At 49.5% G+C, this 57,671-nt stretch carries 43 protein-coding genes, 4 tRNA genes and 1 pseudogene (1 of these 48 cut by a window edge); 30 read left to right on the forward strand and 18 right to left on the reverse strand.

Features of this window, described 5'->3' with window-relative positions; translation table 11 throughout:
- Both F557_RS19050 and F557_RS0106070 read left to right on the forward strand, forming a co-directional pair.
- Positions 1 to 281: pseudogene (locus F557_RS19050) on the forward strand (hypothetical protein); the annotation flags it as partial.
- Between the two features lie 73 nt (positions 282 to 354).
- Positions 355 to 1,128 carry a hypothetical protein gene (locus tag F557_RS0106070; RefSeq protein ID WP_157617759.1) on the forward strand — a complete coding sequence of 258 codons (774 nt, stop codon included), beginning with the start codon at positions 355 to 357 and terminating at the stop codon, positions 1,126 to 1,128.
- Positions 1,129 to 1,215: 87 nt separating this feature from the next.
- Here the strand turns inward: F557_RS0106070 and rsxA are convergent, their stop codons facing one another.
- From rsxA to cobT, 4 genes are all read right to left on the reverse strand, one after another.
- Entirely contained in the window at positions 1,216 to 1,794 is a 579-nt protein-coding gene (gene rsxA / locus F557_RS0106075) for an electron transport complex subunit RsxA (RefSeq protein ID WP_019001355.1), read from the reverse strand.
- A 141-nt stretch (positions 1,795 to 1,935) separates the two neighbouring features.
- Positions 1,936 to 2,574 carry a histidine phosphatase family protein gene (locus tag F557_RS0106080; protein ID WP_019001356.1) on the reverse strand — a complete coding sequence of 213 codons (639 nt, stop codon included), beginning with the start codon at positions 2,572 to 2,574 and terminating at the stop codon, positions 1,936 to 1,938.
- Positions 2,575 to 2,586: 12 nt separating this feature from the next.
- Positions 2,587 to 3,420 (reverse strand): adenosylcobinamide-GDP ribazoletransferase, encoded by an 834-nt coding sequence (locus tag F557_RS0106085; protein ID WP_019001357.1) that lies wholly within the window; start codon positions 3,418 to 3,420, stop codon positions 2,587 to 2,589.
- Complete coding sequence (gene cobT, locus F557_RS0106090) at positions 3,395 to 4,462, reverse strand: nicotinate-nucleotide--dimethylbenzimidazole phosphoribosyltransferase (RefSeq protein ID WP_019001358.1); 1,068 nt, start codon at positions 4,460 to 4,462, stop codon at positions 3,395 to 3,397. Before cobT ends, F557_RS0106085 begins: the two co-directional genes overlap by 26 nt.
- A 309-nt stretch (positions 4,463 to 4,771) precedes the next feature.
- On the opposite strand from cobT, the gene F557_RS0106100 reads away from it, so the two are divergent.
- Positions 4,772 to 5,026: a TIGR03905 family TSCPD domain-containing protein gene (locus F557_RS0106100; RefSeq protein ID WP_019001360.1), complete on the forward strand. Its 255-nt coding sequence runs from the start codon at positions 4,772 to 4,774 to the stop codon at positions 5,024 to 5,026.
- A 344-nt stretch (positions 5,027 to 5,370) separates the two neighbouring features.
- Here F557_RS0106100 and F557_RS0106110 read toward each other — a convergent pair whose 3' ends face one another.
- Positions 5,371 to 6,561 carry a pyridoxal phosphate-dependent aminotransferase gene (locus tag F557_RS0106110; protein WP_026297779.1) on the reverse strand — a complete coding sequence of 397 codons (1,191 nt, stop codon included), beginning with the start codon at positions 6,559 to 6,561 and terminating at the stop codon, positions 5,371 to 5,373.
- 217 nt (positions 6,562 to 6,778) lie between these two features.
- Between F557_RS0106110 and rimO the strand changes: the two genes are divergently transcribed.
- From rimO to F557_RS0106125, 3 genes are all read left to right on the forward strand, one after another.
- A complete protein-coding gene (gene rimO, locus F557_RS0106115; protein ID WP_019001363.1) occupies positions 6,779 to 8,092 on the forward strand; it encodes a 30S ribosomal protein S12 methylthiotransferase RimO in 1,314 nt (437 codons plus the stop codon).
- Between the two features lie 249 nt (positions 8,093 to 8,341).
- Positions 8,342 to 11,698, forward strand: a complete 3,357-nt coding sequence (locus F557_RS0106120; RefSeq protein ID WP_157617760.1) for a diguanylate cyclase domain-containing protein — start codon at positions 8,342 to 8,344, stop codon at positions 11,696 to 11,698.
- Positions 11,699 to 11,801: 103 nt separating this feature from the next.
- Positions 11,802 to 12,752: a tetratricopeptide repeat protein gene (locus F557_RS0106125; protein WP_019001365.1), complete on the forward strand. Its 951-nt coding sequence runs from the start codon at positions 11,802 to 11,804 to the stop codon at positions 12,750 to 12,752.
- A 54-nt stretch (positions 12,753 to 12,806) separates the two neighbouring features.
- On the opposite strand, the gene F557_RS0106130 is transcribed toward F557_RS0106125, so the two are convergent.
- Positions 12,807 to 14,390, reverse strand: a complete 1,584-nt coding sequence (locus tag F557_RS0106130; protein WP_169335168.1) for a zinc ribbon domain-containing protein — start codon at positions 14,388 to 14,390, stop codon at positions 12,807 to 12,809.
- 216 nt (positions 14,391 to 14,606) lie between these two features.
- Here F557_RS0106130 and F557_RS0106135 point away from each other — a divergent pair, with 216 nt between their 5' ends.
- The 3 genes from F557_RS0106135 to F557_RS0106145 all read left to right on the forward strand — a co-directional run bounded on the left by F557_RS0106135 (position 14,607) and on the right by F557_RS0106145 (position 18,164).
- Entirely contained in the window at positions 14,607 to 15,371 is a 765-nt protein-coding gene (locus F557_RS0106135; RefSeq protein WP_019001368.1) for a zinc ribbon domain-containing protein, read from the forward strand.
- Positions 15,372 to 15,579: 208 nt separating this feature from the next.
- Complete coding sequence (aspS, locus tag F557_RS0106140) at positions 15,580 to 17,349, forward strand: aspartate--tRNA ligase (RefSeq protein ID WP_019001369.1); 1,770 nt, start codon at positions 15,580 to 15,582, stop codon at positions 17,347 to 17,349.
- Positions 17,350 to 17,423: 74 nt separating this feature from the next.
- A complete protein-coding gene (locus tag F557_RS0106145; protein WP_019001370.1) occupies positions 17,424 to 18,164 on the forward strand; it encodes a YebC/PmpR family DNA-binding transcriptional regulator in 741 nt (246 codons plus the stop codon).
- 124 nt (positions 18,165 to 18,288) lie between these two features.
- Here F557_RS0106145 and F557_RS0106150 read toward each other — a convergent pair whose 3' ends face one another.
- The 3 genes from F557_RS0106150 to mfd form a co-directional block, all read right to left on the reverse strand.
- Positions 18,289 to 19,050 carry a PHP domain-containing protein gene (locus F557_RS0106150; protein WP_019001371.1) on the reverse strand — a complete coding sequence of 254 codons (762 nt, stop codon included), beginning with the start codon at positions 19,048 to 19,050 and terminating at the stop codon, positions 18,289 to 18,291.
- A 219-nt stretch (positions 19,051 to 19,269) separates the two neighbouring features.
- Positions 19,270 to 19,896 (reverse strand): hypothetical protein, encoded by a 627-nt coding sequence (locus F557_RS0106160; protein ID WP_019001372.1) that lies wholly within the window; start codon positions 19,894 to 19,896, stop codon positions 19,270 to 19,272.
- Between the two features lie 91 nt (positions 19,897 to 19,987).
- On the reverse strand, positions 19,988 to 23,443 hold the full coding sequence (mfd, locus tag F557_RS0106170) for a transcription-repair coupling factor (RefSeq protein WP_052310520.1): 3,456 nt from the start codon (positions 23,441 to 23,443) through the stop codon (positions 19,988 to 19,990).
- A gap of 316 nt (positions 23,444 to 23,759) precedes the next feature.
- Here mfd and F557_RS0106175 point away from each other — a divergent pair, with 316 nt between their 5' ends.
- The 13 genes from F557_RS0106175 (at position 23,760) to F557_RS0106240 (ending at position 37,889) form a co-directional block, all read left to right on the forward strand.
- Positions 23,760 to 24,713 carry a hypothetical protein gene (locus F557_RS0106175; RefSeq protein ID WP_019001374.1) on the forward strand — a complete coding sequence of 318 codons (954 nt, stop codon included), beginning with the start codon at positions 23,760 to 23,762 and terminating at the stop codon, positions 24,711 to 24,713.
- A gap of 237 nt (positions 24,714 to 24,950) precedes the next feature.
- The gene (gene ruvA, locus F557_RS0106180) at positions 24,951 to 25,562 is read left to right on the forward strand and encodes a Holliday junction branch migration protein RuvA (protein ID WP_019001375.1); all 612 of its coding nucleotides are present in this window, start codon (positions 24,951 to 24,953) and stop codon (positions 25,560 to 25,562) included.
- A 226-nt stretch (positions 25,563 to 25,788) separates the two neighbouring features.
- Positions 25,789 to 26,781, forward strand: coding sequence for a Holliday junction branch migration DNA helicase RuvB (ruvB, locus tag F557_RS0106185; protein WP_026297784.1), 993 nt, complete (start codon positions 25,789 to 25,791; stop codon positions 26,779 to 26,781).
- Positions 26,781 to 27,221 (forward strand): tol-pal system-associated acyl-CoA thioesterase, encoded by a 441-nt coding sequence (gene ybgC / locus F557_RS0106190; RefSeq protein WP_019001377.1) that lies wholly within the window; start codon positions 26,781 to 26,783, stop codon positions 27,219 to 27,221. The genes ruvB and ybgC overlap by 1 nt, the downstream gene beginning before the upstream one ends.
- A gap of 187 nt (positions 27,222 to 27,408) precedes the next feature.
- The gene (gene tolQ, locus F557_RS0106195; RefSeq protein WP_425425334.1) at positions 27,409 to 28,122 is read left to right on the forward strand and encodes a protein TolQ; all 714 of its coding nucleotides are present in this window, start codon (positions 27,409 to 27,411) and stop codon (positions 28,120 to 28,122) included.
- Positions 28,119 to 28,550, forward strand: coding sequence for a protein TolR (tolR, locus tag F557_RS0106200; RefSeq protein ID WP_019001379.1), 432 nt, complete (start codon positions 28,119 to 28,121; stop codon positions 28,548 to 28,550). The genes tolQ and tolR overlap by 4 nt, the downstream gene beginning before the upstream one ends.
- Before the next feature lie 67 nt (positions 28,551 to 28,617).
- Positions 28,618 to 29,748, forward strand: a complete 1,131-nt coding sequence (gene tolA / locus F557_RS19060) for a cell envelope integrity protein TolA (RefSeq protein ID WP_019001380.1) — start codon at positions 28,618 to 28,620, stop codon at positions 29,746 to 29,748.
- Between the two features lie 58 nt (positions 29,749 to 29,806).
- A complete protein-coding gene (gene tolB, locus F557_RS0106210) occupies positions 29,807 to 31,093 on the forward strand; it encodes a Tol-Pal system beta propeller repeat protein TolB (RefSeq protein ID WP_019001381.1) in 1,287 nt (428 codons plus the stop codon).
- A gap of 68 nt (positions 31,094 to 31,161) precedes the next feature.
- On the forward strand, positions 31,162 to 31,728 hold the full coding sequence (gene pal / locus F557_RS0106215) for a peptidoglycan-associated lipoprotein Pal (RefSeq protein WP_019001382.1): 567 nt from the start codon (positions 31,162 to 31,164) through the stop codon (positions 31,726 to 31,728).
- Positions 31,729 to 31,740: 12 nt separating this feature from the next.
- On the forward strand, positions 31,741 to 32,469 hold the full coding sequence (gene ybgF / locus F557_RS21065; RefSeq protein ID WP_019001383.1) for a tol-pal system protein YbgF: 729 nt from the start codon (positions 31,741 to 31,743) through the stop codon (positions 32,467 to 32,469).
- A 729-nt stretch (positions 32,470 to 33,198) separates the two neighbouring features.
- The gene (locus F557_RS0106230) at positions 33,199 to 34,866 is read left to right on the forward strand and encodes a hypothetical protein (RefSeq protein ID WP_019001385.1); all 1,668 of its coding nucleotides are present in this window, start codon (positions 33,199 to 33,201) and stop codon (positions 34,864 to 34,866) included.
- A 372-nt stretch (positions 34,867 to 35,238) separates the two neighbouring features.
- Positions 35,239 to 37,242, forward strand: coding sequence for a 2-isopropylmalate synthase (locus tag F557_RS0106235; RefSeq protein ID WP_019001386.1), 2,004 nt, complete (start codon positions 35,239 to 35,241; stop codon positions 37,240 to 37,242).
- A 341-nt stretch (positions 37,243 to 37,583) separates the two neighbouring features.
- A complete protein-coding gene (locus F557_RS0106240) occupies positions 37,584 to 37,889 on the forward strand; it encodes a hypothetical protein (protein ID WP_157617762.1) in 306 nt (101 codons plus the stop codon).
- A 148-nt stretch (positions 37,890 to 38,037) separates the two neighbouring features.
- Here the strand turns inward: F557_RS0106240 and F557_RS0106245 are convergent, their stop codons facing one another.
- Entirely contained in the window at positions 38,038 to 38,712 is a 675-nt protein-coding gene (locus F557_RS0106245) for a DedA family protein (RefSeq protein WP_019001388.1), read from the reverse strand.
- A gap of 107 nt (positions 38,713 to 38,819) precedes the next feature.
- The gene (trmL, locus tag F557_RS0106250) at positions 38,820 to 39,290 is read right to left on the reverse strand and encodes a tRNA (uridine(34)/cytosine(34)/5-carboxymethylaminomethyluridine(34)-2'-O)-methyltransferase TrmL (protein ID WP_019001389.1); all 471 of its coding nucleotides are present in this window, start codon (positions 39,288 to 39,290) and stop codon (positions 38,820 to 38,822) included.
- Positions 39,291 to 39,440: 150 nt separating this feature from the next.
- On the opposite strand from trmL, the gene F557_RS0106255 reads away from it, so the two are divergent.
- Positions 39,441 to 40,367, forward strand: coding sequence for a PfkB family carbohydrate kinase (locus F557_RS0106255; protein ID WP_019001390.1), 927 nt, complete (start codon positions 39,441 to 39,443; stop codon positions 40,365 to 40,367).
- A 17-nt stretch (positions 40,368 to 40,384) separates the two neighbouring features.
- On the opposite strand, the gene trxB is transcribed toward F557_RS0106255, so the two are convergent.
- Both trxB and F557_RS21735 read right to left on the reverse strand, forming a co-directional pair.
- Entirely contained in the window at positions 40,385 to 41,326 is a 942-nt protein-coding gene (gene trxB, locus F557_RS0106260) for a thioredoxin-disulfide reductase (protein ID WP_019001391.1), read from the reverse strand.
- Between the two features lie 339 nt (positions 41,327 to 41,665).
- On the reverse strand, positions 41,666 to 42,448 hold the full coding sequence (locus F557_RS21735; RefSeq protein WP_084761507.1) for an EF-hand domain-containing protein: 783 nt from the start codon (positions 42,446 to 42,448) through the stop codon (positions 41,666 to 41,668).
- 801 nt (positions 42,449 to 43,249) lie between these two features.
- Here F557_RS21735 and lrp point away from each other — a divergent pair.
- Complete coding sequence (gene lrp, locus F557_RS0106285; RefSeq protein WP_019001396.1) at positions 43,250 to 43,771, forward strand: leucine-responsive transcriptional regulator Lrp; 522 nt, start codon at positions 43,250 to 43,252, stop codon at positions 43,769 to 43,771.
- Between the two features lie 240 nt (positions 43,772 to 44,011).
- Entirely contained in the window at positions 44,012 to 47,983 is a 3,972-nt protein-coding gene (locus F557_RS21070) for a DNA translocase FtsK 4TM domain-containing protein (RefSeq protein WP_157617763.1), read from the forward strand.
- A 448-nt stretch (positions 47,984 to 48,431) separates the two neighbouring features.
- Here F557_RS21070 and F557_RS0106295 read toward each other — a convergent pair.
- The 3 genes from F557_RS0106295 to F557_RS0106305 form a co-directional block, all read right to left on the reverse strand.
- Positions 48,432 to 48,507: transfer RNA gene (locus F557_RS0106295), tRNA-Asn, on the reverse strand.
- Positions 48,508 to 48,532: 25 nt separating this feature from the next.
- A tRNA-Asn gene (locus F557_RS0106300) sits at positions 48,533 to 48,608 on the reverse strand.
- Between the two features lie 25 nt (positions 48,609 to 48,633).
- A tRNA-Asn gene (locus F557_RS0106305) sits at positions 48,634 to 48,709 on the reverse strand.
- Between the two features lie 332 nt (positions 48,710 to 49,041).
- On the opposite strand from F557_RS0106305, the gene uvrB reads away from it, so the two are divergent.
- Both uvrB and nrdG read left to right on the forward strand, forming a co-directional pair.
- The gene (gene uvrB, locus F557_RS0106310; RefSeq protein WP_019001397.1) at positions 49,042 to 51,075 is read left to right on the forward strand and encodes an excinuclease ABC subunit UvrB; all 2,034 of its coding nucleotides are present in this window, start codon (positions 49,042 to 49,044) and stop codon (positions 51,073 to 51,075) included.
- Between the two features lie 288 nt (positions 51,076 to 51,363).
- Complete coding sequence (nrdG, locus tag F557_RS0106315) at positions 51,364 to 51,870, forward strand: anaerobic ribonucleoside-triphosphate reductase-activating protein (protein ID WP_019001398.1); 507 nt, start codon at positions 51,364 to 51,366, stop codon at positions 51,868 to 51,870.
- Between the two features lie 631 nt (positions 51,871 to 52,501).
- On the opposite strand, the gene F557_RS0106325 is transcribed toward nrdG, so the two are convergent.
- Positions 52,502 to 52,578: transfer RNA gene (locus F557_RS0106325), tRNA-Met, on the reverse strand.
- 122 nt (positions 52,579 to 52,700) lie between these two features.
- Entirely contained in the window at positions 52,701 to 53,276 is a 576-nt protein-coding gene (gene yfcE, locus F557_RS0106330) for a phosphodiesterase (RefSeq protein ID WP_019001400.1), read from the reverse strand.
- A 399-nt stretch (positions 53,277 to 53,675) separates the two neighbouring features.
- Between yfcE and F557_RS0106335 the strand changes: the two genes are divergently transcribed.
- From F557_RS0106335 to F557_RS0106350, 3 genes are all read left to right on the forward strand, one after another.
- Entirely contained in the window at positions 53,676 to 55,490 is a 1,815-nt protein-coding gene (locus F557_RS0106335) for a VWA domain-containing protein (RefSeq protein ID WP_019001401.1), read from the forward strand.
- A gap of 397 nt (positions 55,491 to 55,887) precedes the next feature.
- On the forward strand, positions 55,888 to 56,283 hold the full coding sequence (locus tag F557_RS22615; RefSeq protein ID WP_019001403.1) for a hypothetical protein: 396 nt from the start codon (positions 55,888 to 55,890) through the stop codon (positions 56,281 to 56,283).
- 23 nt (positions 56,284 to 56,306) lie between these two features.
- Positions 56,307 to 57,671, forward strand: partial view of an ABC transporter ATP-binding protein gene (locus F557_RS0106350; protein WP_019001404.1) — the 5' portion only. The gene runs 474 nt beyond the window's last position; only the first 1,365 of its 1,839 coding nucleotides appear in the window; the start codon lies at positions 56,307 to 56,309; its stop codon lies off the right edge, out of view.

Genomic DNA, 57,671 nt, shown 5'->3' on the forward strand with positions numbered 1-57,671 from the left:
ATATTCAGGCCCTTCTTATGATTATGACACTGGGGCTTGCGGTATTCAGCGGACTGGAATGGAAATTACGGAATGCTATGAAAACTGCAAACGTTATGCTCAAAAGTCAGACAGGAAAACTCACTGACAAAATAACAATGCGCTACGTGTTCCAGATATTCAGCACCGTTCTCACTGTCATTCTGGAGAATAGGGAAAGGCTGTTCTTTCACATTAGCGATCAGGCCAGCCAAATACTGGAATTACTGGGGAGCAGATACCAGAAAACCTATGGTGGATAATTTTTAAAAAATTATCATTTTTGAGGCAATAGGAAATTAACCAGCTTCAACTGCGAAATGTAAGATGATCTTTATGGCGGCGAGTTTTCTGGCAGCTCTGATAATGGTCCGGAAAAGAGAGCGGGAAGTGAGATTGTCTGAAAAGCGCCTTCGCAATATCGATTATCTCCGGGCAATGGAGAGAACCGGAATAAGGCTCCCGGAAAAATTCCGGCGCTATATCCGCGAGAGTGAGAAGGGCTCGCCACCTGGTGATACCGGAATGGAGAAGTCTGGGAAGATAACGGCTAAGGACGAGGTTTTTCTGGCAGAAAACGGCTCCTGCGGCTATTGCGGGTATCTTCTCAGAAGGCATCCGGTTCAAAGCATCGGAAGATCCGTTATCAGATGTCCGCAGTGCCGGAGTGCTGTTTATGATCCTTATATTCACGAACTGGCTGCACTTCCTGAAAAAGAAGCCCGGGAGATTTTCAGCAAAATCAGCAGGGAGCTTATAATCGGGGTAACCCGCTACGGAGCGTTAGCGCTTCTGGTGCTTGTGCTGCTGTATCCTTCAGTGATATATACCCGGGATTTTCTGGTATTACTGTTTTCGGGGAAGATTACCGTTTTCGAAATCATGGGTTCTGATTTGTCCTGGAAAATAGCATTTCTGGCGATTGCAATTCTGTTTTCCAGAATCAGGATGCTGTATTTTTTGATTATGGCTGTAGTATTGCGTATCAGGCTGTATTGCGGAGATTTCACTACGGCTTTCCGGGAATCCCGGAACCGGATGAACTGTCCGGAGTATGCCGCAAAGTTCTGGAAAGCCCGAAATTTAAAAAACAATGACGCTGCCTGCTGACAGGAATTGCGGGCCAGTACTGTCGGGAACAGAGGTCCCGCAAGGGACCTGCCGGGGCTGCATGGATGATTTTCGCTATGAACAGTCCTACTGCTGGATAATACCGGTAAATCCCATAAAGGCCATGGAGAGAAGGCCGGCGGTAATCAGGGCGATAGCGCTGCCTCGAAAAGGGGCCGGGGTGTTGGCATTGTTTATCCTTTCCCGCATGGCTGCAAAGACCGTCAGAACCAGGGTGAAGCCGGCCCCGGCTCCCAGACTGTATACGAGAACCTCCAGAAGTCCGTGGCCCAGGTTTACGTTAAGGAGAGCCAGACCCAGCACAATGCAGTTAGTAGTTATCAGGGGCAGGTAGATTCCCAGAAGCCGGAACAGCTCCGGGCTGATATGCTTGACCATGAGCTCGGTAAACTGCACTACGGCAGCGATCATGACGATATCGGTAATGATGCGGAGTTCTGTTACCTCCAGTGGCACCAGCACCAGTTTTTCCATAACAAAACAGGCCAGAGATGTCATAACCAGTACAAAGGTGGTGGCGATGCCCATTCCGGTGGCTGACGACAGCTGCTTGGATACCCCGATAAACGGGCAAATTCCCAAAAAGCGCACCAGGACAAAGTTGTTGACAATGGCTGCGCTCAGGAACAGAAGAACGTAGGACATGGAACTTTCCTCAATTATTGAGCAGAGGCATTATAGCCTAAATGCCGGGAAATCCCAATGACCTGAGCCGGCGGTTCTGTTTGCAAAGCAGAGTTTATGGGCATCTCTGCTTGCTGATTCGGAAGGCATCTGCAAAGTTTATCAGTTTCCAGGGGTGGCGGAATTAAGGAACAGTATTCGCGGAAACGCGCTAGCAACAGAAAAATCCCGATCTGTATCCTGGAAATACCGGATTCCGGTGAAGCGGCCCAGGCCCGGCGAGGCTTTCTGCAGGATATTGAGGATGGGACATTCCAGAATTCTCTGAAGCACGGTGCTGATGATGCCGCTGTGAGATACTGCAAGAATCCTGCGGCTTTCCCTGATGGTGTGTTCGGCTTTGAGAACCGTTTCGATAAAATTTCCGGTTCTTTGTTTAAGATCCTCGGCATTTTCGCCTCCGGGGAAGGCAACGTTTTCTCCCCGGTTAAGAGCGGCCAGAATTTCCTTTTCCTTTTCGGAGAATTCGGCAAAGGGTTTTCCGTCAATAGAACCGAAGCCGAGCTCTCTCAGATCCGGAGCCACCGTGATGCTGCCGGAAATCCCGGTGGCCTCCAGGGTTTCCCGGCAGCGCTTCATGGGAGATACAAACACCTTTGCGAAATAGCCGGCCGGGATTTTCGGAACGTTTGCCAGCGATTCCCGGATACAGCCGATATCTGTTCCCGAACCGTAGAAGGCCCGTGGGCCGTCAATCGCGCAGTGGCGCAGGAAAATAATGTCCGTTTCGATATAGTTCATAGGGACTCCGCATTATGTCAGCACCTTCATTATAGCAGACAGGAGCGGCAGTCCGGCTTTCAGGAAGGCGGCGGAGATCGTAAATCCGAAAAGAAGCGCCAGTATCTGCATGGCCCCGAGACAGTCTCCGGTGAAGCCTCTGATATGTCTAAGCAGAAAGTTTCGGAACCAGACAATCATCAGAATTCCGGCAGCAGTTATAGTGCCCATAAGCAGGGGATCCAGAAGCAGCCATCCTGGCAGCAGTGCGGTTACCGTCAGTACGGCAAGATCGCTTTTTCTCATGCCGGTGGCCAAAGGTTTTGATTTTGACATCTGATCAATCTGGGACTGGTAGGGCATAATGAAGATCAGCACTCCTGATACTCCGCGGGACAGGGCGTGGAGTGCTATCAGAATGGCAGCGGGAGCGATCCAGGAATCCTTCATGATATAGGACAGAAGAGCCCATTCAAGAGTAAGCTCGATAAAGAGTCCGGCCCCTCCAAAGGTACCCAGACGGGAATCCTTCATGATGGCGATTTTGCTTTCAGGGGTAAAACCGCCTCCGAAGCCATCGCACATGTCGGCAAAGCCGTCTTCGTGAAAGGAGCCGGTGAGAAGCAGAGATTCTGCCACCAGAATAATGGCGGCAATGTCTTCAGGAAGAAAAAACCACAGCGGATACAGAAACACCGCCAGAATGAATCCGATGAGCATGCCGGCCGCAGCGTAGTAGCGGGAGGCATGGTTCATAAGCTCGGATGAGTAGTCAAGTGTGATGGGAACCGGAATCCTGGTGAAAAAGGCCAGAGCCAGCCAGAAGAGGTTCGTATTTTCTTTAATTACGGAAGATAATCCGGCCATTTGTGCTGTCCCATTCTGCCATTCTGCTGAAAAATGCCGCTGCCGCTTTGATAAGTGAATATGAAAGGACGGCACCGGTACCTTCGCCAAGTCTTAATCCCAGCCGGAGGAGCGGAGTCGCGTCCAGACGTTCCAGCATAAGACGGTGTCCGGGTTCGCCGCTTTCAGTGGCGAATATCATCTGACCTCTGACCTTAGGAGCGATTTTCACAGCCAGAAGGGCGGCGGCGGTGACTATAAAGCCGTCGATAACCAGCATAATCCTTCTGCCGCAGGCATGTATCATGGTGTAAGCCATTTCCGCGATTTCGTAGCCGCCGGCGGTCCGGAGAATTTCTTCGGGCGAGGGGTTCTCCGGAAGTCTGGAGAGTCCCTTCTTTATCAGTGAAATTTTGAGGGCGAGCGCTGCGTCCCCGATGCCGGTGCCGCGGCCGGTGCATTCTTCCGGGGAAAGTCCGGTAAGAGCTGCCATTACAGCACTGGCAGCGGTGGTGTTTCCGATACCCATTTCTCCGAATAAAAGGACGTTGCAGTGCCGGGATAGTGCCGCTTCCGCAATTTCCTTTCCGTATAGCGCGGCTTTTTTCAGTTCAGCGTCCGACATGGCATTTTCGGTGCCAAGATCCCGGGTTCCGAAACCCAGGGAGCAGTTTCTTACGGTGATGTTCCCGGGGATGAGCTTTTCCGGATGCCTGATTCCCGAGTTGATGATTTCAAAGGGGATGCCTGATTCTTCAAGAAAGGCATTGATTGCCGCGCCGCCCTCTATGAAATTGTTGATCATTTTTACGGTGAAGTCCCCGGATACGATGCTTACGGGGTGCGCGGCGGCCACTCCGTGGTCTCCGGCGAATATCAGATGCTGCGGTGTCAGGCTGATAGTATCTCCGGGGGCATTTTCCAGAATCAGGGCGATCTCTAGAGCCAGATCCTCCAGAAGCCCCAGGGATCCCAAAGGCTTTACCTTCCGATCTATGGCATCTTTAATGTTCCGAATTCGTTCCTCCGGAAAATATTTCTGCAATTTCCGATATGAGAGCATGGTGACATTTCTCCTGATTTCATTTTCCGGTGCGACGCTGCCGGATCTGCACTCAGCTATGTTATTGTAGCGGATTTTTTTTCAGTATCCTGAAATCGTCTGAGACTCAGGGCATCCCGTTTCGGACCGGAAGACTGCGGAGAGACAGACTGGTCCTGCGCATCTTCTGCCAGCTGATCAACGTCGCCACATCCTGACAATAATGGTAAAATCATGAAATCCGGAATGCGGCGTATGCGAAGTGTTCTCTGTGTCATTTATTTCCGGGAGAGATGGTAGTTTCAGACAATGATACCAAAGGATTGAAGCATGACTCATTTTGACTATGAAACCCAGGGAACCTGCGCCCGGGTTATTTCATTTGATATGGATTCTGATCATATTGTTACCAACGTCAGATTTGCCGGAGGCTGTGACGGCAATCTGAAGATGATTTCCAAATTTGTGGAAGGAATGAAGGCGGAGGATATTGTTGCCAAATGTTCCGGAAATCTCTGCCGGAACAAGGGAACCTCCTGCGCTGATCAGCTGGCCAAAGGCATTAGTCAGGCGCTTCAGGGCTGAGAAATCCTCAGGATTCAGGCGACAGAAATTCCGTCCGGTTCGTTCCCCCTGTCAAAATAGGGATTCTCAGAAGACTGGGGATAAGCGCTCTCGCAAGGACTTTAGATCAGTAATCCTTATTTAGGGAAGATGTCAGCCGGGTATGGCATAAACGGTTCCGAATGATCTGTTATGGACGGGCATAACACATTCAGGAACCGGAATCTTTTTCAGGATTTCCGGTTCTGCAGAAAAAAGGAGCCAGGAGACTCCTTTCATGGAAAACTGCCTGATCCGGAACCGGGAATGGTTATCAGTCAGGCTCGGACGTACCGCCGCGAGCCTTCTGACAGGGCCTTCTGGTGTCATTTGTAGCTTTCAAAAAGCTTTTTAAAAGCCGGCATGGAACGGGTGATCATGTCCCCGGACACGCAGTAGGCGATCCGGACGTACCCCGGACAGCCAAAATCGTCACTGGGCACCAGCAGCAGATCGTACTTTTTGGCTCTTTCGCAGAAGCTTGAAGCATCCTCCTCAAGGGCTTTAGCGAACAAATAAAAAGCTCCGTCGGGATGCACGCAGGTGTAGCCGATTTCCGTTAGCCCCCCGAAGAGCAGCTCCCGGTTTCTTGCATAGATACTGAGATCCGAGGTCAGGGGAGCGCAGCTGGTAATGACGTGCTGCCAGAGCGTCGGCGCGCAGATAAAGCCCAGGGACCTTCCTGCGCCGCATACAGCCGCGTACATTCTCTGCCATTCCGGCATAGTATCCGGTACCAGCACGTAGCCTATGCGTTCGCCTGGCAGGGAGAGTCCCTTGCTGTAGGAATAGCAGACCAGAGTGTCCGGATAGAAGCAGGCGGTGAAAGGGGTTTTCTTTCCGTCATAGGCAATTTCGCGATAAGGTTCGTCAGAAATCAGGTACACGGGATGCCCGAATTCCCGGCTTTTTCTTTCAAGAACCGCGGCCAGTTTTCTGAGCTCCTCCTCCGGATAGATGACTCCGGAGGGGTTGTTTGGAGAGTTCAGAATAATGGCTGCAGTACTGGCATCAAGACATTTTTCCAGCTCCTCGAAATTAATCCCGAATGACGGCAGTGCCGGAGGAACCACCCGGCATTCGGCCCCGCGGGATTCAATGAACACCCGGTATTCGGTGAAATAAGGGGCCAGTACCAGAACGTTCTGGCTGTGGCTGTCAATAACAGCCTGCAGACAGATGGTAAGAGAAGCGGCTGCCCCGCAGGTAAGATACAGATTGTTACCGGTGTAGGATGTGCCATAGCGGCTGTTGAGATCGTCGGCAATGGCTTTGCGGGCTTCCGGATCGCCCTGAGCTGAGGTATAGCCGTGGAGTCTGGTGGAGGGCTTGACGTTTTCCAAAAGAGAAACGGCTGCCTCTTTCACCGCCTCCGGAGCCTCCACACTGGGATTCCCAATGCTGAAATCGTAGACGTTGTCGGCTCCCACCTCGGCAATTCTCTTTTTGCCGTATTCGAAAAGCTCCCGGATGACGCTTCTTCTGGATCCGAGCTCGTACATTTTCTGGTTTATCATGCTGTTTCTATTTCTCCGATTAATGAAAGACTTCTCTAGTATACACCTCTGAAAAATATCGGACGGGAAAAACACCGCAACTTTTTTGAAACTCCGGTTCGAAACTCCGGAATAGTTGCGGGGTTTTCGCGGGGATGGTGTTTCCCAGAACCAGTGATTCATTTAAAATAGCCGGGAAGACTGTTTTTCTGCCAAAAAGGCATTTTTTGAGGTTTTTATGGGCGCATTACGTGTCGGTTTTATCTCCCTGGGCTGCTGCAAGAACCTGGTAGACTCCCAGAATATTATTACGCTTCTGATGCAGGAGGGGTACCGGGTAAGCTCCACCTATGAGGGAGCGGATGTGGTGATTGTCAACACCTGCGGTTTTATCGAGGATTCTGTCAGGGAATCGCTGGAGGTTATCGGAGAAGCCCTGGATCATTGTCCGAACGTGATTGTTACAGGCTGTCTCGGTCCGAGCAGGGATCTGATTCTTGGCTCCTGGCCTCAGGTAAAGGCCATTACCGGTCCGCACAGCGCTCCCGCGGTACTGGAGGAGATGCGCCGTCTTTTTGCTCTTCCGGAGGGATACCCCCGGGGCCGGGTGCCGCCCGGAGGAATTCTTCTGACGCCGCCTCACTATGCCTATCTTAAGATTTCTGAGGGGTGTTCAAATAAATGCACTTTTTGTATTATCCCGAAGCTCCGCGGTCCTCTGGAATCCTTTCCGGGTGAGGATTTGGTAGCACGGGCCAGAAATTATGTGTCCCGCGGTGTAAAGGAGCTTATGGTGGTGGCTCAGGATACATCGGCCTACGGCATTGACCGGGGGTATCCGGGATTTCTGGGACATGAAAGAGGGGATCTTTATGCGCTCATGGAGGAGCTTGCGAAGCTGGGGGTCTGGCTTAGGGTGCATTATGCCTATCCGTATCCTCATGTAACACGGCTTATTGAGATGATGGCAGCCGGAAAGGTTCTTCCGTATATGGACGTTCCTTTTCAGCATGCCTCAAGGCACATGATGCAGCTTATGAAGCGTCCCGGGGATGCTGAAAGAATTCTGGATACCGTTTCCGGCTGGCGGAAAATCTGCCCGGATATCACCATCAGATCCTCGTTTATTGTGGGATTTCCGGGAGAGACCGAGGATGATTTCCGGGAGCTTTTGGACTTTGTCAGGGAGATTCGGCTGGATCGGGTGGGCTGCTTTACCTTCAGTCCCATGGCCGGAGCTCCGGCCAGTACCATGCCGGATCAGGTTCCTGAAGAGGTGAAGCAGGAACGCTATAGCCGTTTTATGGAAGTGCAGCAGCAGATTTCGAAGGAAAAGATGCAGGCAAAACGGGGAACTGTGCAGGAGGTGCTGGTGGATACGGTTGATGAAAACGGCATCATTTCCCGCACCAGAGCGGATGCTCCTGAAATTGACGGGGTTATGTATCTGCATGCCCCTGACGGTTTCAGAGTCCGGCCGGGGGATCTGCTCCGCGCCAGAGTTACCGACAGCGACGAGTACGATCTGGAGGGGGATATTATTATACCGTGATTTCTGTTATCTCCTTCACGGGATGACGCGAGCTTGTTTTTTCCGAAGTGATATAATCATGAGCAGGTGTGCTGTTCCCTCTCTTAGTTTTTCGGAGCGGCGCGGTATCTGCCGTTCGCAGGGGCTGTTTTTCTGGCGACGGTTTTCTGCTTCAGAAAAGTTGTCAATATGTGAATAGATTTCACATACAGAAAGTGCAGATCCGTGTAATATGATTACGATCAGTGTAGAAGAGCCTCAGGAGCATAAGTGTCGTTACATGTTAGAAGGATAATGGAGCAGTGCTACGCTGCCAATATCCAGAATCACAAGTCTCAGGTAGTAATGGTTTCTTTTGCCGACCAGGCAGAAGTGCGCCGGGACTTTGATATTTTCTGTCAGCAGAAGGGTATTGATCATCCGGTAAGGCTGCAGCTGACTCCTGACGACATTTATTCTCCGCTTTCCCCGGTTCTTTACGTTATTAACGAGCTTCTGAGACGTCTTTCCATTCCGCTGGATCAGGTGGCTGACATGCTGAAGCTGGAGCAGTATGAGAGGGGCCTGTTGCTCTGCATGCTTAAAAATGCCAGCACCATCCAGGATTTCATGATGCCATCCGATGTGGAATATGTGAAGTTCCGGATGAGCGGGCATATCCGCACTATTATCAGACATCTGCTTAGCATAACTGACGGCCGCGATCCTCTGATGATTTCGGTAACCAATCTCCAGTATGCAGGTTCCTCATCGCTGCGCTTCCTTCTGGCTCTTATCAATCCCGAGAAGGAAGAGTACAAGTTTTCCATGAGGAGCTCGGCAGCTCTGAAGCGTCTGACAGCTCCTGAAGATGAAAGCTCCAATTCCGAGCTTCTGGATTCTCCGAACTGCATTGTGGTGCTGGGAGTCAATCCGAACTTCCATGATGGCAGAAGATCCCAGGAATGGCTGGACTGGGAGGACCGCTTTGAAAGAGTGATCCAGATGGTGCGTCCGGAGGACTCCGAGACCGGACTGGAAATTGATGAAAACCGTCTTGTCTGGCCGGTTCAGAGCTACCAGGCCCGGCGGATAACTTCCATTCAGGAGGCTATAAACCGCTGCGGCATTCTCCTTAATTACTTCTGCAGCGATGAAGTGGTGGATCTGGCTCAGAAAACCCTGCAGTACATTCGGCTTCTCAACAGGGAGGACGAGTTTAACGACTATGAGGAGAAGCTTTATCATTATCTCGGCCGGGCTCATCTTTATAATCATAACTATGAGGATGCGCTGCTGTCTTTTGACATGATGTACGAAAAGGCACAGTACGCCAATAATAATGATAATGCCTGCCGCGCTTATATTGAACTGGCCTACACCCATATTTTCAGATCGGATTTTGAGTCTGTTCTGCACTTTGCCGAGATGGCGGCACATCTGGGCGAGGTGAGCATGAATCTCCGCCTGGTGACCATTGCCAATTTCTGCCTTTTTGTAGCTTATGACCGTGCCAGTATCAAATACGGCTACCACAATATAGTTTCCCTGCTTTCCAATCTGGAGAGACACAGTCTGCACAAGGAACAGACCTATGTGCTCCGGAATATCTTTGCCCAGGTATCTCTGGATTCCAATGTAACTCTCAAAATGTCTCTTGATTACTGCAATCAGGCAGTAAACATTGCCCAGAGGCTGGGAATCCGTCATGAATCAGCCGCTGCCAATCACTGCCGGGGCATTGTTCTTTTCCAGATGGACAGAATTCAGGAGGCTCTCCACGCCTATCGGCTCAGTGAAGCCCTTTACAGCATGATTGACGTGCCTATAGAGCTTACCCATGTGTACAATTCTATCGGCTTCCTGCTGCAGGGGACCGAGGATTATCCCAATGCTCATGAGTACTACCTGCAATCTCTGAGAAACGCCATCAAGCTAAATGACTATTCCGAGATTTCCGTTACTCTCTATAATCTGGCCAAGCTTTATCAGCTGAGCGGCATGCCCAAGGAGTCACTCCGGACTTTGGATATTCTGCAGGATGTCATGTCTATTCGCGGAACCTACAAGTTGCCGCTGCATAATATCCATCACATCATTTTGCAGAAGGCCCGGGTTTACATAGACCTGGACGAGCCGAGCTTTGCAGACCAGATGCTGAAGCGGAGCCAGGGTCTTATGACCACCTTTCCTACCAAGGGCAGCGAGCAGATTATTCTGAGTCTTCTGGAAGCCGTGGTTTCCGCCATGAACAAAAACCGGGAGAAGGCTCTTATAAGCTTTCAGCAGGCCCGGGCCCGGCAGAACGATCAGAGTCTCACCCAGGAGGAGAATGTCATGTTCTACCTGCTCGGTATGAGAATTCTCGGTGCCTACGGAACCTTCGAGGAGCGCTACCGGTATTTTTGCGAAGGCATTGATTATGTCAGGGAGCATCAGCTGTTTAACAGCATGAAGCTGCTTAAAAACGCCTGGAACAAGGGCAATTACAATATATACAAGGGGTACAGTACCATTGTCACCCCGATGAATGAGCTCAACCAGATAATCCCGCTGGTAAAGCAGGAGCGCAAGGTTAATATTCTGTGGCAGCAGGTTCACGAGATGCGGCTGGTCACTATGCTGCACAAGTTCAGCATGAGTGTGAAGACGTATGACAAGCTGGCTCAGGAAACACTCCGGCTTCTGGCATCCCATTTCAGTATTAACGGCGGCATGATTTACTTTGTTGACAGTGAGAAGGGTACCTCCGAGCTTATCTATGAATTCAATACGTCCAAGGACTATCAGGGCTTTACCTTCAAGAAGATCCACAAGTTTATCAATTCCCATCTTGACGAGCAGGATGTTCTGAACCTGGAGGACGAGGATATTGCCGGCACTCTGGTGCATCGCCTTACCGTATACCCTCTGGTGGATCAGGATCGGGTGTTTGGCATGATGCTTCTCTTCAAGTTCCAGAGGAAGACCGATGGCGAGAGTGAAAAGGTCGATTCCATCGGCTTTATTGCCCAGCAGCTTGGCAGCCAGCTCATTCTGATGATTCAGCGCGCTCAGCTGATCCGGGTGAGTACCACTGATATGCTTACCGGGCTTTATAATCGCATGGAATTCCACAATCAGATATCCACTGTTATCAGAAGACTGTCGCCGTCCAGCGATATTGCTCTGGGCTTTATCGATCTCGACAACTTTAAGTACTATAACGACAATCTGGGACATGATGTGGGGGACAAGCTTCTGGTCTGGTTTGCGAAGCTCCTCAACGAAATCAAGGTTCCCGGAGACATAGCCTGCCGCTGGGGTGGCGATGAATTCCTGCTTCTTATGCGGGACTGTTCGGCGGATGAGGCTTCCAGCAGAATGCAGAAGGTTCTGGATACTTTGAAGGCTCAGAACGGTTACAAGAAGGAAATAGAGGAATTTCTGGGCAAACCGGTGGATAATCTTCCGGAGCGCTACTACCTTTCCTGTTCCATCGGCGTTATGGACTCCAGCTCTCTCCCCCGCCCGTTTACCGAGTCAGATCTGCTTACCCACGCCGACGAGGCTCTTTACGAGGTTAAGCGTACCGGCAAGGGCCGGGTGCTTAATTTCGAGAAGATGACTCACGAAGCCGATAACATGATTGTGGAATCAAACCGCTAATTCTGACCTGACAAAGCTTTCGGATTCCGGCGGTTTCCGGACGGCGGAGTGCCGCCGCTGTCTTTTTTCAGTCGTAATCCCGAAACAGCAGCGAGGGTCTTTTATGTTTTTCAAATCCTTAAAATGTATGATTTTGGCCGGTTTTCTGGGTATTCCGGGAGTTTCTCAGGCCCTTGACTGCAGTTCTCCGGAAGCGTGTCACAAAAAGGGGCTTTCCCTGTGTGTTTCACCTGATGAAGACAGCGGTGAGATTACTGATATCTATAATGACAAGCTCTTTTCCAAAGCTGAGATCTATTTTATCGAGGCCTGCAAACAGCGTTATCCGGAGTCCTGTATTGTTATTGGAGATCATTACGGTGTACAGCCCGGAAACGGCGGCATGATCAGAGATTTTGCCAGGGCTGTTCCCTTCTATGTTCAGGCCTGCGAGCTCGGGAGTGATGACGGCTGCGAGAAAACGATAGAGCTTTACAAGTTTGCCGGTGAATACTGCGATATGGATCGGAACAGCGGCGGGTATGTGTTTTCCGAGAAATGTTTTACGGATGCCAGAAAGTATCTTGATGGTTTCTGCAGCCGCGGACGGGCCACAGCCTGTGAGGCACTCGGAAGCATCTACAGGGATAAGTACGGTTTTGAGGATCCGGAATACCAGAAAGCCTCAGACTATTTTATGAAAGCCTGCGACCTTAAGCTGTCTCTAGGATGCTTTGATCTGGCCGAAAGCTACGAGAGGCTCGCGGAGCATGGTATGGAGCGGGATTTTCTGAGTATCTATCTGAAAACCTGCGATCTTAAATATGATATGGCCTGCCGCAGAATCGGAGATCTCTATCTTGAGGGGGTCAAAGTGCCGCGGGATGTCCGTAAGGGACTGTTATATCTCGATAAAGCCTGCAGTATCACTGACTATGAAGCCTGTAAGATCCTGTCTGATATGTACGGGAAGGGAACGGAAGAAATACCGCAGGATCCTGCACTGTCGCAGAAGTACCATGCCCGTTCCCAGGAGCTTGAACAGCTCTTCTGGGACAACTGTGATTATTGCTGAGCACCCGGTATTTGCTTCCCTGACCGCCGGTACTGAAAATTTTGCAGTACAGTTTCAGAACAGCGTTTTTTTGTCTGCCATTCCGTAAAGTCCTTTTCTTACAGCCAGAAAATTACGGAAGGCCATATAGTCCGGGATATTACTGAGAATCCAGACAACGATCAGGCCTGCTGTCTGGGCAAGCAGGATATCCGAAGGATTTCCGTCGTCGAAAAAGACAGCCAGATACTCCGGATTCAGAGCCAGCCATAGTGTCAGAATTCCAAAAAACACATTCAGGCAGTACATTCCCCACAGAATCGGCAGATCGTCCTCCGTTTCCTGGCATTTGACCGCCAGCTCTGCTCCGTGATTGTTTTCAAAAAAGAGCCGGCAGCTCCGGCTGAGTTTCCGGGTGCGGATCAGGATTCCGGCGTGAAATGCCAGAGAAACAATGCCGAGCCCGGGGAAAAAGCGGAAGAGAAGATCAATTGTAACGGCGAGACTCATGCCGTGAAAGCTTCTGATAAGCCTGGTCAGCTCTTTTCTGAAGATTCGGGCCTGCCGGGCGGAACTTTCAGCGGAATCAGTGGTATCGGAGGCGTAAGAGTTCTCCAAAGATGACTGCGGAAAGGTGACGCGGCGGGCTGGTCCCGGAGCGATCTTCCGGGGGGGATCCTGAGCAGTGGCACCCAGGCTGCGGTACACGCCCCGTAGCCCCTGATAGCTTTGAGGATCGGTAACAGGACCCGAAAGATCCGGTTCCCCGGAATCAGGCGTCTTCTGAGGCGGCGGTTTTATGCCGGAGGTATTCCTGATGTCCGAGTAGAGACCGTCAAGGCCCCGGAAATTCCGGAGATTCTGAGCCCGTTCCCGGGACTTAAGCTCCTCCGCTTCTGAGTTTTTGGTGTCTGAGCTGAATCTGAGCCGTTCCCGGGTAACTTTGCTTCCGGAAAATCCGAAGGGGGAGGCGGATTTTTCGGAAGGCGCTTCCGGGGCTGGAGCTTCGGAAAAAAGCAGGGCCCCCAGCTGCTCCTGAATTTCGGAAAGTCTGGCAGCGGCGTTTCTTATTTTTTCCGGAGCCGCTTCCGAAAGTCCCTCCAGAAATCCGAGATCCTTTACCAGCTTTATTGCCTGCGGGTCTGCGATTCCGGCTGTTACCAGATCCTGAAATCCCTTAAGAGCGGCCGCAACCCCGGTTCCGGATTCCGGAACCGCAAAAAGGACGTTTCGGAAATCCCGGGATATGCAGTCTCTCCGGTAGAAGCTTTTCAGGAGACGCAGTCCCTGGATTCCCCGGGGCCCCTGCAGGGATTTCAGGAGCTCTGTGCTTTCAATATTCCGGGTCGCGGCAGCGGAGAGAATGTTAAGCCAGGCGTCGAATCTGCTATTGAAAAAGGCAAGATCATCTCCGGATCGGGCGGTTACCCGGCGTTCAGAAAAAGAATCCGTCAGAGATTCCCGGGCCCGATGCACTTCAAAGTCGGAGGTGTCCTCCGTGGTTTTCCGGATCTTCGATTTCAGAAACTGAAACCCGCATCGGGGGCAGAATAATGCTTGGTCTGGAAGTTCCAGGCTGCAGGATCTGCATATCATGGGAGTGCCGCTTTGTATCTTGTTAAGGGATGATGAGAGGGAAATATTTCCTTCAGTTCTCATTGTCCTATTGATTGTGATTCTTGTAAAGCATTCGGGGTGGTATCTGCTTTTTGCGGAAAATCCGGGACGGAGCAGGCGGGGCTGTGTTTTTCTGCCATTTTTGACAAAGATATTTGATGTTTGCATCCCTGTTTCCGTAAAGATCCTGTAAAATCAGCCTGGGTTTCCTTCGGGAACCCTGCTTATTTTGAACTGACAAAAGGAGACTCTGCAGATATGAGGTGTTCAGCCTGCGGCAATGAGGTTGCTGATGATGCCAAGAACTGTCCGCTTTGCGGACAGCATATTCCGATAAACCTGTCCAAGGGGGAGAAAACAGATCCGTCTTCCGGACAGGAGCCGGCGAGAACTGATATTTCCGGGGGAACTCTCTGTCCGCGCTGTCAGACACCGCTCCGTCCCGGTGCCGCCTTTTGCGGAAACTGCGGAGCTTCTGCCACCGGAGCTGGCGGATCTCCGGAGAATCCCTACGCCAATGCCGGACAGAACTATCAAACCGGCAGAGAGGGCGGCAATTCTCAGGCGCTGTCCCTGATGAGAGAAATGAACAGCATGATGTACTGGGTCATCGGTTACCTGGTAGTGCAGTTTGTTCCCTATCTCCAGGTTCTGGCTCTGATTCCCTTTATATACGTTCTGGTGCAGACTCCGGCCCTGGCGGACAGGTGTGCAAAACTGTTTTCAGATGATCTGGAGATGTCGAGAAGAATTGCCAAGGTCCGCCCGCGGGTGGTGGCAGTCTGGGTTCTTACTGTCCTGTTTATTCTTATGATATGTGCCATGATTGGCGTGTTTGTGGTGATGATGATCTCAGTGGAAGGCGGACAGGGAGATTTTGCTCCGGTGACAGTTATCGCCTTTGCGGTGGTTAGCTTGCTGACAATGGCAGTCTGGATTGCTTCGATAGTTTATCAGATCCTGCTCCTTATCGATTTCTTCAGAGTGAAGGAAGCTGTGGATCAGGCAGCCCGGGACTATTAGAGGCATTCCTTCACACGGGAGAAAGACGACGGCAGCGGAAGGGCCGGATTCCTGTGCGCGGGCAATTGCTGAAGAAAAGGGGAAAGCGACGAGTTTTCCCTTTTTGTTTTTCAGGTATGAAAATGCGTTATAATGCACCACTGATTTTATAAACAGCCTCTTCAGGCTTTACGAACGTTATAAAACGTAAAAGGTTTAATCTATGTCAATGCGCTCAGTATATTGCGGCGATGTCAATGAACAGCATCTTGAAAAAGAAGTAACTCTGTGCGGCTGGGTACACCGGCGCCGCGACCTTGGAGGTCTTATCTTTATTGATATGCGTGACCGCGCCGGGATTGTTCAGGTTTATTTCGATCCGGATCAGAAGGAGGCTCATGCTCTGGCCTCGGAACTCCGTAACGAGTTTTGTATCAGGGTTCGCGGTATTGTGAAGGCCCGTCCGGAAAATCAGGTAAACAGCAAAATGGCCACCGGATCTGTAGAGGTTCAGGCCCGGGAACTGGAGATTATCAACCGTTCCGCGCCGTTGCCGCTGGATTTTAATCAGGAAAATACCGAGGAGCAGCGCCTCCGTTTCCGCTACCTGGATCTGCGGCGTCCCGAGATGCTGGAGCGCTTTAAGCTGAGAGCCCGGATTACCGGCTATGTCCGCCGCTATCTTGACGAGCATGGTTTTATTGATACTGAAACCCCGGTTCTGGGCAAGCCCACTCCGGAAGGAGCCCGGGACTACATTGTTCCCAGCAGAATTCATCACGGCAGATTTTATGCTCTGCCGCAGTCTCCCCAGCTTTTCAAGCAGCTTCTGATGATGAGCGGCTTTGATCGTTATTACCAGATTACCAAATGCTTCCGTGACGAGGATTTGCGTGCCGACAGACAGCCGGAATTTACCCAGATCGATATTGAAACCTCCTTTATGACTGCCCGCGAGGTTCAGCTCGTTGTTGAGGAGATGATTGTCGGTCTTTTCCGGGAGATTACCGGGGCGGATCTGGGATCGCTTCCGGTGATGACCTGGGATGAGGCCATGCGCCGTTACGGATCCGATAAGCCGGATCTCCGCATAAGTGCCGAGATGCAGGATATTGCTGACATTGTCAGGGATACCGAATTTGCTGTATTCCGGGATCCGGCAAACGCCCCGGACGGCCGGGTATGCGCTCTTCGCTTTCCCGGTATTCAGGAAAAAATCACCCGCAAGAAGATTGACGAGTACACCGACTATGTGAAGGTGTTTGGAGCCAGGGGACTGGCATGGATGAAGGTGCTTAACGATTCCGGGGATGCCTCCGGAGTGCAGTCTCCCATTGCCAAGTTCCTGACTCCGGAAATGATTAAGGGCATTCTGGAGCGTACCGGAGCTGTTGCCGGAGATATTATCTTCTTCGGAGCAGCAACGGATAAAAATCAGATTTCTACCGCCATGGGAGCTCTGAGACTTAAGGTGGCGAAGGAGTTCGGCCTGGTTGCTCCCGGCTACCGGGCGCTTTGGGTGGTAAATTTCCCGATGTTCGAAAAGAACGAGGACGGCTCTATTGCCGCCATGCATCACCCCTTTACTGCTCCTGAGGGAGTTTCTCCGGAGGAGCTTAAGAACGCCCCTTACAGCGTCTATGCGGATGCCTATGATATGGTAATCAACGGCTATGAGGTCGGCGGCGGTTCGGTGCGCATTCATCGCGAGGAAATGCAGCAGGCAGTGTTCAATGTTCTGGGAATTTCGCCTGAGGAGCAGCAGCGCAAGTTCGGCTTCCTTCTGGAGGCTCTCAAGTATGGGGCACCACCTCATGCGGGACTGGCCTTCGGTCTGGATCGTCTGACCATGCTTTTGACCGGAACTGAAAATATCCGGGACGTTATTGCCTTCCCCAAGACTACTGCAGCCTCCTGTCTTATGACTGAGGCTCCGAGCCAGCCTTCTGATGAGGCCATGGGCGAGCTGGGAATTGCGATTACCGATTTTGAGGAATAACCTGTAAGAAATAAACCCCTGCAGCAGGAGCTGCTTCCGGGCCTCTTCTGTTGCGAAAATTTAGGAGATAATCTATGTCTGGACACAGCAAATGGGCGAATATCCGCTTCCGCAAGGCAGCTCAGGACGCCAAAAGAGGCAAGGTATTTACCAAGCTTATTCGTGAAATCACCACTGCCGCCCGTCTTGGCGGAGCTGATGAGTCATCCAATCCGAGGCTGCGTGCTGCAGTTGCTGCCGCTCTTTCTCAGAATATGACCCGCGACACTATCAAGCGTGCCGTGGATCGCGGTGCCGGCGGCGGCGATGGTGCTGAACTGGAAACTGTGATTTACGAAGGTTACGGTCCGTGCGGTTCAGCCATTATGGTGGAGTGCATGACCGACAACCGCAAGCGCACGGTGGCCGATGTCAGACACTGTTTTACCAAGTTTGGCGGCAATATGGGCACTGAAGGCTCAGTAGGCTTCCTGTTTACCAAAAAGGGCGTGATCTCCTTTGACAAGGCCGATGAGGAGAAGCTGATGGAGATTGCCCTTGAGGCCGGTGCCGATGACGTGGTAGCCAATGATGACGGCAGTTTTGATGTATATACTACTCCGGAGGCCTTTGGTGCTGTGCTGGATGCCGTGGATGCCGCAGCTCTGGCTCACAGCAATGCCGAGGTAACCATGGTTCCCTCCACCGAGGCCCAGATTGACAAGGATCATGCTGAGACCTTTATTAAGCTCGTGGATTCCCTTGAGGATCTCGACGATGTGCAGCAGGTTTATCACAACGGCCAGATTCCTGATGACGTTGCTGAAAGTTTGTAGGAAATAATTCCGGCGATCCTTTTCCGGATGGCCGGTGGACGCCGCAAAGCAGATTCGGGGTTTTCCCGGGTCTGTTTTTTTTATGTGCGGGTGAAGGATGCTGTTTCGGTCCGAAAATCTGGTATCAGAGCTGGTTTTCCAGGTAGCGGAAATAGGTTTCCACATGAGGGTGCCCGCGGTGCAGTGCAAAATCCAGGGTTCTGGAAACGGAAGTGTTGATAATAAGCTCTTCGGGGATTCCTGCTTCGTTGATGATATCAATAGCATGACGGAGATTGCCGATATTGCTCATAAAGTGAGAATCGGAACCGACACTTACAGTGGTGTGATACTTTTTACAGAGTCTGGCGGTCTCGAGACAGAATTCGTTGCTGCCGACCCGCGATCCCGCACCGCTGGCGGCATTTATTTCAATAGCTACCCCGTATTCTGCGGCACAGCGGACAATAGCCTCCAGATCCTTAGGGTAGTTGGGATCTCCGGGGTGTGCCACCACGTCGATGGATCCGGATTGTATAGCCTTAAGCACAATGTCGGTATTGGCGTCGCGATCCTGACTTTCCATAGCTCCGCGATGGAAGCCGCACAGAACCAGATCCAGAGAACGGTAAACCCGGGGCGGACAGTCGGTTTTGCCGCCAGGCAGAAAATTAGCTTCCATGCCTTTGAGAACAATTACCCCGTTGACAGTGTCGGGGATGGCCTTTACTGAATTTTTAAAGTGCAGAATATCGGCGGAATCGGCTAGCTGCGGACCGTGATCCGTCATGGCCAGAATTTTAAGTCCCTTTTCCCTGGCGGTCAGAGTATTTTCGTAAATGGTGCTGTAGGCATGGGTGCTTGCCAGCGTATGACTGTGAAGGTCGGCGATTAGCTTTTCTATCATATTTTTCAGAAATTCATTTTCTAGACATATACCGCTATTTTACTATTTTCGGAAAATCCCCTCAGCATTATTTTTGTACCGGAAGGGGGTAGCAGGGTGTACGGGACGCGTTTGAGATTAGTGCCATTCCGGATCCTGAGAAGCTTATGGTTAAAAGATCCTTCAGGGTTCCCGGGAAACCGGGTGCCGGTGTCTGTGCTGGTCTCCCGGATTGGGGAATTATTTTCGGCTGATGCCGCTGTCCTTTTTGCTGGAAGAAGCCGCGGGCTTTTTCTGGGAAATGCCGTTTTTTCCCGGAGGCGGGGTAACGGCATTAACCGGAGGCTTTTTTTCGGCTCCGGGCTTTTTAGGAATATCCGGTTTTGGAGGTTCCTTTCCGGCCGGCGGAGTTTTCGGGGCCGTCTTCTGATCCTTTGCGGCCGGATCGGCATTTTTAGACGTTTCCGGAGTGTCCCGTACCACCCGGTACAGGTTGAGATGCTCCAGGCTTATGATTCCGCTTTTTACGGATACTATGCAGAGAAAACTGAGATTGTCCGGTCCGTCAGCATTTCCTGCCACAGAGTATTTGGTCTGATCTTCCTCTGCCGGTGTGGGAACCCGTCTGTCGGTAACGGAGATGTGATAATTCTGTCCCAGCCGGAATTTAACCATGGTGGTACAGTATTTTTCAGTGTCCCTGACATGCTTGTTTTCTTTTTGCAGCTTTTTCTGCTCTTCGGCATCCAGGGCGCGTCTTGCGGCCATAAGCTGGCCCTCGTCGACGGTATTACGGAGTGGCAGGGCCGTGGCGTTAATAGAGGCAATTAAGGAGGTGCTCAGAGCTAGGATTGCGATTCTGTTCATTATTTAAACCGTTTTGTGCTGTACTGATTTTCGTTATTGCAAAAAGCGCCGGGATTTTTCAGGGCTTTCGGGAATCCCGGCATTGGAAATGCTATTCCGGATGCCGGGCCATTTCCGCAATTATCTCCCTTATAAAGGGAATACGTTCTCCGGGATTTTCCGGTACCTGGAGAATCCGGAGCCGGCTGGGGCCATCCATGCTGTAGGAAGCCGCATTTTCTATAATAAGCCGGGTCAGATACTCAAAGCTGACATGCACGGTATCTCCAAAGGTTATTGATCCGTATTTCCGGTTCATGTCTATGGCGGTGATGCCCAGCTTTCTGGCGGCAATCCGTATTTTCTGGATGTCAAACAGGCTGGCAGATTCCTTAGGCAGGGCCCCGAAGCGATCAATGATTTCAGAACGGAGATCATCCACTTCGGCATCGCTAACGGCGGAAGCCAGTCTTTTGTAAAGGGTGAGTCTGGCGGTAACGTCATAGACATAGCTTTCCGGAAGCAAAGCCGGAATACGGAGTTCGATCTCGGTTTCCCGGGAGCTCATGCTGTCGGTAGTGAGTTCCCTGCCGGCCTTCAGGGTTTCAATGGCGTTTTCCAGCATCTCCATGTAGAGTGAAAAGCCGATGCCCTCAATCTGCCCCGACTGTTCCGCCCCCAGAATTTCACCGGCTCCCCGGATTTCCAGATCCTGGGTTGCCAGAATAAAACCGGACCCCAGCTCCTCCAGGGAGGCAATGGCCTCCAGGCGTTTTTTGGAATCCGGGGATATGTCCCCGTTTTCCGGAGTAAGAAGATAGGCATAGGCCTGGTGGTGGGAACGTCCCACCCGGCCGCGCAGCTGGTGGAGCTGCGCCAGTCCCAGCCTGTCAGCTCTTTCCATGATGATGGTGTTGGCGGTGGGGATATCCAGTCCGGTTTCAATGATGGTGGAACAGATCAGCACGTTGTATCGCTGATGGTAAAAGTCATGCATGATCCGGGAAAGCGTCTGTTCGGGCATCTGGGCGTGTGCCACGGCAATACGGGCCTCCGGCACAAGCTCGGCCAGCCGTTCCTCAACTCCGGTGATCGTCATGACGTCATTGTGGAGATAATAGGTTTGTCCGCCGCGGTTGAGCTCCCGGAGGATGGCCTCCCGGATCAGGCTCTCGTCATACTCGTGGACAAAGGTGCGTACCGCCAGGCGTTTTGCCGGCGGGGTGGCAATAATGGACAGGGAGCGCAGGTTGTTAATTGCCAGATTGAGTGTCCGAGGAATCGGGGTTGCGGTCAGTGTCAGGATGTCCACCTCGGAGCGCAGCTTTTTGATCTTTTCCTTCTGAGCTACTCCAAACCTGTGCTCTTCGTCAACAATAAGGAGTCCCAGATCCTTGAAGGAAATGCCGGATGACAGCAGCTTGTGGGTCCCGATAACGATGTCAACGGTTCCCTGAGCCAGCTTGCTTATCACCTCACGCTGTTCCCTGGTACTTTTAAAGCGACTCAGACAGGCGATTTCCACCGGGGTGTCGGCAAAACGATCCCTGAAGCTTTCGTAATGCTGATCCGCCAGAATGGTGGTGGGAACCAGAATGGCCGTCTGTCTGCCATTGGAGACGGCGATAAAGGCGGCCCGCATGGCTACTTCGGTTTTTCCGAACCCCACATCGCCGCAGATCAGACGGTCCATGGGCTTGTCGGATTTCATATCGTTTTCCACTGCCGTTATTGCAGCCATCTGATCATCGGTAAGCTGATAACCGAACCGGGCAGAGAAGCGGCGGTATTCCGTTTCCGGAATCCTGTAGGAGAATCCTTTTCTGATCTCTCTTCTGGCATAAACCTCCAGAAGTCCGGCCGCCACATCCCGGATCTTTTCCTGCGCCTTTTTGCGGGCTTTTTCCCATTGACTGGATCCCAGTCTGGTCAGGACGACCTTTTCGGGATCCGCTCCGGTATAACGGCTCAGGAGATGCAGGGATGATATGGGGACGTACATTTTGGCGTTCTGGGCATATTCCAGCGCAACAAAATCAGACTTTAAACCTTCTATTTCTAATGTTTCCAGTCCCAGATATCTGCCTATGCCGTGCTTTTCATGCACCAGAAATTCCCCGGGTTTCAGTTCCCCAAGATTGCGGATTATGGCATCGGGGTTGATGGTTCTTTTGCTGCTTCTGCGAGCTCTTGGAGTGTACCGGGCTCCCAGAAGCTCGGTTTCGGTAATTAATGCCAGTTCCCCGTACTGAAAGCCGGCATTAAGAGGGGCGACGGCAATGCCGGTTTTTTCCGGAGAATTTAAAAAATCAGATACGGAAGCGAAATGCACAGGTCTCAGACTGCTTTGAAGCAGTTCCTGAAGAATAGCCTCCCGGCCCTCGGATCCTGCGGCAAAAAGAATTTTTCCGGGAAATTCCCTGCGGAAACCGATAATGGATTCGCAGGGATCTGGCCTGCCGTGATTTATTGCCACCGGGGGAACCGGAGCGGTACCGAGATCTCTGACAGTGTTCGGAAGTTTTTCGGGCTTTCCCGGCCAGATTCTAAAGTTTCTGAAAAGGGCGACTCTTTTAAGAAATTCGTCGGGATTTATGTACAGAAGATCCGGCTCCAGACTGGGATGATCAGGGTTTCCGGCGTTTTTAAGGGCCCGGGATCTGATATCTGTCCAATAGTCGTCCAGAGAATCCCGCAGGTCTTCCATAACGAATATGCTGCTTTCCTGGGGAAGATAGTCGCATACTGTGGCTGTGCTGTCGAAGAACAGCGGAAGATAATGTTCAATTCCTGCGGGAATAACTTTTCTGGAGATCTGCTGATAAATATTGTGAATGGCCAGATTCTGGGGGTTCAGTCTGTCGCGGTAGTTTTTCCTGAAAGTGTCTATGGCCTCCTCGGTCACCGGAAATTCGCGGGCGGGGAGGATGGCAATTTGTTCTGCGGGCTTTACTGACTTCTGGGTTTCGGGATCGATAATGCTGATAGTATCTATTTCATCGTCAAAGAAGTCCAGCCGGTAGGGAACGTTACCGCCCATGGGAAACAGATCCACAATGGATCCCCTTACTGCGAATTCCCCGTGTCCCAGCACCTGTCTGGTGAGAAGGTAGCCGGCGTTTGAGAGCTTTTCCCGAAGCCTGATGATGCTCATGGTATCCCCCTTTCTGATCATCACAGCCTGGGAGTTTATGAAGGATTTTGGGGATACCCGGGTCATCAGAGTTGTTCCGGCGGCGAGAATCACCATTTTACGGGCGGTTTCCAGCCGAGACAGGATTTCCAGCCGGCGGGAGATAATGTCCTGATAGGGGGAAAAAGTGTCATAGGGCAGAGTTTCCCAGTCCGGGAAATAGAAGACCGGAAGATCCCCGAGGATAAAACGGAGTTCCTGCTCCAGATCCAGAGCTTCTCTCACAGATCTGGTGACAACCAGCGCCGGGAAGGCAGAATCCTTTACTGCATCGGCGATGAAAAAGGCCGGTGAGGATCCGTAAAGTCCCGAGAATCTCTGTCTTGAAGCGGGTTTTATAGCCGGCCTGACATTGAAGGATATAAGGGCATCCATCCTGAAAAATTCCTTGTTCAAATCCTGTATTTCTCTGTCATATGATACCACTTTACGGGACAGTCCCGACAATCTCCCGGGATGGCGGAGGCAGGGTAGTGTACGATGGGTCCCGGATACCGGGGAATTCCAGCATGGAGGCAGCTGCTCATTCATCTTATGTCATCAGGAATACCGCATCAAAAATGCGGCATCGCGATCCGGACTGACATTTTTTAACAAACTCGCTGACAGCACCGGGGGATGCATGTAGTATAGCCGGCGGTACCGGCGTCTGACGGGATTGTCCGGTAAGAAAACGAAACGAGGTTTGCCAATGAAAATCATGAAAAACATCTTGTCTCTGTCCGCATTGCTGATGATTTCCGGAATGGGAGCGGCACTGGGAGGAGATTTGGAGAATTCCAACAGGGATGTTGATGCCAAATACAATGTTCAGAATGACCTTAGCTATCCCGGCGCCTTTTACGGCAGGCATTTTACCGGCAAAAACGGCTCCCATGAGGCGTTTAGTGTCATTGCGATGTATTCCGGCGAATTTGAAGATCCGGGCAAGATTATCACCGGACCGGTTAAGGATTTTCTGAAATGTTCAAAAATGGATTTTAAGTCTTCCGGAAGTGAAGACGAGGTTTATGACTCGGATACCTTCAGGGGCTGTGTGACTCCGTCAGGAAAGGTTTTTAACGGCTTTGTCGGCTGTACCGGCGGTTTTCACTGGTTTACCCTGTATTCCGCGGATATGCCCGAGGCCGATGTTGAAGCCATAAGTGCCTATGATACTGATTTCAGGGATTCTCTGGCAGCGCAGGATTATCCGTCTGTGGAAGCGCCTTCCGAGAAGGCCAATAAAAAGCTTCCGGCTGGATATGTATTGCTGCCGACTTTTCGCTATCCTCTTGACGGGGCCTATGCCTACATTGCCAAGACCTATGTCAATCCGGATACAGGACGGCTTTTCAGCTACCAGATTGTGGGAGCAGAGCAGCTTCGGGATTTTGATGTATCCGGCGGGGTTAAGGAGTTCTGCGGCTCCGGAGCTACCCTGAAGGCTGAAGGCAAGGACAGCTCCCTTATCGGGGGATGCTCTTCGCGGCAGTGGGTTGGGCCGGAGAAGGTTCTCGGAAAGATTACAAACAATGTTTCCGCCAATAAGCTTACTGTGGCCGAGGTTTACAGTGCCAATATGTCCGAGGCGGATCTTGCGGTATTCCGTGCAGAGGTTCAGGATAGGGTAAAAAACTTTAATCCCAAGGATTTTGAATTCTGACAGCGGAAGATTCTCTTTTTTCTGGTCGCTGCTGTGCTATCCTGTGCCGGATTCACACTTTCCAATCCCCGCTGCTGGCGGGGATTTCTCTGTATTTCTTGCGGTTCGCTCTTATCCAGCATTCTGAGACTGAATTACCGGAACAGAAAGATCAAATGATCTGTTCACAAAAATCCAAATATTCAGTATATTTATTGTTTTATTGCTAAATCGGAAAACTGAAAATACGGGGCGACTATGATCGGTTCACTGAGAGGAAAAATTCTGGAAAAAAATGCTCCGGAGGTTCTTCTGGAGGTTTGCGGCGTCGGCTATGAGCTTGCAGTGCCTATGATGAGTTTCTACAAGCTTCCGGAGCCGGGGCAGGAGACTTTCCTCTATGTGGCTCACATTATCAAGGAGGATTCCGAAAGTATGTACGGCTTTGCGGACAAGTCCTCCAAAAAGCTGTTTCTGGAGCTTATAAAGGTATCCGGCATCGGTCCGAAAACGGCACTTGCGGTACTGTCTGCCATGACTCCCGAGGATTTTGCCGGAACCATCAGGGACGGTAGCTATCAGCCTTTGACCAAGATTCCGGGAGTTGGCAAGAAAACTGCCGAGAGAATTGTGGTGGAAATGCGTGATCGGGTTACGGAGTGGGCCGATCCTAAAACCCAGGCGGAGGTTAAGAGTAGCGGTATCGATGCTCCGCTGCTTCCAGATGCGAATCAGGAAGAGGAGGAAGCCTGCCAGGCCATTGTTTCCCTGGGGTACAAGCCGCAGTGGGCTTCAGCAGCAGTGCATAAGGTTTTCAAAAAGGGAATGTCTCCGGAGGATATTATCAAGGCTGTTCTGGCCACAGTATAGATATGGCGGCATCGTTCGGCACGCCGAAATTGCAGGATAGCAGAAATTTTTCTATTTCAGGGTTCCCGGAGGTATGAAATGACGAATGACCGGGTTCGGGAGCCGGTATTAACGAAGAGAGTGCAAAACGGGAATTATTGCGATGGCAGTTGAAAAGGACAATCTTAAGAGTGCTTCCCCGGCAGCGGAAAAGGGGGGAGTAAAGACTGCGGAGCTTTCCGGGCGAATGATGTCCGGGGAGTCCGGAGGCAGCGAGGACGAATCCCTGGATCGGGCGCTCCGGCCACAGTTTTTCAAGGACTATATTGGTCAGACCAGCCTTAAAAGCAATCTTGATATTGCCATTAAGGCTGCTCTTAAAAGAAAGGAGCCTTTGGATCATGTGCTGGTGTATGGACCTCCGGGGCTCGGCAAAACTACTATTGCCAGCATTATTGCCAATGAAATGAAATCCAGCCTTATTACTACTTCGGGGCCGGTGCTGGAGAAGAAGGGCGATCTGGCAGCGCTGCTTTTAAGACTTAAGAAGGATGATGTGCTTTTCATCGACGAGATCCACAGACTTAATCCGGTGATTGAGGAATTCCTGTATCCGGCCATGGAGGATTTTAATGTCGATATCATGATGGGAGAGGGGCCGGCAGCCAGATCCATGCGGGTTCCTGTAGCCCCGTTTACCCTTATCGGAGCCACTACCAAGGCCGGTTCCCTCACCTCGCCGCTGCGGGCCCGTTTTGGCATAGTGGAACGTCTTAACTACTACAGTCATGAGGAACTGCGGACAATTATCGACAATTCCTCGAAGCGTCTCAGGCTTAATATTGATGCCGACGGTTCTCTGGAGATTGCCAAAAGAAGCCGCGGAACCCCTAGGATCGCCAATAAGCTGCTGCGCCGGGTACGGGACTACGCCGATGTGAATAATTCCGGAATGATAACCGGGCCTGTGGCACGAAAGGCTCTGGAGCTTCTTAACATTGACGATCTGGGATTCGATTATTTTGACAGACAGTATCTTCTGACAATAATGCAGGATTTTCAGGGGAAACCGGTGGGGCTTAACACCCTTGCTGCCACTCTGGGGGAGGATCGGGATACCATAGAGGACGTGCTGGAGCCATATCTGCTTCAGGAAGGCTTTATTCAGAGAACCCCCCGGGGGAGGGTGGTTACGTCAAAGGCCTATGCTCATTTCGGAATAGAGGAGGAAAAGCAGTGATGCAGTCAGAGGCACCAATGCAGACAGAGAATGCCGATCCCTTTGCCATAAAGGTCAGGGTCTATTTTGAGGATACTGACGCCGGCGGAGTGGTTTACAATGCCAACTATGTGAAGTTTATTGAAAGGGCCAGAACGGAGTGGCTGAGGCATCGCGGCTACGAGCAGCGGGGAATGCTGGAATCAGGACTGGGTTTTGTAATAGCCTCGCTGGAAGTCAGTTTTAAAAAGCCGGCCCGTCTGGATGATGAGCTTACCGTAACCTGTGAGGTGGAGACTCTGATGTCAGCCTCGGTAACCTTCAGACAGACAGTGCTCAATCAGAAAGGGGAGCTTCTGGTGTCCGCCCGGGCCAGAATTGCCTGTGTGGATATGAAGGCCATGAAGCCCTGTCTGTTTCCGCCGGAGCTCAAAATGATTTTTGCCGGGGACAATACCTGAAGCTGGCAGGTATTCCTGTTCTGACTCACGTTGCTTTTTATGGCGGATAAAAGCCTGGCAACATGGTGTATAATGCGGGACTGTTCATCCCGGTGAGCCCCGTCAGGGGCAGTTTTGTAAAGAGAGGTAGAAAGTGACTGCTGAAGAATTGCCAATAAGGGCCGCCGAATCAGTGCAGGATGCCGCTATATCGGCCGGTGCGGATATCTCCATTACCAGTCTTATCATGCATGCCAGTCCGCTGGTGCAGGGGGTAATGTGTTTTCTGGTTCTTCTCAGCATTGTCAGCTGGACAATTATTATTCAGCACGGAAGATACCTTAAGCACTGCCGCAAGGAGGCTGATGCCTTTGAGGATCGTTTCTGGGGCAGCTCGGATCTGAATACTCTCTACCATGGCTGCGTGGGAAACCGGGAGCAGTCTGCCATGGAGAAGATTTTTGTCGCCGGATTCAAGGAATTTGCCAGAATGCACCGGGACGGTGTGAAGAACAAGGATACTCTGATGGACGGCACCTACAGAGCCATGAAGGTCAGCTGCTCCAGGGAGCTTGAGGAGCTGGAGAATCATCTTCCCACACTGGCTACTATTGGTTCCATAAGTCCGTATGTCGGTCTTTTCGGGACGGTATGGGGCATCATGAGCGCCTTTATTGCGCTTTCTGCAGTGAAAAACGCTACTCTGGCGATGGTGGCCCCGCCCATTGCGGAAGCACTGATTGCCACGGCTATGGGTCTTTTTGCAGCAATACCGGCCGTGCTTTTTTACAACCGCTATGTTACCAAAGTGGACAAACTGGAAAATCAGTATCTGAACTTCATTGATGAGTTCTCTACAATTCTCAACCGCAATACCGCGGCGAATGCTGAGAAAACCGACAGAAAGGGGCAGCCGTCATGAACAGAACTCGCGCAAAAAAGCGTCCCATGGCGGAAATCAATGTAGTGCCATACATTGATGTAATGATGGTGCTTCTGGTTATATTCATTGCCACGGCTCCGGTAGTGATGCAGGGGGTTACAGTGGATTTGCCCCAGGCTGAATCGGAGGCTATGAGCGAGGATCAGAAAATTCCTGTAATCTGCAGTGTGGACGCCCGTGGGAAGTATTTTGTGGAAATTCCCGGTGGCGGAACAGTTCCTGTGGAGTCTCTCCGGGATCTTTCTGACAGAGTAAAGAGCTATCTCGGTGAAAAACCGGGATCTCCGGTGGTAGTGCAGGGGGATGTCCGGGCTTCATATGACAGTGTTATTCAGCTTATGAATTCCCTGAAGAATGCCGGTGTGGAAAGTGTGGGGCTGGTGACAGAGCCTTTGAGCAGCAGGTAGTGCCGGTTTATAGAATGTCAGAGGATTTGCCGGGCCGGGGTTGCGGTCTAGTACGGAGTTACTGTTCATGAAGTACAGTCTTACAACATCAGCTGTAATTGCAGTATTGTTGCATGCAGTGCTGTTCGCTGTGCTTTTTTTTAACGTGGATCTTACTCCCGAGGAGCCCAAGCAGAAAGAGAAGCCCCTTATTCATGCCACAATGGTAGATTATAATTCCCTCCCGGCTCAGAGGGAAGCCAGAAGAAAGGCTGAGCTGGAGGCTAAGAGAAAAGCAGAGGCCGAAGCCCGGAGAAAGGCCGAAGCGGAAGCCAGAAAGAAGGCCGAAGAAGAGGCTAAGAAGAAGGCTGAAGCCGAGGCTAAAAAGAGAGCAGAGGCTGAAGCCAGAAGGAAAGCCGAAGAAGCCCGGAAACAGGCTGAAGCCGAGGCCAGAAAAAAAGCCGAGGAAGAGGCCCGGGCGCTGGCTGAACGGCAGGCTGCTGAAAGGGCAGCCCAGGAGGAGGCCAGAAAACAGGCAGAGCTGGCTTTGAAGAAGGCCGAGGAAGCAAAGAAGAAAGCCGAAGAGGAGGCTAAGAAGAAGGCTGAAGCCGAAGCTAAGAAGAAGGCTGAAGCCGAGGCTAAGAAGAAAGCCGAAGAGGAGGCTAAGAAGAAGGCTGAAGCCGAAGCTAAGAAGAAGGCTGAAGCCGAGGCTAAGAAGAAAGCCGAAGAGGAGGCTAAGAAGAAGGCCGAAGCCGAGGCTAAGAAGAAGGCTGAAGCCGAGGCCAGGAAGAAGGCTGAAGAAGAGGCTAAAAAGAAAGCTGAAGCTGAAGCCAGAAAGAAAGCCGAGGATGAAGCAAGAAGGAAACGTGAACAGTCTCTTGAGGATGATATTCTGGGGACTCTGAACGGATCCGGACAGAATGGTTCTCCTCAAAACGGTACGAATGCCCAGCTCGAAATGGCACAGCGTTATGGCATGACTGTTAAGAGCATTATTGAGGAAGCCTGGCACGTAGAAAAGGCTATGAACGGCAAAACGGTAAACATTACGGTCAGAATTTCCGAGAATGGCAGTATCAGCGGTGAAAACTGTACCGGGGACAGCCGCGTGTGTCAGAGTGTCAGACAGGCACTGGACAGAATTCACGCCTTTCCGGCTCCGCCTAAGGAATGCAGCGATTGCCGGGTAATCCATTTGAAGATGACTCCGCGGATTTAATGGGGATTTACTTACAGGGAGCCGGTGTCTGAATAAATAAAACATCGGGATTGCAAATATGAAAGTGTGGAAAAAAGCCTTCAGTGCTGCGGTGCTGTTTTTAGGGATTACGGGAGTCAGCCGGGCGGATCTTAACCTTGAGATAACCGGTGGCATGGATGTCGGAAGGAAAATTGTAGTGGTTCCCTTCGGAGGCCAGAATGCAGTACGGGAGGATCAGGATCTGGCGGGAATCATTGCTGCCGATCTTTCCCGTTCGGGGGTGTTTTCTCCGGTGGCAGCGGGAAGCCAGAAGGCGTTCACCGGTGCTGAGGTGAAAACTTCTGATTTTCCGGCCGGAACCGAGGCGGTAGTGGTAGGACGTGTGGCCAGGGGCGCGTCGGGATATGTGGTTAATTTTGAGCTGGTATCCCTGACATCCGGAAATCCTCTGGTTATTCAGGGGGTAAAGGCAGAGGTTCCTCTCAGCAGACTGCGGGAATACGGCCATAGGATCAGTGATCAGGTTTATGAAAAGCTCACGGGATCCAAAGGAGGTTTTGCCACCAGAATTGCCTACATTAAAAGATCGTTTGCCTCAAAGCATCCTTATCAGCTGGCGGTTTCTGACTATGACGGCAAAAACGAGACGGTGCTTCTGGTTTCATCACAGCCCCTGATGAGTCCGAAGTGGAGAAATGACGGCAGGACTCTGGCCTATGTGTCGTTTGAACAAAGGAAGCCCCAGATTTATACCCTTGATATTGTCTCCCGCAGCAGAAAGCTTATTACCAGTTTTCCGGGACTTAACAGCAATCCGGCCTGGTCACCGGACGGATCAAGTCTGGCAATGGTTCTTTCCAAGGACGGAAATCCGGAAATCTATGTTCTTAACCTGACTGCCAAGAGTCTGAGACGCATTACCAGCAATCCTGGTATCGATACTGAACCGTCCTGGTCCCCGGATGGCAGAAAGCTGTATTTTGTGTCTGAGCGGGCAGGATCTCCGCAGGTTTTCGGCGTGGATTTTTCTTCAGGTGCTGTATCCCGGGTAACAAGATCTCCGGTAAAGAATCTCTCTCCGGTTGTAATGCCTGATAATTCGGGTATAGTGTTAATTAATCAGAACGGCGGTTTTCGGGTATCCCGGCAGGATTTTTCCGGCAGTCTGTATTCTCTTACCGGAACCTCTCTGGATGAGTCACCGACCGTATCTCCTGGCGGCAATATGATTATTTACAACACGGTTAAGGGGGGCAAAAGTGTTCTGGCGCTGGTGTCCGCAAATGGCAGATACCGGGAGGTTCTCAGGAATTCCGGAGGGGAGTATTACTTCCCGTCATGGTCCGGGTATGCCGGAAAGTGATTGTGGACGGGAAATTTTTACTTCGCTGTAAAAGGTTTGAATTTTAAAATTTGCAAGGGATCTGTTTTATGTTAAAAAAGTATTTTTTCTGTTTTTCCGCAGCGCTGCTCTTCACGCTGGGGCTTACCGGCTGTGCTACCAGGAATGACGACAGCAGCACCGACTCCACCGCCATTGTTGAGGATCCTTCCATTGTAGAAACCGGTGATTCCATGGAGAACGGAGCCATTGTGGTAGGAGATGATTATGCTTCTCCGAACGATGGACTGGAGCTGACCAAGGAGCAGCGTGCCAAGCTGCAGGCTCTTAAGCAGGATAACGTTATCTATTTTGCTTTTGACAGTGATGCCATTCCGAATAATTACATAACTCTGCTGGAGGCTCATGCCGATTTTCTTAGAACAGCTTCGAAGGTTACCATCATTATTGAAGGTCATACCGATGAACGCGGTACTCCGGAATACAACATTGCACTGGGGGAACGCCGTGCCCGTTCTGTAGCGCAGTATCTTCTCAACCTGGGGGTTCCTGCCCAGCAGATTTCCATTGTCAGCTACGGTGAGGAAAAGCCCCAGCTTTTTGAGCATAATGAAAATGCCTGGAAGAAAAACCGCCGGGCAGTGATTTCGTATTAATGAGGAACGATCATGGCTTTTACAAGGTTTAGAGGTATTGTGGTGCCGGCTGTGCTGTCGGCATGCCTTCTTTCTCCGCTGGCAGTGGCGGAACCTTCGGTAGCCCAGCTGGAAAAACAGATTAATGCCAGAAATGCGGCTCTTCTTGATATGCAGAACCGGGTGCAGCAGCAGGAAGCAGCTATCAGAAAACTGGAAGGGCGGATTCAGGATCTTTCGGAACGTCTTAGTGCACTGGAGAAGGGAACTGTCAGACCTGTGGCACCCGCTAATGGCAATCAGCCGGCACCGGATACAGCTTCTTCCGCCAAAAACGGCCCCAAGCCGCAGCCTGACTCAACCCAGGTTCCTGAAGCTAAAAAGACTGCCGGAGATCCCAAGAAGATATATGACGATTCCTTTGCATCTGTAAGGGACAATAATTTCAGGAAGGCAGAGGCCGGCTTTACCGAGCTTATTCAGAATTATCCCGATTCCGATCTGGTTCCTAACTCCTATTACTGGCTGGGACAGATTTACTACAAGGAAAAACAGTACCAGAAAGCCCGGGAGAATTTTCTGAATGTAACCAAATACAAATCCTGTCCGAAGCGTGCGGATTCCATTTTCAAGCTGGGATCCATCGAGGAGCTTTTAAAGAACCCCGAAAAGGCCAAAAAGTTTTATCAGGTGGTGGTCAATTCCTATAAAGGCTCCGCAGAGGCTGTTCTCGCCCAGAAGGCTTTGGATCGTCTTAAGTAATATTTTTCAGCAGATCTTTTATAAATATTGTTTGATACAGGAGGTTCCGCGTGCGGGATCTCCTGTTTTGCTATTTCCGGTATCCGGCATTATCAGGCGTGGTGATTTACTCCCGTTTTTTCTTTCGGGCACTAATCTTCACGGTGCCGCAAAGTCATGATTATTGAAATATGACCATTTGTCTGGACAGTTTGCTGTCAGGATAATATGCTGATATCAGAGAGTATCCGGAGAGAATCCTGTGAATACAGACAGTGAAAGAGAAGCTGCTGTTTTTAAAATATCCGCAGGTGAACTGTGTGATGACCTGTCAGCAGGCAGTGCATGTCAGACAGCATTATTCCGGTCAGCCATATTTTGGGTGTGTGATAGCACATGATATGTTCGTGGAGCCAGTTTCTGCTGTGAAAGGGGGAGAGCCGGAACCGGTAATGATCATTGATGAGCGGCACTATGCGTGTAACTTGTTTCCTTCATGTTAGGATTAATGTAGCTCATATGGCTCCGAGTCTTATCAGACAGAGACCTTAATGACGGTATTCTGATGAACCGTGCTGTATGATTAAAACCGGTTTTTGACAGGTTTTCGTTTATTCTCGCCGTCAGAGCTGTGTGAATAACAGCAGAATTAGCAATACCGGCAGCTCCTTGTTTGGCTAGGTGTAGCTAAAAACGTTTGTTTTTTGGTGTTTATGTCAGGGATATGGACAATGGAACAGGAATAGTTCAATGGAAGATACATCTCGTATTCCCTTACGGGTATATTGCAAAAACTGCAATACTCCGGCAGGTTTTGATATTTTAAGACAGTCATATCGCTGTCCCGGCTGCGGAGAGCTTACCGGTATTGCCGAAGCCGGGAGATCGGCCCGGAACTGGTGTCGTCTTAACAGACAGAATACCAGAGAGCGTAATGAGGGTACCGAATACCGGGAATGTGTCTGTCCCTCCTGTGGAGCTGTAGTGGCATTTCCGGAGGGAGATGCCTCCCGGAAATGTCTTTACTGTGGCACTGCTCTCATAAGACCGGAGCTGCTGGATCCTGCAAGACTTCCGGAAATTATCATCCCCTTTTTCATAACGGAAAGTGAAGCCCGCGAAAGAATGCGTTCCTGGGCTGAAAAAAATCGCAAAAAAGCCGAAGCCCGGGACGTTCTGGCCGCTATTGACATTCTCACTGGCTGCTATGTTCCGTATCAGCTGGTCAGGGGCCCGGTGTCCGGCACGGTGTTCCGGGACGGGGGGTATCGTCAGTATCAGTGTTATGGGTATCTGGAAGGCATTGCCGTCAGCACCTCGAAGAATCTTGACAACCTGGTTCTGAATGAAATGGAGCCATTTGACTGGTCTCAGGCAAAACCGTTTGACTATGGGATTATTTCCGGGCATCGGGTGCAGCTTATGGATCTCAGCGAAGCCGATACTGATAAAAGGATCCGTGAAGAAGTGCGGGAGGATTTTCTGCCCGAGATTGAGAGGGTGCTTCAGACTTCGGGCGTTGACGTGACTGTGGCTACCGGTGATCTTATGGTTCTGAATGCGCTTCTGCCGGTTTACATTATCAGGCAGGGAAATCTTCTGGCGGTAATGAACGGCCAGACCGGCAGAATTGCCGTCAGCGGAACGCGTACCAGTATCAGCTATCCCTGGGTTATCGAGCCCCTGATTTATACGACTGTTCTGACTCTGGCGCTGGGTTGTTTTTTCGGGTTTAACCCGGAGCTTGTGGTGTATGGGGGGATGGTTTTCGGGGCAATTATCTTTGCCATTATGGGGGACGGCAAGAAATCGCTGATCAGGAATGTGGTGCTCAGAACGGAAGCAGCAAAAGCCCGTCGCGAGGGTCGGAGACTGCGAATTGATGAAGAGAAGGATATTCTGAGAAATCCCTATGACAACAGTCCGGTTTTCCGGGATCTTAACGAAAACGGAGATCTGGTGCCGGTGAGCATCAGTTTTTATGGTTCTTCAAGAATTTTGAAGCTCATGCTGAACTCGTTATTCATAATATTTCTGCCGGTAATTCTGGCAGCACCGCTGCGGCTTATGGTAATGGAATCTCACGAAAGCTTTATGTCAGATTTTCACATGGAGTACGGTGCTGCCTGGTACGTTTTGGCGGCTATGGTGGTGCTGGTATACCTTCTTAAAGCCGGTCGTGTTACGGTTTATGACCATCCCGTTCTTCACGAACTTATGCCAGATGGCAGCAAACGCCGGATCCGGAATTCCGGAAAGGGGCAATGCGGTTTTTTCTCCATGTTCATGAATGAAAACGGTGAATCCCGGCTGAAGCTTTTTTTGAAGGGTGATCCTAAAATGGGATGTTTTGTAATCGGCCTGATTCTCTTCATTCTGCTGGGAAGTACCGTTACCATCGTTTTTGGGGGAGAGTGATAATCGCTGTCTCTGCGGCACTTTTAAAGTAATGGAGTGCTTTAGTTTATTTCTGTTTATGCCGGCGGTTTTGCTATCCTCCGGCTTTTTTTTTCTGCCATGGTAAATGTGATCTCCGGTGTGACCGGGGATCACGATTTTTTTTGCCGGGGTATAAGTCTGACATGCGGTGTGGCAATGGCATGAGTTTCAGATCTCCGGATCACACGCACCTGCCCTGTTTCTGAAAATGCTGTAATGCTGACGCTACTGCCTGGGATTCATGGCAAATTGCGAAAATTTAGTGACAAATGTGAGAAAAGTCTTTATTTTTTTTGAGAGAAGCTTAAAATATATCATAAGTTTTGATTTATTTTAAAAAAAGAGGTCCCTATGATTAAACCTGGTAAATACAAGAGACAGTATTTTCTTCCGCCGGTCAGTTCTATGGACTGGGTGAAAAAGGATTATATTGAAAAGCCTCCGGTCTGGTGCTCCGTTGACCTCAGAGACGGCAACCAGGCTCTGATTGAACCTATGAGTCTCGAGGAGAAGCTGGAGTTTTTTTCATTACTGGTTCGTATCGGCTTCAAGGAGATCGAGGTCGGTTTTCCGGCAGCGTCAGAAACCGAGTTTGATTTTGCCAGGGCACTTATTGAACGCAACATGATTCCCGAGGATGTAACCATCCAGGTTCTTACTCAGGCCCGGGAACATATTATCAGAAAAACCTTTGAAGCTGTACAGGGTGCTCCCCGGGCGGTTATTCATCTCTACAATTCCACATCGGTGGCCCAGAGAGAACAGGTGTTTAAAAAAGATCGTGAACAGGTAAAGAAGCTGGCGGTGGACGGGGCTAGGCTGTTAAAGCAGCTTGCTTCGGAAACTGATGGAAACTTTTCCTTTGAATACAGCCCGGAAAGCTTTCACGGCACAGAGGTTGACTATGCCCTGGAGGTTTGCAATGCAGTGCTGGATGTGTGGGAACCAACCCCTGATCATAAGGCCATTATCAATATTCCGGCAACTGTCGAAACTGCAATGCCCCATGTTTTTGCCTCGCAGATTGAATATCTGAGCAAGAATCTTCGGCATCGTTCCAATGTAATGCTCAGCATTCATCCTCATAACGATCGGGGAACCGGTGTCTCTGATGCGGAAATGGGAATTCTGGCCGGTGCCGACAGAGTCGAGGGAACGCTGTTCGGAAACGGAGAACGAACCGGAAATGTGGATCTGATTACCGTGGCCATGAATATGTTTTCCTATGGCGTAGATTCGGGACTGGACTTTTCGGAGATGCCGAAGATCCGGGAAACTTATGAGCGCTGCACCAGAATGCGGGTTTATGAACGGCAGCCCTATGCCGGTGATTTGGTATTTACCGCATTTTCCGGTTCTCACCAGGATGCTATTGCCAAGGGGATGGCCTGGAGAGAGGAGCGGCAGCTTAATGAATGGACTGTACCATATCTTCCCATCGATCCTATGGATGTAGGGAGAACCTATGATTCTGATGTCATCAGAATTAACAGTCAGTCCGGAAAGGGCGGGGTGGCCTATATTCTCAGTCACAGCTATCACTTCACCATTCCAATGAAGATGCGTGAGCAGCTGGGATATGCGGTAAAGCAGGTTTCGGATGAAGCTCACAAGGAGCTTTCGCCGGAATGGGTTTACGAGATATTTTCTGACAACTACATTAACTGCACTCCCAATTTTACTGTGCCGGAAGTTCACTTTAAGCAGTCGGAATGCATAATTGCCGGTGCCAGCATCAAGATTGGGGATCGGTTAACGGTGGTAAATGCCAACGGCAACGGACGTCTGGATGCTGTCAGCAATGCCATTAAGCAGTTTTTCGGGATAAGCTATGAGCTTCAGATGTACGAGGAGCACGCTCTTACTCAGGGTTCTTCTTCCAAGGCAGTGGCCTATGTAGGCGTTGCCTGCAACGGTGAGAATTTCTTTGGCGTAGGAATTGATGATGACATCATAAAGGCCTCCATAGACGCTCTGGTGGTTGCTGTGAATAAGATTCCGGCGCTGGCTCAGAATGTTAATGAAAAGGATGAGCGGCTGATCGCGATTATGAATTTCATGCAGCTCCATTATCAGGATGTGACCCTGGAGATGCTGGCTGACGAGCTGGGGCTTTCGACTCCCTATGTATCGAAATATATTCGGGATAAGTCTGGCAAAACCTTTGGAGAGCTTCTTTCCGGAATCCGGATGAAGCGGGCCAAAACTCTTCTGAAAAATACCAACCAGACAGTGGAATCTATTGCCTCCAGCTGTGGCTATCAGAACGCCGAGCATTTCAGCAGAAGCTTTAAGAAGGCGTTTGGCATTACTCCGGCACAGTATCGCAAGGAAAGTGCTTCCCCGATAGTCTGACGGAGAGAGGTGTTTTTTAATTGCGGAGCAGGCTTTTTCTGAAAGTGCTGCCTTCCGGATGACAAGGGCGGGAAGAGTGTTCATTATCTTCCTGCCTTTCTTGTTTTTGGCAGTGCCGTGATATTCGATCAGGTGTTAACAATGAAATAATTTTGTATGATATTATAGAAAATATACCTTAATTGCAATTTATATTATGATCTATCTCTGGTTTTGCACTTTTTAATTCCCCGTACCAGTATTCCGTCCGATAAGATTATCAGTGAGGGCTCCGTTTTTCCGGAATGTTTTCCGATGAAGCCTGTCTTTGTTTTTATCTTTGTTATTTGGAGAATACAGTCATGTACACCGACAGATTTAATTATGATGATAGCTATGCCGAAGATATTTATGCCGAAGAAAACCCCCGGAAAAGGTCTGTTCGGAATTCATTTCCGGTAAGCTACGCAGTATTCAGTTATCTGAGAGCCTGTCATTTCAGCAGGAAGGCTTCTCATGAGCTTCTGGGAGTCATAAGTGATGACGGAAGCAAGTGGACTCTGAGAGGCTGTATTCGTAACGGTTTTTACCGGCGCAAGCTGTCTCGGCAGATGAGAAATTCCTTCCGTGCCTCAAAAGCTCTGTCGGAGTCTCGTTTTCAGGCCTGACGGGCTGTTCCTTGTTCCTGTTCCGGTATTCTGAGTAAACTCCGGAAGATAAAAAAAGAGAAGCATCGGCTTCTCTTTTCATTTGTCTGCCTTGTCATGCCGGGAGTCCGTTACCTTGGCGTATTCCCCGGTATTTACAGCTGATCTGCTAGCGTAATTTTTTTTGATCCGCCGCCTCTTTAGCAGCCTGTTTTCTGCTGATGTATCCTCTTATCCAGTGCTTGCCCCATAAAAATAGGAAAAAAATGATAATGGTGGCAATGATGATGTGCATAACATTCTGGCCGGTTTTTACCTTCACCAGAAGCTCCGGAATCTGGTTTGCAAAGTAATACCCCAGGTATACCCATATCGGTACCGATATGAGAGCGGCAAATCCATCCATTAAAAGAAAGTGGATAAAGGGTATACGGCGGCTCATGCCGGATACCATAAAGATGGGAGCCCGGAGTCCCGGCATGAAGCGGGCCGCAAAAAGTACCCAGATGCCGTATTTGGCGAACTGTCTCTGGACCTGGGCGAACCTCCTGGGGGAGAGAATTTTTCTGATAGGCTTGAATTTCTGAATCTTGTACCCGAATATTTTTCCGGCCAGGTAGATAATGGAATCGCCAAGGAGCACTCCGGTGAAACAGACAGCCAGCATCAGGTGGGGGTTTGTGGCGCCGAGACCGGAAACCAGTCCTCCGGCCACAAGAGTGATATCTTCGGGGACCGGAAGGCCAAAACCGCACAGTATAAGGATGCCAAAGGCGTACAGATAGTTGTACCAGCCCTGGTCGCAGAGAGTGCTTTGAACCCAGAGAAATATTTTTTCAGCCATAAAATAGATTTCCTTATTATTTTTGTCTTTTCGTTCTTCCGGAAAGAAGGCATCCCAATCTGACAATGCTTAAAAACGAAACAGAAAATACAGTGATGTTTTTTATTCTACTGATCCTGCGCTCCCGCAAAACCGTTCTGCCGCCATGCCTCGTAAATAAAAATGGCAACGCTGTTGGAGAGATTCATGCACCGGCTGCCGGGAACCATGGGAATACGCACCTTCTGTTCCGGAGGCAATGCTGAGGTATAGTACTCAGGAAGTCCGGCGGTTTCCTTTCCGAATATGAGTACATCGCCGTCCTGAAAATGGCATTCGTCAGGCCGCATATGTCCTTTGGTGGTGCAGGCATAGATCCGGTGCCCCTTGAAAAATTCGAGACACTCCTCCAGGTTGTGATGGTATTTGATGTTTACGAATTCGTGATAATCCAGTCCGGCCCTGAGCAGTCTCCGGTCATCCATTATAAAACCGGCAGGTTCCACAATATGGAGACTCGTTCCGGTGTTGGCGCAAAGCCTGATGATATTGCCGGTATTTGAGGGGATTTCCGGCTGAAAAAGAACCACATTTAGCATTCGAAAAGAATACTCCCTGTACCTGTTACGATATCAGTAATTATAACCTTAAAACAGCTTATGATTCAGAAATTATATCTGTCTGGAGGATGCCGGGGGGTGGAGGAGCGGATATAATTCCCTGGTGCTGATGTTTTAAGGAGAGCTGTCGTGGATAAGGAACGCTATATTGTTGCAGCCGGAGAAATCGTTGTGGATAACTTTGCCGGAAAACTATGTCCCGGAGGAGCACCGGCAAATTTTGCGTGGCATGCCCGAATTTTTGGCAGAAAATCCCTGATGATCAGCGCTGTTGGTAATGATCATCTGGGAGATCTTATCAGAAGGCACTGTGCCGGCGGCCCGGAAATCATGCTGCAGCAGTCTTCATATCCTACGGGAGAGGTTCTGGTATCGTGCTCGGGTTCTCAGGCAAGCTACCGGATTCTGGAGGATCGGGCCTGGGATCATCTGGAGATGCTTCCGGAAACCGCAGAGGTGCTTAGAAATGCCATGGTGTTTTCCTTCGGTACGCTTATTGCCAGAAGTCCCTGTTCCCGGAGCTTTCTGAAAAAAGCCTGGGAGCTTCTTCCTGCTGACTGTATGCGGTTCTGCGACCTGAATTTCAGAGAGCATTTTTATTCCCGGGAGCTTCTCGAGGAGATTTTTGCAGCCAGCAGGCTCGTCAAGCTGAACGATGCGGAGCTGGATGTGCTTGTGCAGCTGTTCGGAATACCTGCCGGATCTTCAGAGCTCCGGCTGACCTGGCTTAAGGAACGGTTTCGGCTTCAGGGGATTATTCTTACCATGGGCGAACGAGGCTCCCTGGTCATAGAAAACGGTGAAGTTTCGGCACTGCCGGCACTTGAAGCTGCGGTTCGCGATACGGTGGGAGCCGGAGATGCCTTCGGAGCGGTTTATGCGGCCTCCAGACTGGAGGGCTTTTCTCCGTACGAGAGCCATATTCTGGCAAGATTCCACGCTCGCCGGGTGGTGGAAAACCCGGGAGCCTGGCTTCCGGCAGGGATATCCTGGCTGCTGGACAGAAAAAAAGCGGGAGAAATAATCTCCCGTGCTATGAACGGTGTTCCGTCCTGAGAGGGAAGTTTGCTGTTCTAAATAGCTCCTGCTTCCTTCAGGTACCTTGCGGCATCCTGGGCGGCCATGCAGCCGGTACCGGCAGATGTAATAGCCTGGCGGTAAACCGGATCCTGCACATCTCCGGCGGCGAATACTCCTGGAATGCTGGTACCGGTTCGGTAGCAGCTGTTACCGGTTTTGATGATACCGTGATCCATTTCCAGCATCCCTTCAAAGAGGGTACTGTTGGGGATATGTCCGATGGCAACAAAAACCCCGGTTACCGGAAGCTCTTTCGTGCTGCCGTCCTTAAAGCTTACCCGCACTCCTGAGACTCCGCTCATCTCGTCGCCAAGAATTTCCGTTACTCCGGCATTGAGAACCAGGGTGATTTTTCCTTCCTGGACTTTTTCATGGATCCTGTCCGTAAGAGTCTGTTCTGCCCGGAATTCATCGCGGCGGTGGACAAGGTACACATGTTTCGCCAGATTAGCCAGATACAGGGCGTCGGAAAGGGCAGTGTTGCCGCCGCCGATCACAGCAGTGTTTTGGTCTCTGTAGAAGAAGCCGTCGCAGGTGGCACAGGCGCTTACCCCATTGCCCCGGAATTTTTCCTCGGAGGGGATTCCCAGCCATTTCGGATTTGCCCCGGTGGCGATAATGATTGTATCAGCCCTGTAGGTTTCGTTTTCGCTTTTGAGGGTAAAGGGGCGTTCCGAGAGATCCGCTGAAACGATAGAATCGGATATGAAATTCACTCCCAGAGATTTTGCGTGATCCATCAGTTTATCCATGAGATCAAAGCCTGAAACGGACTTCTCTCCTGGCCAGTTTTCGATAGCGGCGGTTTTGGTGAGCTGTCCTCCCTGCACCGGGCCGGAAATGAGTAGCGGCTCAAGTCCGGCTCTGGCGGCGTATATTCCGGCGGTGCATCCGGCAGGGCCGGAGCCCAGAATGATAATTTTTCCTGATTTCATAACCTGTTTCCTGCTGTTTCTTCGGAGTCTGTGTCCTGTATTTGCGGTACGTTCCACATAATATCATGATACCTGAAGATGGTGGAGGATATTCATTATTGAGTAAATGATTTCAAGGAATTCGCTCCAGAAAAAGTGAGCGGGCGGAGGGAGTTTCCGAAAAGGATCTATTTCAAATTACCAGAATCAGGTTGTCCAGGCACTGACTTGAAAGGCTAGCTAAACAGATATCAGCTAAGGGAGGATACGGTATCAGGAATTATCGGGAACAAAAGCATTCCGGAGGTTAATGTCCTGTCCGGAATGCCATGCGGCAACCGCTTTCAGCCGGAAAAGCTGTTAGATTTCATCAGTGGTGTCGTCATCTTCGCTGTCATCATCAGATTCCGGAGCTGTATCATTCCTGGGATCCTTCCACTTTGGGGCGTTTTTCAGCATTTCCTGAGTGATAACGGAGCTGTATTCCATAAAGGTAATCACGCCGTCTTTGTTCAGATCTGCCTGCGGGAGAGCAGCAACAATCTTTTCCTGACATTCAATACATTTCCGGGCTTCGGTCAGAAACGTTTCGTATTCCTTCTGACTTAGCCGCATATCCCGATCCTCGTCAAAGTGGAACAGCACCTCTACAACCGGGTTTCCCGGATGGAAGCCGTGATGTCCGTGGCGTGGGCCGTGATGCGGTTTGTGTCCGGGGCCATGATGAGCATTTCCGTGGGGCTTATGGTGATTGGGTTTTTCATGGGCGTGGCCGTTTTTGCGATCTTCGTGTTTGCCATGACCGTTGGGCTTCGGCGGAAGCGGCGGTGGCGGCAGTATCCCGGCAAGTTCGTCCAGTGTTATAAAGCCGTTTTTGTCGGTATCGGCGGTTTTGAAATCCTTGAGCCTGTTTTTCTGAACTACGATATCGCCGTTAAGAGTTTTTACTGCTTCGCCAAGTTCGGTCGGGGACAGGGTTTTGCTGTGGTCGGCATCAGCATGGCGAAATTCTCCATGAAAATTTACCGTGCAGGGAAAACCGGGATGAAAAGGCCCCTTGTGGCCAGGGAAACCTGGAGCGGCAAAGACAGTGCCTGCAGTGCATGCCAGCAGCGTGATGACGGCGATGGTTGCATTTTTCATGTTGAGATCCTTACTTGAATGATTAAAAGAAATCGTTTTCTGTGATTACCATTGTAGCCTTTTTTATCAGGATAATCTTTATCATTGAGTCAGAATATGTTTCAAATTATTTCATCTTCACTCTTATGTCGATTTCCAGGGCATTGCCTGCTCAGGAATAGTATTTCTTCTTCCATTAGACATGGATTTATCTTTCTGCAGCAGCTTATACAGCCTGCTCCTGCTATGACAGCAGGGGACAGATAGATTTGATTTTCAGACATCACAAAAGCAATGAGCAGCTAACGAACAAGCTGATACACCAAAACGAAAAGATGATGTCCCGAAAGAATTCAGGGCAAAACGATGTTGTACAAAATCCGAAAATGGCAAGAGTCTACCCCAGAAAAATACCCAGTCAAGTGGAGACTGCTGCTAAGTAGCAACGCACCAGGGGATGACAGGGAAAATATTACCAGGATTGATTTAAGCAAACCAAAGATGTCAAGGGGCTGTGGGAGTAAAAGGGAGTAAAAAGTATTTTGTGCATAGTTTCATAATTTGGGAAACTTTTACTCATCTGCGAAATGTAGTTTTTTCAGCCGTTTTATTATTTGTCAGTATTTCTTTGCCGTTGTATGACGATATTCTGGAATATTTTTCTGTCAGTGTCCTTGGTTCTCTGGAATTACCTTGGTGAGAACCGGAATCTTTTTAATTCGTGACCGATTTCCTGTTATCCGACGCTGTTTTCCGTTGTTTTAGCGGAAAACGTAACATAAGATTGTTTCAGGAAAAAATATAGTCAGGGAGAGTGTTCAAATGCAAAAGGAAGAAACAGCCGGTTCTCAGAGAATTCTGGACAAGATTGACAAGAATATCCTTTCCGAGCTTCAGAAGGATGGCAGGATTTCAAATTCCGACCTGTCGAAAAGGGTTGGTCTTAGTGCCACTCCGTGTCTTGAAAGGGTACGCCGGCTGGAGCGTGAAGGATATATCAGAGGATACAAGGCTATTCTGAACCCGGAAAAGCTGGGGGCAGGGCTACTGGTTTTTGTGGAGATAACCCTTAATAAAAGTCAGCCTGATGTTTTTGAGCAGTTCAACAGGGCGGTGCAGAATCTTCCGGATCTTCAGGAATGTCATCTGGTTTCCGGAAATTTCGATTACCTTCTTAAGGCTCGGGTTTCTGACATGACTGCCTACCGCAGGCTTTTGAGCGATACTATTTTGCGTCTGCCGTGTGTTAACGATACTCATACCTATGTGGTGATGGAGGAAGTAAAGTGCACTGCCGATATCATTGTCAGAAAAGGGGAATCCACTCATCTGCAGGGATCCTGATTTATGATGTTTAATGAAAAACGACAGTGTAGCTAACGGGGATGTCGCGGCTTGTTTCCTGCTTTGCTTTAGAGATATCTTCTCATCCCTGGAGAACTCACGGATCTTGGGATTTTCCGAAATCCTTTTTTGTGTTTTCAATGTCGATATTTTATAATTACCGCCGTGAAAGAATAAAGTACATATTTTCCCCGTTTATCGGGGTTTTTCTGTTTGTGTTTAGGGGCTGGTGGAACTTTGTTGGCTGATAGCTATAAACCCAATATGGGACTGAGACGCATCAAGGAGATAATGTTTATTCTCTGGCTAGGTGTGGTTCTGATTATTGCAATTTCCCTGGTGACATACAATCCTGCTGACAGTCAGCTGGTTAACGATCCTTTGGGAAGCGAGAGAATTACTAATCAGATCGGACTTGTGGGAGCACGGATCTCGGAGGTGCTTTTTGCACTGTTCGGGTTCTGCGCCTATGGCATTCTGATCTTTCTTGTCTATATTGGCTATGCGTTTCTCTGGAGCAATGTTTCCTGGCTGAAAATCCGCTATGACATCATAGCAGTCAAGATCATCGGATTTACGCTACTCCTGCTTTCTCTCTGCGCTCTGGTGGCGGTGGTTAAACTTCCTTTTATAGAAGGTCTGGAGACATCCTTCAATTTTAACAAGGGCGGACATCTGGGGTATCTGACCTTCGAGCACACGAAGCTTTTTCTGGGCTATAACGGTACCATTCTTGGGATGCTCATTCTGTTTATAATGGGCTTTTATCTGTTTACAGACTGTTCCATTATTGTTATCTGCGAAGCTGTCGGGGCTCTGGTGATAGCTGTATTTACGCCGCGATCCACAATCAGTCGTTTCGTTAGTTGGCTGCGGGGAAATTCAGATACTGCCTCTGAGAGTCAGTTGGAAAACCAGTCAGCATCTGATAACAGTGATTTTGGCATCAAGGTGGTGAAATCAGTATCTGAGGATCCGGTATCCGATTCTGTTGCGTCACCAGCTGTCAAACCTGCAGAAGACGTTACGATAAGAATTCGGGAGAAGACAGTCCTTGCTGATTCTGAAGGAACGAAAAGCCTTCCGGAAAAAGATTCCGTATTTAACAGCAACACGGAAGCAGAAATGGATGAAAAGCACCCGGCTGGATCTCCGGCAGTGTCTGTGAAAAAGCAGGACAATAATGCACCTGTTGCGAAGAAAACTGCAGAGAGCGTTGCTGCCGTTTCTCCGGTGCCGGAATACGGCAGACCGAATCTCGGGGAGGATTCCGAAGAGGATCTTTATATTCCAGGTCTGGGAGCTGCAGATCCTGACAAGGTCCGGGACAACGCTCCGGAACAGGATGCTATTTCCGAACAGGAGAGTGATCTGCTGGAGAATGCCGGACCATCCATTGATTTCAGGGAAATGGATCGTACCTTTTCTGAAACTGAAGAAGATGACAGAGTGATTCCTGCAGTCAGCGGCCATCAGCATACCAATGTTCTTCCTCCCCGGCCTCGTGCTCCAGAGGATGATAGGGAATCCGGCCATGCGGATAGCACTGATAATTCCGGAGAGACAGAAGTCAGGACTCCCGTCTCCGGCTCTGCCACTTCCGTATCCCCGGAGAATTCTCCGGTAGCTGCCAGGCCTGCTGAAAGCATTTCTGCAGTCGGAATTTCATCTGATGACAGGACTTCAAATCAGGAAGTAACGACCGGAGAGCCGGAAAAATCTCTTTCTCGGGATACTTACGGAGTCTCTTCTGCCGATGTTCCCCCTCCTTCACCGGCACCGGCTCCTTTGAGTTCTCAGCCGTTTTCGGAGGCAGCTGTTCAAAGACCTGTTGCAGAGACCGCAGCAGAAACTCGTAGCAATGGAACCTCTGTTTCTTCTGAAGAGCGCGTTTATCCGGATATGCATGACAGAAGTCCGCTTCAGAACCCGGGGGCGGATCGGATGGGCCGGGAGGAAACTCAGCAGCGTCCGGACAGCCGTGTTTATGAGCCGGGACTGAGAGAGAATATGTCTGGGATTCGGGCTGAAGCCAATACCGCAATCGGTGAAGAGTCTGACCGTGGCTGGAATTCATTTGATCTGTCTGCCTCTGACGGCAAGAAAAGTGATTCAGTCTCGGTGTATCAGGATGATTCAGGGTATCAAAAGAATGTCAGCAGAAGCTCTGATACCGATCTTTCCGCTCCCGAGAGCGATGATGGGTACAGTGGCAGTTTGCATGACACTCAGACCGATAACTACAATGTCATTAACTTCAGTGATGTGCGGGAACAGCGGAAAGCTGAGCTCCAGGAGCCTGATTTTGATGAAACGTTCGGAGATCTTCCTTCAGGCTTTTCCAGAGTTGATGATGAGGAGGCTACGGAAGATGCTCATGATGACAAGAGCTTTGGAAGCGGTTTTTCAAATGAAAATGCGGCTACTGTCACATCCGGTTTGCCGGGGGAAGCTGCCTCTGGTGATGAGTCTCTGCCGGACGGCCGTCAGGAGGATGCGATCACCAGAGTCAGAGATCCGGACATTCCCTCCTCTATCAATTTCCATGATGGTTATTATGATGTCGAGGTGCACGGAAAATTCCCGCCGACCTCTATTTTTAAGTCCAGTCCTGTTATCAGTGCTGCGGACAGTACTGCCATGGATCAGACTGCGGACAATCTGGATCGGGTGCTGAAAGACTATCGCTTTAAGGCTCATGTGGCTTTTGAACCCCGTCTTGATGCTGAAGGCAACAAAATGTATGACGCTGAAGGCAATGAGCTTTTTAAGCCCCGTCTTGATGCTGCCGGCAACAGAATGTATGACGCAGAGGGGAATGAACTGCCGCAGAAGCTTTATGAATGCGGACCGGTAATTACCCGTTATTATCTGGATCTGGAACCTGGGCAGACCTGCAGCAAGCTTCTGAAGATAACCTCGGATATCAGCCGGGCGCTGGTGTCAGATGGGGAGGTAATGATTCAGCCGCAGATCAGCGGTTCCTCCTATGTGGGAGTTGATATTCCGAACCGCAAGAGAAAAACCATCAGCATGAGGGAGCTTTTGGAGTCTCCGGAGTTTGTAAATTCAAAGGGAGCTCTTACTGCGATATTGGGACGCGACGTTTCCGGAAAGCCGTTTGTCTATGACATTGCTCAGGCTCCCCACCTTCTTATTGCCGGTACTACCGGCTCAGGCAAATCCGTGGGCATTAATGTTATCCTGGTCTCTCTGATGATGCGTCATACCCCGGAGACGCTACGGCTGATTCTGATTGATCCGAAGCAGGTGGAATTCTCGGTTTACAAGAATGTTCCCCATCTGCTGACTCCGGTAATCACGGATATGAGGAAGGCCTTCAGTGCTCTGAAATGGGCCTGTGACGAGATGGAGCGCCGCTACACGCTGCTTTCGTTCTTTGAGGTTCGCAAGCTGGAAATCTTTAATGAGAAGGTAAGACAGTGGATAAGCGAAGGTCAGCCGAGAAAGGATCCTACATGGAATCCTCAGGACAGCATGGAGCCGGAAGCACCTTATCTCAAGCCGCTCCCTTTCATATTCGTGGTAGTAGACGAGTTTGCTGATATCATGCTCAGTCTCAAGAAGCAGAAAAACGAAATTGAGAGTGCCATTTCAAGGCTCACTGCCAAGGCTCGTGCTGTGGGAATTCATCTTCTTCTGGCCACTCAGACTCCACGTAAGGAGTTTATTACCGGTCAGATTAAGGCAAACCTCCCCAGTCAGATTGCTTTTAAGGTCAAGAGTAATATTGAATCCCAGCTGGTACTCGGGGTGAAGGGGGCTGAAGGGCTTTTGGGAAGAGGCGACATGCTTGCCAGACTTAACGGAGACACTGCCGATCTTAGAAGACTTCACGGGGCTTTTGCATCTGATGATGAAATCAATATGTTCACCGAAGCCTGGCGTGCTAGAGGGAAGCCTGAATATGTGGACAAGATTACCGAAATGTTTGTGGATCAGGATGCCGACAGCACAGAGGTGGGATCTTCCGGTGGCAATTCGCTGGAGAATGATCCCTTGTATTCAAAGATTGTAGATTTCTGCAGAGATCTTAAGATGCGCAACAAGGGGGTCAGTATTTCTCTTATTCAGAGACAGTTCAGTATCGGATATAACAGGGCTGCCAATTTTGTTACTGCACTGGAGCAAAACGGCGTGGTTTCACCAGCTACCGGGGGTAACGGAGTTCGGGATATTCTCATTGATTAATCCGCGCTGAAAAGCAGATGCTAACCTGTAAAAAGTCCCTTTGATAGTGAATGTCGAGGGGCTTTTTTATGAGAATGATTATTGGCTCGAGGAGATTGTGTGGTTCAAGCATGATCGCTGCTGGAATGATTGTTATTGCATTAATTTGAGGGGGTAAACAGTGAGGGTATTATTATTTGTTCAGTTTAGCTGGTCTTAGCAGCTTATTTGTTTTTCTCGTTTTAGTAAGAGTACAACCGCTCTCTGGTATTCTGTGAAATGCTGCAAAGGTTGGGAAAATGATGTTCGATACGGCCAGAGTATTGTTGATAGTGGCAGATTCTGTGTCTGTGAAACAGCCATTCCCTGCGAGGAAGAAAAATGATAACAGGTTTAAATGCCTGATTAGCAACCAGTTGTGATGATAGTGATAGAAAACGATTGAAAATGAAGAGATATCGGGATTTCATGGCTCCTCCTACTGGACTTGAACCAGCGACATACGGATTAACAGTCCGCCGTTCTACCGACTGAACTAAGGAGGAACTATGAATATAAGATTCTGATTTATGGCTCCTCCTACTGGACTTGAACCAGCGACATACGGATTAACAGTCCGCCGTTCTACCGACTGAACTAAGGAGGAACTACAAATCAAAAAATGCTCATTTTGGCTCCTCCTACTGGACTTGAACCAGCGACATACGGATTAACAGTCCGCCGTTCTACCGACTGAACTAAGGAGGAACTCAAAAAACACTCCAGATAAGCACCAGAGCTTTGCATGGGCGTAATGATACGGATTCCGCAGGGTATTGTCAAACAAATATTGATTTTTTGCCTAAAAAGAATTTGTTTTGGCTGTTTTTCAACCGATTTTCACTAATTGCAGCACTGTTTCATGAAATTTGTCATATTCTGAAAGGAGTTCATAGGTGCCGGTTTTCTCGGATTTGTACGGATCTGCTGCCGTCTTTGCTGTAAAATTCCCGATACGCTGTTCTCCAGATCCCGGCGGTAATTAGAAAGAGAATGGCTATTGGCAGTTTCAGGAATTTTTGTATCGGCGGAGGCCTTTTATGACATCGGAAGACGGCGGAAGACTTTTCAGACTTTGTTCATCCTACAGTCCTTCAGGAGATCAGCCCGAGGCAATAAGACTGCTTACAGAAGGGATTCTTTCCGGCAAGAAGCATCAGGTGCTTTTGGGAGTTACCGGCTCTGGCAAAACCTTCACCATGGCCAATGTTATTCAGAATGTCCAGAAGCCGGTAATAATCATGGCGCATAACAAAACGCTGGCAGCCCAGCTTTATGGAGAAATGAAGGGCTTTTTTCCAGACAATGCTGTAGAGTATTTTGTTTCATATTACGACTACTATCAGCCAGAGGCTTATGTTCCGGCTTCCGATACCTATATTGAAAAGGATGCCGACATCAACGAGCATATCGAGCAGATGCGGCTTTCGGCTACCAAAGCTCTTCTGGAGAGGCGCGATGTAATCATTGTGGCTTCTGTAAGCGCCATTTACGGTCTTGGTGAACCGGCTGAATATATGAAGATGCTGCTTAATCTTTCGGTAGGAGAGCCGGTGACTCCCCAGAGCATCATGCAGAGGCTGTCTGAGATGCTCTATACCAGAAACGAGCTGGATTTTCAGAGAGCGACCTTCAGAGTGCACGGGGATGTTATTGATGTTTTTCCGGCAGAGTCTGACTCTCTGGCTGTGCGCATTGAGCTGTTTGACGACGAGGTTGAACGGATCGCCACCTTTGATCCTCTGACCGGGAGACTGGCTGAACAGCTTCCCCGTGTTACCATCTACCCCAAAAACCAGTTTGTAACCCCGCAGAGTGTTCTAGATCGTGCGGTGGAGGAAATTAAAAAAGATTTAAAGGTGAGACTTCTGGAGCTTCATGAGGCCGGGAAACTGGTGGAGGAGCAGCGACTTTCAGAAAGGACAACCAATGATATCGAAATGATGAAGGAGCTGGGGTATTGCTCCGGAATTGAAAACTATACCAGATATCTTTCCGGAAAGAAGCCGGGGGAACCGCCGCCCTGTCTTTTTGACTATTTGCCTGAGGACAGCCTTCTTATTATTGATGAATCCCACGAAACCGTTCCGCAGATAGGGGCCATGTATAAGGGAAATCTTTCGCGCAAGCAGACCCTGGTGGATTTTGGTTTTCGGCTTCCTTCTGCCCTTGATAACCGCCCGCTCCGTTTTGAGGAGTTCCGGAAGGTTCAGCCGCAGACCATTTATGTTTCCGCTACGCCCAGAGATTTTGAACTGGAGGAGGCCGGAGGTATTTCTGCGGAACAGGTGGTCCGTCCCACCGGACTTCTGGATCCGGAGATTGAGGTAAGACCTGTGGCTGCCCAGATTGATGATGTTATGAGCGAAATCAGAGCCTGTTCTCAAAGAAACGAAAGAGTGCTGGTAACCACTCTTACAAAGAAAATGGCGGAAAATCTTACAGAATATCTGGAAGAGCATGAGATAAAGGTCCGGTATCTTCATTCGGATGTGGATACCGTAGAACGTATGGAGATAATCAGGGATCTGCGTCTTGGAAAATTTGATGTCGTGGTAGGGATAAATCTGCTGAGGGAAGGCCTTGATATGCCGGAGGTATCGCTGGTGGCGATACTTGATGCTGACAAACAGGGCTTTCTGAGATCTGAAATGGCACTGATTCAGACTATGGGAAGAGCGGCTCGCAACATTCACGGGAGAGCCATCCTGTATGCTGATTCCGAGACACCGGCTATGAAGGCTGCCATTGCAGAGACGCGCCGCCGCCGTTTCAAGCAGGAGAAATACAATGCTGAGCACCACATGAAGCCTAGACCCATCATAAAGCCCATTAATGATATTCTGGATATAGGTGTTCCGATCTCCGGACAGGATAGCCGTCATGGAGAAAAGAACGTTTCAGGGCGGAAGGCGCAGGAGTTTTCAGGAATCAGGTCCCAGGACGAGCTTTTGAAACTCCTCAAGGATTATGAAAGAAAAATGAAGGAGTCTGCCAGGGATTTGAAATTCGAGGAAGCCGCTCATTTCCGGGATCTTATGCGGGAATGCGAGGAATTTATGAAGGCTCTGTGATCCGGAATTTTTATTCCCGGCAGGCATGTGTGGAAAAAATAGCAAAAATTGACTAGAATTGTCCTGTCTTTTTGCATCTTGAAAGACTGTAGTCCTCTGCCGTCTGAGATGTGATCGGGTGGTTTTTGTACAATGTGAGATTCTTCTATTCTGGGATGTCTCAGAAGACGCTTTCTGGCTCAGGCGACTTCGGCAGAAGTTTCAGGAGCTGTGGGCGGTGCTACGGTCTCGGATCTCTATGGAAAATGTTCCCGGCAGCTTTACAAAATATAATCGAGGCATTCAGGAATGAATTACTGTAAATATATTCCTATTGATGTTCTGAACGGTCTTGGGACCCGCTGTACTCTTTTTGTTGCTGGATGCGAGCATCACTGTCCGGGTTGCTATAATCAGTCTACCTGGAACGTTAATGCCGGATTTCCTTTTACGGAAGAGATGTGTGATCAGATTATTCAGGATCTTAACGATACCAGAATTCACAGAAGGGGGCTTTCCCTGACTGGCGGCGATCCGTTGCTTCCTGCCAATCTTTCGGTGGTGAAGTCCATTTGTGAAAGGGTGCGCCGTGAGTGTCCTCTTGACAAGGATATCTGGCTCTGGACAGGCTATACCAAGAACGAACTGACTCCAGAACAGCTGGAGGTAGTCAATCTGATAGATGTTCTTATAGATGGAAAATTTGAGGAAGATAAGAAGGATCCCTCGCTGTCATTTCGTGGTAGCAGCAATCAGATTATTTATCGTTTTAATCGTTCCTATGCTTCCTGGAAGAATGATCTCCTGGATAAATAAAATCTTGACAGGGAGTTGATGTCGTTTTTGGCAATAAGATCGGTAGTGAGGAGATAGCTGTCAGAGATGACAGTTTTTTTATGCAAATATTTTTGCAAAATGCAATATTTTTTGCATAATCATAGGATAAGCATCGACAATTTTTGCAAAATGCAACTTTCTCAACTTGGTAATATCCATGCCAGTATATCTCCGCAAAGCCATGGTACGATAGGATGATAGGGAAAGCCTTTTTGTAATAAGCTTTTTAAAGACTTAAAAAAATATTTTTTATTGCTTTTACAGTTGGCACACATATTGCTAATACAAGACTGTAATCAGTTAATCCCGTGTTCTTTCATATTGAAAGACTTTAGCCGGTGCCTTTTGGTACCGGTTTTTTTTGCCTGACTTATAAAGTTTCAGTTTTTTCCGAAATTTCTCACTTTTGACTTTTCGTACCGATGCCCGGATGGTTTGGCTAATCCCGGCTCTTCATTTTGCATATGTTACGCTACAGGGATATTGGCAAATTTGCGATTTGTACTGATGACAATTCAGGAGGGGGTTGTTGAAACTAATGAGGAGAAAATCGCTACAAAAGGTATAACAGGAACTGAAGGAGATGAGAATATAAAGACATTAAGAAAAGTGGTTGCGGGGGCCGGATTTGAACCAACGACCTTCGGGTTATGAGCCCGACGAGCTACCAGACTGCTCCACCCCGCGTCAGAAACGTGCCTAGTATAACTGTTTATCCGGAATTTGCAAGAAAAATTTTTCAGAAGAGAGTTTGTGGATTCGGCACGTTCCGTAGATTTGCTCCTGTTCCGGAAAAAATCAGAAAAGACTCACTCCAGAAAGCTCAGGGAGTTCAGCGTTTTCCCGGAAATATCCAGAAGAGCAACAGTTCCGGAATTCTCATTGATAATTCCCATGGTATGGATGCCGTTCGGCCCCTTAGGGAAGGTGAGAGAACCCGGATTGAAAATGATAACACCATGGGAATTACGTTCCAGGATCGGTACATGGGTGTGTCCGCTCATAAAGATGTCATTTCTGGTAAGTCCCAGCTTTTCGGTATCTGCAGGTTTCCAGAGATGTCCGTGCGTCATAACAGCTCGATGTCTGCCGATTACCAGAGTATTCACCGGAGATGTCAGGGGGAATTCGCAAAGCTTCTGATCCACTTCGCTGTCGCAGTTTCCCTTGACGGCAATGATTTTGTGTTTCAGGGGATTCAGCAGTTCCGGGATCCCGAGAGGATGGTATTCCTGTGAAAGTCCGTTCCGTGGCCCGTGGTTTATCAGATCCCCCAGGAGAAGATAGAAGGATATTCTGTAGCTTTCCAGAGCTTTTAAAGCAGCGGAGAGACATGCACTGTCACCGTGAATATCAGAAATCACTGCATAGACATTGTTCGTCATATGAACACCTCTGTTGTTTATCAGGCCTGTTCCGGTCTTTAGTTTTTATAAAGTCTGCTGCTATTGTAAGCGTCAGGCCCTTATAAATCCAGGAACCTGAAATAGCGTGTCATTTTGACAGGCGTTATATCAGTATGACCGATTCCTAAAAAAAGATGCCGGGGCGGTTTTTGAGAAGAAAAACTTCCTGAAAATGGAGGTTTAGACAGATAAAAGCTCAATTAATAATCAAAATGGTTATTAATTAAACATTTTTATAGAAATAATGTTTAGCTGTTAAAAAAATCTTTGTCTTGTTATAAAAACTAAATTATAATGGCGATGTTTTCCGGAAGGAAGACGGTTTGAAAGATAAAGATTTAGAAGAAACGTAATTTATTAGTTCGGAAGGTGAAGATTATGAAGATCAGCAGCGGTGTTTTACCACTATTAATTGGTTCCTATGCCAGACGGTATGGCGTGGATTTGCTCATGTACGGTCATACTGCCTATACTAACGGCAAGCAGATCACCATCCCACGTCTTGACCTCAGCGACAGTGCCGGGCTGGAAATGGCATATGGCTATGTGGCTCATGAATGCGGACACATTGTTTTCACGAATTTTGAATGTCTCGGCGCATTCCGGAATGATTCTGCAGATTTCGGGATGTTCAATTCCATTGAGGATGCCCGGGTTAACTATCTCCAGGTCAAATCATGGCCGGGGCTCCTTAAAACCTTCAATTTTCAGTATGACCAGCTGAAGTCGCAGTCCTGTGTTTTTTTGAGAAAATGCCGTGATGAGAAAAAACTGACGACGCTTCTGATTCTTTACTGTAACTACAAAGCCCATGAGGATGCTGGATTCAGAGGAAAAGGCGTACGCTGCCTTCGGAGATTTGCCCAGGTTGCATTGCTGAGCTTTTTTCCTAAATCGGTACTCGGAATTATTGATCATCTGATATATCGTGTGGCTTACCGGCAGACTTCGGAGGATGTTCTTGAGGTATCCGCCTCAGTTTTGGATTTTATCAGAAAATATATTCGCAAAAACAACTTTGAGTTTGACAGGGCGGTAAAGAGCGCGCTTAGCGGCACCATTTCCAATAAAGAGTCAGCGAAATCCGCTGCCGGGCCGGATCTGTTTTCCGATAGTCATATCTGCAGCAGTTATCGCAAGGTGAGCTTTGCCAGAATTTTCAGGGATCTGAAGCTTCCCGATGAGCTGTTAAGAAGTCTGGAGAATGACTTTAGCTCAAGACTAAATGCTGAAACATTCGATGCCGCCCCGGCTGGCAGAATCGTACGGATGGGCAGCCTTGGCAAATTCAGTGATGGTGATATTCCATCCATTGTCAGCGAAATGGAGCATCGTTCCAATACCATCGGCTGTTCCCAAGACTTCGGAGGTACGGTAACTGGTTCAGCCCGGCCGGCTGATAACGATAATCTTTATCAGAAGGTTATTAGAAACGGCAGCTTCCGGGCACAGATTGAAAATATGATGCGTTCATATGATGAATGGCTGAACGGGCACAGTACTAAGGGCAAGGTGCTGGACATTCAGGCCTATGCAAACAGGTTCATAAACGATTTCAAGGTATTTAGAGCCAAAAGAATTCGGCAGTGCATTAACACAGCGGTTCATCTTCTGGTGGATATTTCCGGATCCATGTCAGCGTTGTGTCCTGATACCAATATCCGGCGTTATGAGGTGGCGAATCAGGTTGCACTGTCTCTGGCTCTGGGGATGGAAAATATCAGCAATCTTACCTCAGAGGTAACCTACTTTCCGGGAACCTATGCCGAATTTGATACCATCCGGAATCCCCGGCAGAGTGTCAGAAGCAGGGCAAGATATTTTGATCAGAAGCCTCACAGCTGTACTCCGCTTACTCAGGCACTTCTTCATGCAGTTGAAAAGCTGCCTGAAAAAAATCCGTATCAGAGAAATATCATTATTGTCATAACAGACGGAAAGCCCGACTGCTTTGACACCGCCAGAAGGGTCATTGAAAGATGTACCAGACTGGGGATTGAAATATACGGTATCGGTATAGGTGATAATGCTCAGACAAAGGATCTGTTTCTTACAAGTGAAAATATTTCTTCGGCTGCCGATCTTCCTCAAGCTATGAAACGGCTCATGAAGCGAACATTTTTCAGGAAGTTCGACATTATGGGCAATACCACTCTGGCCAAAATAATGGCAGCAAAAATGTCCCATATCTGAACCGCAGGAAGACATCCGGTGGCCTTGGCAAGATTAGTGCGTTGTTTTTTAGGAATCCTGGATTCTGCAGGGTCGGCTTCTGAGGCAGTCATGCTGAATAATCGAGTCTTATGAGCCGGATTTTCTGACAGCCGTACTGTGAGAGGCCGCTTTTCTGAAAATGGATTACGCCATGGTTATTTCGGGAATTGAAAGTACGTCAGGAAATTCCCGAAGCCCGGTGCTGTGATATGCATGCTGGCGGCTTTGATGCTATAATTCCAGAACGGAGGAAAGGTTTTCAGGCAGTGTCCGAATACAGTTTTGGATGCCGGGGGATCTTTCCGGATCTGTTTTACGCGGGGGGTGAGGCTTTTAAGTGCCTTGTTGAACCAAAACCGATATTTAAGATAAGCCGATGACTGTTTTCCTGTTTGTTCTGGCGACGCTGTTTTTCCTGTTGCTTTTTCCAGTTGTGATGATATCTCTGCTGAATCTGTGTGCCTTAAGAAGCAAGCTGGAATATCCGGCGCTTCTTTCAAAGGAGATTTCCCAGGCGGTGGTGCTTCTGACGGTGCTGGCCGTTGAAGGTGGCATCTGGTTTTACATGCATACGGTCTACTCTCTTGCAGCCGAGATTCTGGTGATTCTGCTGACAGCTCCCATTGCGGTGACAGCTTTCAGGAAATCGCGTTTGTCCGGTTATAACTCGGAATCCCGTAGCCGTTTTTTGATTCTGGGCATTCTGTCGGTACTGTTCCTGGTGGCCATGACTGTTTTCGTGCTTAAAAATCAGGGGCTGATAAGCTGGTGATGTGAAACTCCGGAGATTTGGTTGTGTTCAGTTTTTTTGAAAGGCTTATCCCGCCGTTCCCCGAAAATGTCTCCGATGCCGGGGTTCCTCCGCACACCTTTTTCAGGTTTATACTGTTCTATTCCAGAGGAATGTGGCGCTATCTTCTGCTGGTATCCTTTCTGTCTGCCTGTGCCGGATTCGGTGAAGCTCTTTTCTTTTTCTATATCGGAAGACTGGTGGATATTCTGGCGGTATCCGCCCCTGAAACTCTTTGGGAACTTCACGGTTCCACATTCATAACATTTGGGGTACTGGCGCTGGTGATTCTCCCGCTGATTCAGACTTTGCATCATCTGCTTCTCAATCAGGGTATCCGCAGCAACTATCCCATGCAGATCCGGTATCGGATGCACTGTCATCTTTTACGGCAGTCTGTGGCCTTTTTTGCATCGGAATATGCGGGAAGACTTTCCCAGAAGCTGATGCAGACATCCCTGGGGATTCGGGATACCGTGATGAAATTCATCGATGTCATTGTGCATATGATTGTCTATTTTGTTACGATGGTGTCCATGCTTGCCGGAACGGATCCTCTTCTTATGGCTGTCATGCTGATCTGGCTCTTCATGTACCTTGGCATTATGTATCATTTTCTGCCGCTTTTAAGAAGAGCCAGCAGGGCGGCGGCCGAAAAACGTTCCGAAATGGTGGGCTGTTTTGTGGACAGCTATGCCAATATTCAGACGGTCAAGCTGTTTTCGAAGAATTCCTACGAAGAACAGCACGCTGCCGGGAATATGAAATCGTGCCTCAGGGCTGAATACCTGCTGATGCGGCTGGTGACTCGCTTTGATCTGGCGGTGCAGTACATCGACTATCTCCTGATTGCAGTTCTGACCTTTTTTGCAGTGTGGCTTTGGACCCGGGGTGTTGTTCTGGCTGGCGGTGTGGCGGTGGCTCTCAGCCTGGCTATCCGGGTAAATAACATGTCCCAGTGGGTGATGTGGGAGGTGGGGCTTCTTTTTGACAATATTGGTAACGTTCAGAACGGCATGGATACTGTGGCCAGTCCAGTGACTGTAACTGATCCCGAAAATCCGGTCTCGGTTTCCTCATGTCAGGGAAAAATTGAATTTCGTAATGTGGATTTTTCATACCATACCGGTGTTCCGGTATTCAAAAATCTCAGTCTTGCTATCCGCCCGGGAGAAAAAATCGGCATTGTCGGCCATTCTGGCAGCGGCAAGTCCACACTGGTCAGTCTGCTTCTGCGTTTTTATGATGTGAACTCCGGCGAAGTACTGGTGGACGGCATCGATATAAGAAAGTTTAGACAGGATGATCTCCGCAGCATGATAGCTATGGTTACCCAGGACATATCCCTGTTGCACCGTTCTGTCAGGGAT

Origin of the sequence: Succinimonas amylolytica DSM 2873 (assembly GCF_000378405.1) — a bacterium.
Classification (GTDB): Bacteria; Pseudomonadota; Gammaproteobacteria; order Enterobacterales; family Succinivibrionaceae; genus Succinimonas; species Succinimonas amylolytica.

Bases quoted from the DNA above. Each gene is read 5' to 3' on its own strand.
- F557_RS0106070 (WP_157617759.1), top strand. From the start codon at position 355: ATGGCGGCGAGTTTTCTGGCAGCTCTGATAATGGTCCGGAAAAGAGAG.
- rsxA (WP_019001355.1), bottom strand. From the start codon at position 1,794: ATGTCCTACGTTCTTCTGTTCCTGAGCGCAGCCATTGTCAACAACTTT.
- F557_RS0106080 (WP_019001356.1), bottom strand. From the start codon at position 2,574: ATGAACTATATCGAAACGGACATTATTTTCCTGCGCCACTGCGCGATT.
- F557_RS0106085 (WP_019001357.1), bottom strand. From the start codon at position 3,420: ATGGCCGGATTATCTTCCGTAATTAAAGAAAATACGAACCTCTTCTGG.
- cobT (WP_019001358.1), bottom strand. From the start codon at position 4,462: ATGCTCTCATATCGGAAATTGCAGAAATATTTTCCGGAGGAACGAATT.
- F557_RS0106100 (WP_019001360.1), top strand. From the start codon at position 4,772: ATGACTCATTTTGACTATGAAACCCAGGGAACCTGCGCCCGGGTTATT.
- F557_RS0106110 (WP_026297779.1), bottom strand. From the start codon at position 6,561: ATGATAAACCAGAAAATGTACGAGCTCGGATCCAGAAGAAGCGTCATC.
- rimO (WP_019001363.1), top strand. From the start codon at position 6,779: ATGGGCGCATTACGTGTCGGTTTTATCTCCCTGGGCTGCTGCAAGAAC.
- F557_RS0106125 (WP_019001365.1), top strand. From the start codon at position 11,802: ATGTTTTTCAAATCCTTAAAATGTATGATTTTGGCCGGTTTTCTGGGT.
- F557_RS0106130 (WP_169335168.1), bottom strand. From the start codon at position 14,390: ATGAGAACTGAAGGAAATATTTCCCTCTCATCATCCCTTAACAAGATA.
- F557_RS0106135 (WP_019001368.1), top strand. From the start codon at position 14,607: ATGAGGTGTTCAGCCTGCGGCAATGAGGTTGCTGATGATGCCAAGAAC.
- aspS (WP_019001369.1), top strand. From the start codon at position 15,580: ATGCGCTCAGTATATTGCGGCGATGTCAATGAACAGCATCTTGAAAAA.
- F557_RS0106145 (WP_019001370.1), top strand. From the start codon at position 17,424: ATGTCTGGACACAGCAAATGGGCGAATATCCGCTTCCGCAAGGCAGCT.
- F557_RS0106150 (WP_019001371.1), bottom strand. From the start codon at position 19,050: ATGATAGAAAAGCTAATCGCCGACCTTCACAGTCATACGCTGGCAAGC.
- F557_RS0106160 (WP_019001372.1), bottom strand. From the start codon at position 19,896: ATGAACAGAATCGCAATCCTAGCTCTGAGCACCTCCTTAATTGCCTCT.
- mfd (WP_052310520.1), bottom strand. From the start codon at position 23,443: ATGGATGCCCTTATATCCTTCAATGTCAGGCCGGCTATAAAACCCGCT.
- F557_RS0106175 (WP_019001374.1), top strand. From the start codon at position 23,760: ATGAAAATCATGAAAAACATCTTGTCTCTGTCCGCATTGCTGATGATT.
- ruvA (WP_019001375.1), top strand. From the start codon at position 24,951: ATGATCGGTTCACTGAGAGGAAAAATTCTGGAAAAAAATGCTCCGGAG.
- ruvB (WP_026297784.1), top strand. From the start codon at position 25,789: ATGATGTCCGGGGAGTCCGGAGGCAGCGAGGACGAATCCCTGGATCGG.
- ybgC (WP_019001377.1), top strand. From the start codon at position 26,781: ATGCAGTCAGAGGCACCAATGCAGACAGAGAATGCCGATCCCTTTGCC.
- tolR (WP_019001379.1), top strand. From the start codon at position 28,119: ATGAACAGAACTCGCGCAAAAAAGCGTCCCATGGCGGAAATCAATGTA.
- tolA (WP_019001380.1), top strand. From the start codon at position 28,618: ATGAAGTACAGTCTTACAACATCAGCTGTAATTGCAGTATTGTTGCAT.
- tolB (WP_019001381.1), top strand. From the start codon at position 29,807: ATGAAAGTGTGGAAAAAAGCCTTCAGTGCTGCGGTGCTGTTTTTAGGG.
- pal (WP_019001382.1), top strand. From the start codon at position 31,162: ATGTTAAAAAAGTATTTTTTCTGTTTTTCCGCAGCGCTGCTCTTCACG.
- ybgF (WP_019001383.1), top strand. From the start codon at position 31,741: ATGGCTTTTACAAGGTTTAGAGGTATTGTGGTGCCGGCTGTGCTGTCG.
- F557_RS0106230 (WP_019001385.1), top strand. From the start codon at position 33,199: ATGGAAGATACATCTCGTATTCCCTTACGGGTATATTGCAAAAACTGC.
- F557_RS0106235 (WP_019001386.1), top strand. From the start codon at position 35,239: ATGATTAAACCTGGTAAATACAAGAGACAGTATTTTCTTCCGCCGGTC.
- F557_RS0106240 (WP_157617762.1), top strand. From the start codon at position 37,584: ATGTACACCGACAGATTTAATTATGATGATAGCTATGCCGAAGATATT.
- F557_RS0106245 (WP_019001388.1), bottom strand. From the start codon at position 38,712: ATGGCTGAAAAAATATTTCTCTGGGTTCAAAGCACTCTCTGCGACCAG.
- trmL (WP_019001389.1), bottom strand. From the start codon at position 39,290: ATGCTAAATGTGGTTCTTTTTCAGCCGGAAATCCCCTCAAATACCGGC.
- trxB (WP_019001391.1), bottom strand. From the start codon at position 41,326: ATGAAATCAGGAAAAATTATCATTCTGGGCTCCGGCCCTGCCGGATGC.
- F557_RS21735 (WP_084761507.1), bottom strand. From the start codon at position 42,448: ATGAAAAATGCAACCATCGCCGTCATCACGCTGCTGGCATGCACTGCA.
- lrp (WP_019001396.1), top strand. From the start codon at position 43,250: ATGCAAAAGGAAGAAACAGCCGGTTCTCAGAGAATTCTGGACAAGATT.
- uvrB (WP_019001397.1), top strand. From the start codon at position 49,042: ATGACATCGGAAGACGGCGGAAGACTTTTCAGACTTTGTTCATCCTAC.
- nrdG (WP_019001398.1), top strand. From the start codon at position 51,364: ATGAATTACTGTAAATATATTCCTATTGATGTTCTGAACGGTCTTGGG.
- yfcE (WP_019001400.1), bottom strand. From the start codon at position 53,276: ATGACGAACAATGTCTATGCAGTGATTTCTGATATTCACGGTGACAGT.
- F557_RS0106335 (WP_019001401.1), top strand. From the start codon at position 53,676: ATGAAGATCAGCAGCGGTGTTTTACCACTATTAATTGGTTCCTATGCC.
- F557_RS22615 (WP_019001403.1), top strand. From the start codon at position 55,888: ATGACTGTTTTCCTGTTTGTTCTGGCGACGCTGTTTTTCCTGTTGCTT.